Origin of the sequence: Variovorax sp. dw_954, assembly GCF_018449755.1 — a bacterium.
In the GTDB taxonomy this organism is placed as follows: Bacteria; Pseudomonadota; Gammaproteobacteria; order Burkholderiales; family Burkholderiaceae_C; genus Variovorax.
This window is the reverse complement of record NZ_JAAVVD010000038.1, coordinates 1-54,604: the sequence shown is the minus strand read 5'-3', so window position 1 is coordinate 54,604 and position 54,604 is coordinate 1. Positions and strand designations below refer to the sequence as shown.

The 54,604-nt window shown below is 65.9% G+C and carries 45 protein-coding genes; 29 read left to right on the top strand and 16 right to left on the bottom strand.

The window, feature by feature from the left end:
• The 3 genes from HB681_RS35095 to HB681_RS38865 form a co-directional block, all read right to left on the bottom strand.
• On the bottom strand, window positions 1-2,372 hold a 2,372-nt coding region (locus tag HB681_RS35095; RefSeq protein WP_213959512.1), incomplete at its 3' end, for a hypothetical protein.
• A gap of 20 nt (window positions 2,373-2,392) precedes the next feature.
• Window positions 2,393-4,216 (bottom strand): type VI secretion system Vgr family protein, encoded by a 1,824-nt coding sequence (locus HB681_RS38870; protein WP_213959511.1) that lies wholly within the window; start codon window positions 4,214-4,216, stop codon window positions 2,393-2,395.
• Window positions 4,164-4,865: a type VI secretion system Vgr family protein gene (locus tag HB681_RS38865; protein WP_213959510.1), complete on the bottom strand. Its 702-nt coding sequence runs from the start codon at window positions 4,863-4,865 to the stop codon at window positions 4,164-4,166. The genes HB681_RS38870 and HB681_RS38865 overlap by 53 nt, the downstream gene beginning before the upstream one ends.
• A gap of 253 nt (window positions 4,866-5,118) precedes the next feature.
• Here HB681_RS38865 and panE point away from each other — a divergent pair, with 253 nt between their 5' ends.
• The 6 genes from panE to HB681_RS35055 all read left to right on the top strand — a co-directional run bounded on the left by panE (window position 5,119) and on the right by HB681_RS35055 (window position 10,641).
• Window positions 5,119-6,060, top strand: coding sequence for a 2-dehydropantoate 2-reductase (gene panE, locus HB681_RS35080; RefSeq protein WP_213959509.1), 942 nt, complete (start codon window positions 5,119-5,121; stop codon window positions 6,058-6,060).
• Window positions 6,061-6,073: 13 nt separating this feature from the next.
• Window positions 6,074-6,781 (top strand): haloacid dehalogenase type II, encoded by a 708-nt coding sequence (locus HB681_RS35075; protein ID WP_213959508.1) that lies wholly within the window; start codon window positions 6,074-6,076, stop codon window positions 6,779-6,781.
• Between the two features lie 38 nt (window positions 6,782-6,819).
• A complete protein-coding gene (locus HB681_RS35070; protein WP_213959507.1) occupies window positions 6,820-7,149 on the top strand; it encodes a hypothetical protein in 330 nt (109 codons plus the stop codon).
• 41 nt (window positions 7,150-7,190) lie between these two features.
• Window positions 7,191-8,522, top strand: a complete 1,332-nt coding sequence (locus HB681_RS35065; RefSeq protein ID WP_213959506.1) for an MFS transporter — start codon at window positions 7,191-7,193, stop codon at window positions 8,520-8,522.
• 95 nt (window positions 8,523-8,617) lie between these two features.
• A complete protein-coding gene (locus HB681_RS35060; protein ID WP_213959505.1) occupies window positions 8,618-9,193 on the top strand; it encodes a VOC family protein in 576 nt (191 codons plus the stop codon).
• Complete coding sequence (locus HB681_RS35055) at window positions 9,190-10,641, top strand: NAD(P)/FAD-dependent oxidoreductase (RefSeq protein ID WP_213959504.1); 1,452 nt, start codon at window positions 9,190-9,192, stop codon at window positions 10,639-10,641. The genes HB681_RS35060 and HB681_RS35055 overlap by 4 nt, the downstream gene beginning before the upstream one ends.
• A 33-nt stretch (window positions 10,642-10,674) precedes the next feature.
• On the opposite strand, the gene HB681_RS35050 is transcribed toward HB681_RS35055, so the two are convergent.
• The gene (locus HB681_RS35050) at window positions 10,675-12,708 is read right to left on the bottom strand and encodes a tetratricopeptide repeat-containing protein (protein ID WP_213959503.1); all 2,034 of its coding nucleotides are present in this window, start codon (window positions 12,706-12,708) and stop codon (window positions 10,675-10,677) included.
• 210 nt (window positions 12,709-12,918) lie between these two features.
• Here HB681_RS35050 and HB681_RS35045 point away from each other — a divergent pair, with 210 nt between their 5' ends.
• Both HB681_RS35045 and HB681_RS35040 read left to right on the top strand, forming a co-directional pair.
• Complete coding sequence (locus tag HB681_RS35045) at window positions 12,919-13,290, top strand: hypothetical protein (RefSeq protein WP_213959502.1); 372 nt, start codon at window positions 12,919-12,921, stop codon at window positions 13,288-13,290.
• A 26-nt stretch (window positions 13,291-13,316) separates the two neighbouring features.
• A complete protein-coding gene (locus tag HB681_RS35040; protein WP_213959501.1) occupies window positions 13,317-14,021 on the top strand; it encodes an SDR family oxidoreductase in 705 nt (234 codons plus the stop codon).
• Between the two features lie 92 nt (window positions 14,022-14,113).
• On the opposite strand, the gene HB681_RS35035 is transcribed toward HB681_RS35040, so the two are convergent.
• Window positions 14,114-14,926, bottom strand: coding sequence for a methyltransferase domain-containing protein (locus tag HB681_RS35035; RefSeq protein ID WP_213959500.1), 813 nt, complete (start codon window positions 14,924-14,926; stop codon window positions 14,114-14,116).
• 265 nt (window positions 14,927-15,191) lie between these two features.
• On the opposite strand from HB681_RS35035, the gene HB681_RS35030 reads away from it, so the two are divergent.
• Together HB681_RS35030 and HB681_RS35025 are read left to right on the top strand one after the other, a co-directional pair.
• Window positions 15,192-15,629, top strand: a complete 438-nt coding sequence (locus HB681_RS35030; RefSeq protein ID WP_213959499.1) for an Hsp20/alpha crystallin family protein — start codon at window positions 15,192-15,194, stop codon at window positions 15,627-15,629.
• Between the two features lie 53 nt (window positions 15,630-15,682).
• Window positions 15,683-16,039, top strand: a complete 357-nt coding sequence (locus tag HB681_RS35025; RefSeq protein ID WP_256354459.1) for an Hsp20/alpha crystallin family protein — start codon at window positions 15,683-15,685, stop codon at window positions 16,037-16,039.
• A 52-nt stretch (window positions 16,040-16,091) separates the two neighbouring features.
• Here the strand turns inward: HB681_RS35025 and HB681_RS35020 are convergent, their stop codons facing one another.
• The 3 genes from HB681_RS35020 to epsC form a co-directional block, all read right to left on the bottom strand.
• Window positions 16,092-16,646, bottom strand: a complete 555-nt coding sequence (locus HB681_RS35020) for an NAD(P)H-dependent oxidoreductase (protein ID WP_213959497.1) — start codon at window positions 16,644-16,646, stop codon at window positions 16,092-16,094.
• A gap of 32 nt (window positions 16,647-16,678) precedes the next feature.
• Complete coding sequence (locus tag HB681_RS35015) at window positions 16,679-17,233, bottom strand: thioredoxin domain-containing protein (RefSeq protein ID WP_213959496.1); 555 nt, start codon at window positions 17,231-17,233, stop codon at window positions 16,679-16,681.
• Window positions 17,234-17,303: 70 nt separating this feature from the next.
• Window positions 17,304-18,242 carry a serine O-acetyltransferase EpsC gene (epsC, locus tag HB681_RS35010; protein WP_213959495.1) on the bottom strand — a complete coding sequence of 313 codons (939 nt, stop codon included), beginning with the start codon at window positions 18,240-18,242 and terminating at the stop codon, window positions 17,304-17,306.
• A 177-nt stretch (window positions 18,243-18,419) separates the two neighbouring features.
• On the opposite strand from epsC, the gene HB681_RS35005 reads away from it, so the two are divergent.
• From HB681_RS35005 to HB681_RS34995, 3 genes are all read left to right on the top strand, one after another.
• Complete coding sequence (locus HB681_RS35005) at window positions 18,420-18,962, top strand: MarR family winged helix-turn-helix transcriptional regulator (protein WP_256735225.1); 543 nt, start codon at window positions 18,420-18,422, stop codon at window positions 18,960-18,962.
• 37 nt (window positions 18,963-18,999) lie between these two features.
• Complete coding sequence (locus HB681_RS35000; RefSeq protein ID WP_213959494.1) at window positions 19,000-19,395, top strand: DUF1398 family protein; 396 nt, start codon at window positions 19,000-19,002, stop codon at window positions 19,393-19,395.
• Between the two features lie 194 nt (window positions 19,396-19,589).
• A complete protein-coding gene (locus HB681_RS34995; protein WP_213959493.1) occupies window positions 19,590-20,975 on the top strand; it encodes an amidase family protein in 1,386 nt (461 codons plus the stop codon).
• Window positions 20,976-21,312: 337 nt separating this feature from the next.
• Here HB681_RS34995 and HB681_RS34990 read toward each other — a convergent pair whose 3' ends face one another.
• A complete protein-coding gene (locus HB681_RS34990) occupies window positions 21,313-22,155 on the bottom strand; it encodes an AraC family transcriptional regulator (protein WP_213959492.1) in 843 nt (280 codons plus the stop codon).
• Window positions 22,156-22,271: 116 nt separating this feature from the next.
• Between HB681_RS34990 and HB681_RS34985 the strand changes: the two genes are divergently transcribed.
• Window positions 22,272-23,285, top strand: a complete 1,014-nt coding sequence (locus HB681_RS34985) for an alpha/beta hydrolase (protein ID WP_213959491.1) — start codon at window positions 22,272-22,274, stop codon at window positions 23,283-23,285.
• A gap of 211 nt (window positions 23,286-23,496) precedes the next feature.
• The gene (locus HB681_RS34980) at window positions 23,497-30,339 is read left to right on the top strand and encodes an autotransporter outer membrane beta-barrel domain-containing protein (protein WP_213959490.1); all 6,843 of its coding nucleotides are present in this window, start codon (window positions 23,497-23,499) and stop codon (window positions 30,337-30,339) included.
• A 201-nt stretch (window positions 30,340-30,540) separates the two neighbouring features.
• On the opposite strand, the gene HB681_RS34975 is transcribed toward HB681_RS34980, so the two are convergent.
• On the bottom strand, window positions 30,541-31,398 hold the full coding sequence (locus HB681_RS34975; protein ID WP_213959489.1) for a TetR/AcrR family transcriptional regulator: 858 nt from the start codon (window positions 31,396-31,398) through the stop codon (window positions 30,541-30,543).
• On the opposite strand from HB681_RS34975, the gene HB681_RS34970 reads away from it, so the two are divergent.
• Window positions 31,397-31,945, top strand: a complete 549-nt coding sequence (locus HB681_RS34970; RefSeq protein ID WP_213959488.1) for a hypothetical protein — start codon at window positions 31,397-31,399, stop codon at window positions 31,943-31,945. The genes HB681_RS34975 and HB681_RS34970 overlap by 2 nt on opposite strands.
• Before the next feature lie 42 nt (window positions 31,946-31,987).
• Window positions 31,988-32,449 (top strand): hypothetical protein, encoded by a 462-nt coding sequence (locus HB681_RS34965; RefSeq protein WP_213959487.1) that lies wholly within the window; start codon window positions 31,988-31,990, stop codon window positions 32,447-32,449.
• 142 nt (window positions 32,450-32,591) lie between these two features.
• Here the strand turns inward: HB681_RS34965 and HB681_RS34960 are convergent, their stop codons facing one another.
• Entirely contained in the window at window positions 32,592-33,509 is a 918-nt protein-coding gene (locus tag HB681_RS34960) for a LysR family transcriptional regulator (protein WP_213959486.1), read from the bottom strand.
• A 111-nt stretch (window positions 33,510-33,620) separates the two neighbouring features.
• On the opposite strand from HB681_RS34960, the gene HB681_RS34955 reads away from it, so the two are divergent.
• Genes HB681_RS34955 through HB681_RS34945 form a run of 3 tightly spaced genes read left to right on the top strand, consistent with a single transcriptional unit; the run spans window position 33,621 to window position 37,744 of the window.
• Window positions 33,621-34,610, top strand: a complete 990-nt coding sequence (locus HB681_RS34955; RefSeq protein WP_213959485.1) for a tripartite tricarboxylate transporter substrate binding protein — start codon at window positions 33,621-33,623, stop codon at window positions 34,608-34,610.
• A 27-nt stretch (window positions 34,611-34,637) separates the two neighbouring features.
• Window positions 34,638-36,332, top strand: a complete 1,695-nt coding sequence (locus HB681_RS34950; protein WP_213959484.1) for a carboxylesterase family protein — start codon at window positions 34,638-34,640, stop codon at window positions 36,330-36,332.
• Between the two features lie 17 nt (window positions 36,333-36,349).
• Entirely contained in the window at window positions 36,350-37,744 is a 1,395-nt protein-coding gene (locus HB681_RS34945) for a dipeptidase (protein ID WP_213959483.1), read from the top strand.
• Window positions 37,745-37,784: 40 nt separating this feature from the next.
• Here the strand turns inward: HB681_RS34945 and HB681_RS34940 are convergent, their stop codons facing one another.
• A complete protein-coding gene (locus tag HB681_RS34940) occupies window positions 37,785-38,810 on the bottom strand; it encodes a TIGR03118 family protein (RefSeq protein WP_213959482.1) in 1,026 nt (341 codons plus the stop codon).
• 554 nt (window positions 38,811-39,364) lie between these two features.
• On the opposite strand from HB681_RS34940, the gene HB681_RS34935 reads away from it, so the two are divergent.
• Window positions 39,365-39,811 (top strand): cytochrome c, encoded by a 447-nt coding sequence (locus HB681_RS34935; protein ID WP_213959481.1) that lies wholly within the window; start codon window positions 39,365-39,367, stop codon window positions 39,809-39,811.
• A 178-nt stretch (window positions 39,812-39,989) separates the two neighbouring features.
• Entirely contained in the window at window positions 39,990-41,786 is a 1,797-nt protein-coding gene (locus HB681_RS34930; protein ID WP_213959513.1) for a PQQ-binding-like beta-propeller repeat protein, read from the top strand.
• A 19-nt stretch (window positions 41,787-41,805) separates the two neighbouring features.
• Here the strand turns inward: HB681_RS34930 and HB681_RS34925 are convergent, their stop codons facing one another.
• Entirely contained in the window at window positions 41,806-42,420 is a 615-nt protein-coding gene (locus HB681_RS34925) for a carbonic anhydrase (RefSeq protein ID WP_213959480.1), read from the bottom strand.
• Window positions 42,421-42,807: 387 nt separating this feature from the next.
• Between HB681_RS34925 and HB681_RS34920 the strand changes: the two genes are divergently transcribed.
• The 6 genes from HB681_RS34920 to HB681_RS34895 are packed head-to-tail and all read left to right on the top strand — an operon-like array spanning window position 42,808 to window position 48,763.
• Entirely contained in the window at window positions 42,808-43,359 is a 552-nt protein-coding gene (locus HB681_RS34920; protein ID WP_213959479.1) for a flavin reductase, read from the top strand.
• Window positions 43,360-43,402: 43 nt separating this feature from the next.
• Complete coding sequence (locus HB681_RS34915; protein WP_213959478.1) at window positions 43,403-44,956, top strand: 4-hydroxyphenylacetate 3-hydroxylase N-terminal domain-containing protein; 1,554 nt, start codon at window positions 43,403-43,405, stop codon at window positions 44,954-44,956.
• 9 nt (window positions 44,957-44,965) lie between these two features.
• Window positions 44,966-45,850: an FAD synthetase family protein gene (locus HB681_RS34910; protein ID WP_213959477.1), complete on the top strand. Its 885-nt coding sequence runs from the start codon at window positions 44,966-44,968 to the stop codon at window positions 45,848-45,850.
• On the top strand, window positions 45,847-46,914 hold the full coding sequence (locus HB681_RS34905) for a maleylacetate reductase (protein WP_213959476.1): 1,068 nt from the start codon (window positions 45,847-45,849) through the stop codon (window positions 46,912-46,914). Before HB681_RS34910 ends, HB681_RS34905 begins: the two co-directional genes overlap by 4 nt.
• Window positions 46,911-47,852: a transporter gene (locus HB681_RS34900; RefSeq protein WP_213959475.1), complete on the top strand. Its 942-nt coding sequence runs from the start codon at window positions 46,911-46,913 to the stop codon at window positions 47,850-47,852. Before HB681_RS34905 ends, HB681_RS34900 begins: the two co-directional genes overlap by 4 nt.
• Before the next feature lie 29 nt (window positions 47,853-47,881).
• On the top strand, window positions 47,882-48,763 hold the full coding sequence (locus HB681_RS34895) for an intradiol ring-cleavage dioxygenase (protein WP_213959474.1): 882 nt from the start codon (window positions 47,882-47,884) through the stop codon (window positions 48,761-48,763).
• Here HB681_RS34895 and HB681_RS34890 read toward each other — a convergent pair.
• From HB681_RS34890 to HB681_RS34880, 3 genes are all read right to left on the bottom strand, one after another.
• Complete coding sequence (locus HB681_RS34890) at window positions 48,751-49,731, bottom strand: LysR family transcriptional regulator (RefSeq protein WP_213959473.1); 981 nt, start codon at window positions 49,729-49,731, stop codon at window positions 48,751-48,753. The genes HB681_RS34895 and HB681_RS34890 overlap by 13 nt on opposite strands.
• 117 nt (window positions 49,732-49,848) lie before the next feature.
• Entirely contained in the window at window positions 49,849-51,411 is a 1,563-nt protein-coding gene (locus HB681_RS34885) for a hypothetical protein (protein WP_213959472.1), read from the bottom strand.
• A complete protein-coding gene (locus HB681_RS34880) occupies window positions 51,398-51,988 on the bottom strand; it encodes an SCO family protein (RefSeq protein WP_256735224.1) in 591 nt (196 codons plus the stop codon). Before HB681_RS34880 ends, HB681_RS34885 begins: the two co-directional genes overlap by 14 nt.
• Window positions 51,989-52,106: 118 nt before the next feature.
• Here HB681_RS34880 and HB681_RS34875 point away from each other — a divergent pair, with 118 nt between their 5' ends.
• Window positions 52,107-54,353 (top strand): AsmA family protein, encoded by a 2,247-nt coding sequence (locus tag HB681_RS34875; protein ID WP_213959470.1) that lies wholly within the window; start codon window positions 52,107-52,109, stop codon window positions 54,351-54,353.
• The last annotated feature ends 251 nt before the right edge of the window (window positions 54,354-54,604 follow it).

Below are 54,604 nucleotides of genomic sequence, written 5' to 3'. Positions count from 1 at the left end.
ATAGCCTCGAAATTGGCCCCATGATCTTTGGTCTTTCCGTAAAGATCGGCTTCGGCAGGACGCTTGGCGAAGTAGCCGAATAAGTCCTTCAGAGCGTCAGGACTGTAAGTAAAGTCGTCTTCAACTAATTTGCACCGAGGACCAGTTTCTTCGCGAACTTGAGCAAAGAAGTGAGTTAGCCTTAAAGCGGTGGCAAGCTTGTATTCATCCATCATTGAGCCAATTTCATCAACGATCGATTGCAGTCTGGCCTTATCCCCATTTGGAAATATTACCTGCAACATTTCCAGCGTAAGTCGACTACATGTTGGGAAGTTTGCTGCCAAACCCACTGGATGAAAATGGTAGACAACCGGACTGCTCGGAAACGCATGCTTACCAGCCAGCTCGGACCACCATTGCAGTTCGTAGATCCGCAGTTTTTCCCACGCCCAGTCGCCCGCAAACTCGCCCATGTGGGCATCCAGCGCATCCCATTTGCCCATCGCCCCGCCCCATTCACTTTCGTATCGCACGATCAGGCGTGACAGTGTCTGCGCCAGCCAGGGTTTCCTGAGGGCCGCCCGCAACTCGGCGGTGCTCAACTTCTCATCCTTGTCGGTATCGAGCACGTCGTAGAGCTTCTGGAACAGCGCACCCTCCTTTGCACGGTCGGCCTTGGCTTCGAAATTGTCCTTGTCCTCGGGAATTTCGAGCTTGTGGTCTACGACCTGCTTGCCATGCAGATCCGCAGGCTTGACTGCCCTTTCCTCTACGATTTCGAAGCCCGGCCAATCCCATGGGGATTGCAGATTCCCTTTCTCGCAAATCCAACCTGTGGTGTTGCCTTTGCCCTCGGCCTCGTCGACATCCATCAACCACCAGCGCACGCCCTTGTCGTCCGTCGCGCTTCGCTTCAAGGTCTTGACTGCAGCGACTCGCAAATAGTTTGCCTTTGCGCCTGTAGCGTTGGCTTGCTGCAAAGGGAAGTCAGTCCAACCGTCCAGTGCTGACCTTGTTGAAACGCGCCTGCCATTTGGTCCCAACTGCGCTCGCTCAACCCAGAATGCATCGCCGGTGGGAGTGACCTTCGGCTTCGGGTGCTTGTTGTTGGCCGTGGGCGCCTCGGCAGCCGAGACGGTGATCTCCGTGACCTCCGCCCATTCGCCACTCGAGGGCGAGCCACCGCGCACTTGAACGTCCTTGCCGGCAGCCAAAACGCGGTCTGACCCCGCTGGCACTACGAGCTTCGTGCCCTTGCTCACAACGAGGAGTGTCTTCTTGCCGGGCTCCAGTTCCTTGGCACGGGCCCGGCTCTTTTCGATGAAGACCTTGACGTCTTCGCCACTAAAGACCTCGATATGCACCAGCGGCCGATCGCCCGCAGTGAGGATGCTGCCTGCGTCAGCGTGGCGTTGGTATTGGCCCAGGTGCCCGATCAACTCACCCGCCTTGATGGCCATGGGCTTGTCGAGCACGCATACCGCGTCCTTGGTCTTGGGCTCAGCGGGTGCGGGAGTCAACTCGCTTTGAAATACCCAGCCGAACGGCGCCGTGGTATCTGCCCGATTGAGCGGGTCGACTTCCATCTGGCCCCCATCGACGCTGGCGATCTTGCGCCAGGGCCCGCTGCCGGGTTCCAGCGTCACGGCTGTTCCGGGCGGAAGCCAACCGATCTGCGCAGTGCCCTTGCCGGCCTGTCGCACGTTGACGCCCTTGTGTTCCGTCTGCGGCGCCGCATAAGGGCTGAGGCTCGGTGCCTTATCGCCAACGACACGCTTGCACTCATCGCCCCAATAAGCCGGACGCGCCAGTTTGGCATCTGCGCGGTAACCGGCCCAATCGATCAGGTGCATGTACAGGCTGAAGAAGACCAATGAAGGCTCCTGCGGGGCCGGGGCTGGCGCGCTTGACGGCGAGGTCTTGGACGCCGGTTTGGCGGCGGCTGCGGGGGTGGGCGCGGGTGCCGGTGAGTGTGCTGGCGTTGTCGCGCCCGAAGGGGCAGGCTTCTGAGGAGCTGGCGGCAGTTGCAGACGGTGCTTGACCAGTACAAAACCTCGGGAATAGGCCACCTTGCCCTTCTCGAACTCGAGCTCTGGATACGCGCTGTCGATCCGATAGGCGATCACTTCGCCATCGGCCATGCAGCGCACGCCCGGGCCTTGCATCAAAGCGCCGGCTGTGGAGCCGTCGAAATGAATGCCCCCATGCCAGAGGCCATTGGCTCCGACGGGGTAGAAGCCGTCTTCCGCCATCGAAAGCACCGAGAAGTAGGTGTTGGGATCGGCTATTTCCTTGGGCTTTGGCGTTGCAGCCCTGGGATCGTCCACGCCCGAGAAGGGATAGACCCATTTGCTCACGGGCGCCGGGGATTTGCTTTGTTCGTCTGCCATGGGTTACTTCTTGTTCTGCTTCAGCCGGAAAAATCGACCATGCGGCGCGGCTTGGTGCTCGTCGTGGTTACGTCCGGGAATTCGGGCTCCTTTACCGGCAGGTTGGCCGGCCCGACCAAGCTGTGCACCGCCGCATGCTCGCGCCAGATTCCATTGGTCCCGCTCTCGATTCCCGAGGCGTTCCATTTGGTGTAGCTGGTGCCGCCGTTGATCACCACCTCCTCCTTCGCAGTGATGGTGATCTTGTTGGCGGTGTGGGTGATGTTGAGCTTGGCCAGCAGGTTGATGCTGTCCTTTAGCGCGGTGATGTCGATGTCCGAACTGGCAGCCACCAGCTTCATGCCGGACTTGTAGGCGAACATGCGCACCGCTTCCTTGACGCTGACGAGGAAGCTCTTGCCTGCAGAGACGCTGGTATGGGCGCCGCTGGTGATGGCGTGATGTTCCTTGCTCGCGAGATGGGTCGAGCCGGCGGTGGTCGCCTGGATGCCGCTGGGGCTGGCCAGCACGAGGTGTGGCTCGGTCAGTTCGGGGAATTCGCCTTGCGCGCGGTTTCCATGCGAACCCTTGATCGAATCGTTCTGCGCCTTGAGTTCCTTGGTGACTTCATCCTGGTCGCCGGTTTGATGCGCCTTGGCCTGATGCGCAGTGTCGCTCAGGCTCTCGTGCTGGTCGCGCCCAGCAGTGAGGCGGGCAACGGTCTCGCTCATGTCCGTGATGTGCGCATTCGCGTTGGCGCGCGGTTCCGTCGTGAGCAGCATGCCTTCGGCCGCGCGGACCGCCCCATGCCCATCGGTGCGCAATTCGAACCCCTGTCCTCTCGGGTCTTGCCGCCCCACGTTGCGCTCGATGCGCGTGATGTGCCCCAGGCTCAACTGGCTGGCATCGTGATCGCTGCGGATCTGCGCCTGGATCTTGCCCTCGGTGTCGTCCAGCAGCACATGGTTGCTGCGCCCCATTGGTGAATTGCCTCCTTGACCGGCCAGTTCGCGGCTGCGCAATCCCGTCAACGCCTTCTGCTGTGGCAGTTCCCAGGGCGGCATGCGCCAGGCGTTGTAGACCACGCCTGTGACCAAGGGGTGGTCTGGGCAACCATCCAGGTGCATCACGACAACCTCGGAGCCGACGCGCGGGTGCGAGACCATTCCGGTTTCCCCACCAGCCCAACTGCTGCTCACACGCACCCAGGCGGAGTGCCTGCCTTCGCGGTCCCAGTGGTACTGGATGCGAATCCGCCCGTACTCGTCCACGTGCAGCGAGCCTGCCCCCTCCGGACCGACCACGGTGGCGGTCTGCGGGGCCAGCACCTGCACGCGGGTGCTGTTGTGGCCGCGCCCCGGGCGCCAGTAGACGTATCGCCGGGACGCAATGAAGCTGTTGCTGTATTCGGCGGGCTTGCCGATTTCCTGCAGATAGTTGTTGCTGGCGGTATGCGTGGCCGAGACGATCAGGTACTTGCTGTCGTTGTCGGTGCGGCTCTTGACGCTGAAGTGCTCGATCAACTGGAACCAGCGGCCCGGTTGCACCTGGTAGTTGTTGCTCTCGGCCGCGTGGTACTTGGCGACGGCGTCGAGTTCGTCGGTCCGCAGGTTGACGTAGTCGCTGCCTCCGGTGGCGCGCAGGCCGTAGGCGCCGGCGTATTCGTGGACTTCGAGCCGCGGCATGTCGCCGGGCTGGTTGTGGGTGATGGTGGTGGCGAGGACCGGGCGCGGGTTCTTGAAGTTGAAGCTGATGGCGGAGTATTCGGTGGCGATGCTGTCGCGCGTGGGAGCCCAGGACTCGATGGCGTCTTCATCGGCGGGGCCCGCCGGCGGTGTGGAAGCGGATCTCGGGGCTGTCGCCATCGATGGCCGGGCCGATGGTGGTGTCGCCGGTGAGGACCAGCGTATGGCCGGCCTGGGTGTGCTCGTAGCGGTAGGCCATGCCGAGCGCTTCCCAGCGCGCGTGCAGGTAGTTGGCGTCCGTCTCGCCGGCCCCGCCACCCTGGCAGGCCATCGTCACTTGCGGGTCTTCGCGCGGGGCGAGCCATTGCCACTGCGGCAGCGCGCCGTAGTCCGCGAAGATGGTGGCGGTCTGGTCTTCCAGCGTCTGTGCGAGGAAGACCCGGTTGTTGCTGCGCAGGGTGAGGTAGTGCAGCCAGGGCCGGAGCACAGCCAAGTAGCGGGCCACGCCGTCGTCGGCCTTGACGAGGGTGAACTCGAAGCAGTAGCCGGTGAAGTAGCGCAGGCTGCCGTCGGGACGAACGAGGGAGACGACCAGCAACTTGCCCAGCATGTCCTTCAGCTTGAGCCTGGCGTTGTCGGCCAGCAGATGCAGCGTGTAGCGGAAGTCCTGGCTCAGCGCCTCTTCGGCCTCGAGGCGGTCGATGACGATATTGACGTCGCCCTGTCGTCCGTGGGTGTCGGTGACCTTGGGGGCGTCGTCGTGGGGGAAGGCCAGGCTGATCAGGCGCTTGCGCTGATCGAAGCCGAATGAAAAGAATCTGCGTGGCATCGCTGTCCGATGTGTCGAATACATCCAGGACAGCCTGCCGCGGTTTTCCGCAGTCCTTGTATCGCCATCCTCCCTTGCATCCATTTGGCTTGCACCAAAGAGCGCCGAGGATCGTAGCGCAAATTCCCTGCATCGATCCTGAGCCGAAGGCATGGAACACCTGCGCAGGGGCTTTGACCTTGGCTCCGCGACGCCGTTTTTTGCAATCGACTAAAACCGTCCTCAGGCAAAAAATGCCTGAGGAGCAAAGCAGATGAGATTCCTGGTGGTGGGCGCCGGCGCGCTCGGCGGGTACTTTGGCGGGCGGTTGCTGCAGGCGGGGCAGGACGTGACCTTCCTGCTGCGGCCACGGCGCGCGGCGCAGATCGCGGCGAATGGCCTGTGCATCAAGAGCCCCGCGGGCAATGCGCACATCCCCTCTCCGCCGCACGTGCTGTCGGACGACATCGCCGAGCCCTTCGACGTGGTCATCGTCGCCTGCAAGGCCTACGACCTGGCGCACACCATCGATTCCTTCGCCGCGGCCGTCGGCCCCGAGTCGGCGGTGCTGCCGCTGCTCAACGGCATGCAGCATCTGGACGTGCTGTCGGAACGCTTCGGCCGCGAGCGCGTGCTGGGTGGCCTCTGCCTGATCTCCGCGGCGCTGGATGAAGCCGGCAACGTACTGCACCTGAACGACATGCACGCCCTGACCTTCGGCGAACTCGGTGGCGGACGTTCGGCACGCGTCGACGCCATCGCGGCGGCCTTCGCGCCGGCCAACTTCACCAGCACCGCGAGCGACAACATCATGCAGGCGCTGTGGGAGAAGTGGGTCTTCATTTCCTCCATGGCCGGCATCACGACGCTGATGCGCGCCAGCATCGGCGACATCGTGAGCGCGGGCGCGGCGGACCTGGGGCTGGCATTGTTCGAGGAATGCCGTGCCATCGCGGCGCACAACGGCTTTCCCCCCAGCGCCGCTGCAGTGGAACGCGGTCGCGCGATGGTCAGCGCGGCAGGCTCGCCGATCACGGCGTCGATGCTCAAGGACATCGAGCGGGGCGCGCCGACGGAAGCGGACCACATCCTCGGCGACCTGCTCAGCCGGGGCGCCGAGGCCGAGGCCGATCGCTCGATGCTGCGCATCGCGTATGCCCACCTGAAGACCTACGAGGCGCGCCGGTCGCGCGAGGAAGCCGCGCGCGCCGCATGAGGAGACCGCTGCCGTGAAGCACATCGAGGGCATCGTCTTCGACCTGTATGGCACGCTGTTCGACGTGCATTCGGTCGCGGCCCGCTGCGAGGAGTTGTACGCCGGGCGCGGGTCCGAGATCAGCATGCTCTGGCGCCAGAAGCAACTCGAGTACACCTGGCTGCGCAGCCTGATGGGTCAGTTCGTCGACTTCGAGAAGTGCACCGAGGACGCACTGGTCTTCACATGCGCGCAGCTTGGCCTGCAGCTGGGCGCAGGACAGCGGCGCATGCTGTGCGACGAGTACCTGCGCCTCCAACCATTCACCGAGGTGCCAGTCGCGTTGCAGGCGCTGAACGCGCTCGGGGTGCCGCTGGCGATCCTCTCGAACGGATCGCGCCATTCGATCGACGCGGTCGTGCGCAACGCGGGCCTGCAGGATGCCTTCGCGCACCTGCTGAGCGTGGACGAGGTGCAGGTCTTCAAGCCGGACATGCGGGTCTATTCGCTGGCCGAACGGAAGCTCGGGGTGGCGCGCGCCGACATCCTGTTCGTGTCGTCCAACGCGTGGGACGTCACCGGCGCGCGCTGCTTCGGCTTCGAAACCGCATGGATCGATCGGCGCGGCGGCACTTTCGACGAGATGGGTCAACGGCCCGACCATGTGCTGGGCGGGCTCGACAAGCTGGTGCACCTGCTGTCGCACACCGACGTACCCGGACTACAGGACCGCGGCGCCTGAGTGGCAAGAATGGTGTGCTTCGCAGACGGGAGATCACCATGCACACCGAAGCCATGAACACGAGCGCGCGGCGCCAACCTCTTGCGCTGCTTCTTCTCACGACGGCGCTGATGGGCCTTGCTGCATGCGATCGCAAGCCCTCCACGCCGCCTGCACCGTCCGCCGCGATGGCGCCTTCGGCCAGCGCGCCCTCTTCCGGCGCGCCGGCAGCCACGGAATTGCGCCCGCAATCGAGCGTCGCGCCTGCCGCCGCCACACCCGCCGACAACGCCCCCAAGGACGTGGACAAGGCCCAGGAACAAGGCACGTCGAGCAGCAGTCCGAGGGTCGTCGGCCCCACCGACGGCAACGGCGCCCCCCCGAAGTAGCCCTCATCCGCACGGTCGCCGGCGCGGCCACAATCCAGCCGATGCGCGCCACCCACAACGACAACTACCAGCCCGCACGGGCCTGGTTCATCACGGTGCTGCTCGCACTGTTCATGCTGATCAACTTCATCGACAAGGTCGTCATCGGCCTGGTCGCGGTGCCGATGATGGCGGAGCTGAAGTTGTCGCCCACCGAATTCGGCTGGATCGCGGGCAGCTTCTTCTGGCTGTTCTCGGCCTCCGGCGTGATCGGCGGCTTCGTCGCCAACCGGGTCAGCGCCAAGTGGATGCTGCTGGTGATGGCCGCGACCTGGAGCGTCGCGCAGTTGCCGATCATCCTGTCGTCGTCGATCGCGATGTTCGTGTTGTCGCGCGTGCTGCTCGGCATCGGCGAGGGGCCGGCCGCGCCCGTGGCCTATCACGCCTGCTACAAGTGGTTCCCGGACAGCAAGCGGGCGCTGCCGGTCTCGGTGGTCAACCAGGGAGCGGCCATCGGCGTGCTGATGGCGGGCGTGCTGATTCCGCTGATCACGGTGCATTGGGGTTGGCGTGCCAACTTCCTCGTGATGGCAATCGCCGGCGCGGTGTGGGTGCTGGTCTGGCTGGTGTTCGGCGCCGAGGGGCGCGTTGCCGATGAAGCCGGCAGCACGCAGGCAAGCGGGGCCGAACGGCGCCTTCCCTATCGCGTGCTGCTGACGGACTCCACCGTGCTCGGCGTGCTGGTCATGAACTTCATGGCGTACTGGGGTCTCGCGTTGACGCTGACCTGGTTCCCGGCCTACCTGCAGAAGGGCCTGGGTTTCGACGGCCTCGCGGCCGGGCGGCTGTTCGCGATGCTGACGCTGGTCAACATCGTGTGCAGCCTGGGCCTGTCGTGGTGGTCGCAGCGCCTGCTGGCGCGTGGGGTGCCGGCGCGCAAGGGCCGCGCAGTGCTGGCCAGCGGGGCGCTGATCGTGGGCGGCTTGATGATCGTGGCGGTCGTGCTGCTGCCGATGCCTGTGATGGCGAAGGTCTTCCTGCTCGCGGCCGGTGGCGGCATCACCGGCGTGATGTTCTCGCTGGCACCGGCGATGGTCGGCTCGGTGTCGCCCGACACACAGCGCGGCGCGATGCTGGCGATCCTCAACTCAGTCGCGTCCATCGCGGGCGTGCTGTCGCCGGTGATCACCGGCAGCCTGATCCAGAGCACCAGCGGCGACATCGCCTCCGGTTATGAACATGGCTTTGCGCTGAGCGGCGCACTGCTGGCGGCCGGCGGCGTGATCGGGCTGCTGTGGGCGCACCCCGAGCGGTCGATCGCCCGGCTGGCGCGGGGGCGGCCCCTCACCCCAGCCCTCTCCCCGGAGGGGCGAGGGAGCAAAGCCGGCGGCTGACGCCTTCACGACAGACCACGCGATTTCCCTCTCGCCTTCAGAGTGCGCCTGTGGAACGATGGCCTTCTGCACAGTCCCACGTCACAGGAGAAAGCATGCCGCGCGTCCGCCCGCAGAAGTTCGTTCACGTCGTCTATCGCACGCGCCGGTTCGAGGCCATGCTCGACTGGTATGCCAAGGTCTTCGATGCCCATGTCCAGCACAAGAACCCGGCGATCGCCTTCCTGACCTACGACGACGAGCATCACCGCTTCGCCTTCATCAACCTGGCGGTGCTGCAACCCGAAGGCACGGAGACCAATCGCGCCGGCATCATCGGCGTGGACCACGTGGCCTACACCTACCAGTCCATCGACGACCTGTTCGAGAACTACGTTCAACTCAAGGCGCAAGGCATCCTGCCCTACTGGTGCATCCACCACGGCGTGACGGTGTCGATGTACTACGGCGACCCGGACGGGAACCAGATGGAGTTCCAGGTCGACTGCTATTCGAGCAACGAGGATGCGAACGCCTTCATGGAAGGCCCGCACTTCGCCGCGAATCCGATCGGTGTCGAATTCGATCCTGAAGAATGGCTGGCCCGCCAACGCGAGGGAACGCCCTTGACCACATTCCTGCCGCGCACCGCGCACATGCCGGTGTCGCCGGTGCGAGGTTCCGCCGCATGACCGATGAGTTCGTCGACGTGCTGGTGGTGGGCGCAGGACTGTCCGGCATCGGCGCCGCCTACCACCTGCAGAAGCTCTGCCCGGACCGCAGCTACGCCATCGTCGAGGCACGCAACGACCTCGGCGGCACCTGGGACCTGTTCCGCTATCCCGGCGTGCGCTCGGACTCCGACATGCACACGCTGGGCTATTCATTCCGCCCCTGGACCGATCCGAAGGCCATCGCCGCAGGACCGACCATCCTCAATTACCTGCGCGAGACCGCGAGCGACAACGACATCGACGGCAAGATCCGCTTCGGCCACAAGGTGGTGCGCGCCGACTGGTCTTCGCAGGAGGCGCAATGGACAGTACAGATGCTGCGCGAGAAAGACGGCAGCACCGTCAGCATGCGTTGCGGTTTCCTGTTCATGTGCAGCGGCTATTACGACTATGGCGGCGGCTACCAGCCCGAGTTCCCCGGCATGGACCGCTTTGGCGGCCGGTTGGTGCATCCGCAGAAGTGGCCGGAAGACCTGGACTACGCCGGCAGGAAGGTCGTCGTCATCGGCAGCGGCGCGACCGCCGTGACGCTGGTGCCGGCCCTCGCCGCGAAGGCCGCGCACGTGACCATGCTGCAGCGCTCACCGACGTGGATGGTCTCGCGCCCCTCGGTCGACCCGATCAACACGAAACTGCGCGAGCGACTGCCCTTGAAGATGGCGCTCAAGCTGACACGATGGAAAAACGTGCTGATGGGCATGTATGTCTTTCGCCTCTGCAGGAAGAGTCCGCAACGCATGCGCCAACTGTTGCTCGGCGGCGTGCGGCAGGCGCTGGGGCCCAAGGCCGACATCGCCACACACTTCACACCGCGCTACAACCCGTGGGAACAACGCCTGTGCCTGGTGCCGGACGGCGATTTCTTCAAGGCGCTGAACAATGGCAGCGCGTCGGTCGTCACCGACCAGATCGCATCGTTCACCGAAAGTGGGCTCCAGCTGCAATCGGGCGCCTCGCTCGACGCCGACATCATCGTCAGCGCCACCGGGCTGAAGCTCGCGATGCTCGGCAATGCCGCGTTGTACGTCGACGGCCAGCGCGTCGAACCGGCGCGCACGGTCAACTACAAGGGTCTCATGTACACCGGCGTGCCGAACCTGGCCAACACCTTCGGCTACACCAATGCCTCGTGGACCCTGAAGGCCGACCTGACCGCGCAGTACGTCTGCCGGCTGTTGAATCACATGCGCAAGACCGGCGCGCGGCAATGCCTCGTGCCGGAACTCGGGCCCGATACGCCGCTGCAGCCGTGGGTCGACTTTTCGTCTGGCTACTTCCAGCGTGCCGCGGACCAGTTGCCCAAGCAGGGCACGACCAGGCCGTGGAAGCTGAACCAGAACTACTTGACGGACATGGTGGCGATGCGCTTCGGGAAGGTCGCGGACGGGGTGCTGAAATTCAGCTGACCGTACTGAGTCACAGGGTTCTCCGGCCAGGAGTCAAGCGGCGGGTCCAGCAAGTTGGCCGCAGTCGATGATTTCGAGGAACATCCCTGCCTTGCGGGCGAGCCGCACCATTTCCGCCGTGCCGTCTGTGGACGGATCGAGTTCGTTCCGATCCCAGAGGGCGAGCAATGTGACCCGGTCGGCGCCCCAGGCCTGCGCCTGGCGCAACATCCATCGATTGCCGCGCGACCAGGGTGTCATGCCGCGTGCACTCAGCCAACGGGGCAGACCAGCCGCGCTGTGCATGAGGTAGGTGCGCTCTTGCGACTGCGCATCGACAAGATCGAAGAAGCGGTTGCGCCAGTCATCCTCATACTGCTTGAACACCTCGTCCGCGACGGCGTTGCGCGACATCGGCAGGCACAGCCAGGTTTCGATGCCAAGCGGCTTGCAGCTCTCCAGCGCGAGGATGTCGGCCCCGGGCGCCGCCGATGCGAGCATGGTGATGCGCTCGTCTTCGCGCTTCATTCCACGCAGTGCGTCTTCGATGAGGCTGCGGGCTCTTTGCTGTGCGGCAGAGGGAAAGCGCGGCTTCGGTGCATTTGCCTTGTCCACGGTATGGCCGCTGAACACGACAAGATGGCGCCTGCCCGATTGCACGCCCGCCGCAGGACCGTCGAGGGCCGTGATCACGGCTTGCGCCACGTCTGCACGGATGCCGAGCTGGGCGAACAGTTCCAATTGGCCCTTCGCGGCGTCCCAGTAGAAGCTCCCGAGTGGAACGGCGTTTCGATAGGCTTCCGCTGCAATAGCGGGATCTGCTTGCAGCACGCTCAAGGGCTCTGTCAGGAACACCAGGTCTGCGGCACTGATGGCGGCCCAGACACGATCATCATCGTTGCCATCGGTGAATGCCCGTTCGATCGACGCGCGCACCACATGCTGCAGCGTGGCCAGATCACGCTTCAGGACTCCCACGTATTGCTTGGCGGCACGCTGCCTGTCATGGGTGAACAGGTTCGCGAAGCCCGGGCTTTGGGCGAGCGATTGCAGGATGCACCCCATCTGGAACGCCGCGATTCCGGGGAAGAAACTGTTGAGATCGGTCTTGTAGGCGTCCCGATAGGCTTCATAGGACAGCTTGGCCTTCACGTCGATCGCCCTCGCGCGACGTTGCTCCGGCGTGTCCAGTTTGCTGAACGCCAGGCGCCAGAGCGTCTTCAGGTTGCGCCCCTTGAGCGCAAGTGCCTCCGCACGATCGGTGGGCGGCAGGGGCTTGCGAGCGAGCACGCGCTCGATCGCTAGGTTGGAGCGTTCGAGCAGCGTCGCCTCGCCTGTCTGCTTGAATTGGCGTTCGTACAAGTTGGCAAGCGCGAGGTTGGCGTCAAGATCGTATGGAGCGGCCCCGCGCACGATCTCCCAGGTTGCAATCGCCGCCTCGTAGTCCTTCGCATTTTTCCACTGAGCCCGGCCGATGGCCTTGAGACCTTGTCGTTCGAAGCGCTCGCCCATCACATCATCGGCCAGCAAACGCAGCCAGCCCTTGTCGGACCGCGCCGCCGCGAGTTGGACCTCCTCGATGAAACTCAAGTGCAGCACGTCGACACTGCTCACGTCGGCTTCGGGCAGCTTGGGCAGCGTGAGGAAGATCGGGCTGTCAGTCTCGCGCGCGCCGGCAAGACCGGCTCGTATGGCGGCTACGAGATCACCCAGCGCCGCGCCCGGGTTGGCCACCGGGTACGGCATATACCGCCCACCCGCGATGTCGAATGGCGTCACGTCCGCGGATGGGTTTCCCTTGATCAGCACCGTGTGCTTCTTTCGCAACGCATGGCGAACGCCGAGCTCGTAGAACACGTTGGCGTTGTGCACGGTGATGTCGCATATGACGATGTCAGCCTGAAGGATGAGCTGGAACATGTCCTCGTGAATGCTGCCCGCGTCGAGTACCTCCGCGGTGGTGTCTCCCATGAGGTTGCATTCCTTGATCGCCTCGGCAATCAGGTCACGGTGGACCCGCTCGAAGTCGATGACCTGACCCTCGGAGTCCTTCTTCTTGCCGAAGCCTCGAATCACGAAACAGCGCATCGCATATTCCTTTGAGTCGAACGTTGCTCCCCCCGGCAGGTTAGCGAGAGCCCGTGAATGGCGCCTCCCATCCATTGGGGATCAGTCGCTCGCGCAACTCGATTGCGCACGTCGTAGCGATCTCGCAATCGGCCAGGCCAGGGTACGACCTGGGTGCCGCTTGCGCGTCACAATCGCCCCTCGGTTGAATTCCAATGGAGCCAGCAAACCATGATCGACGCCGCGCAATTGCGCGAACTGAGTGCCCAGAGGATGGAGGCCAAGGCCCTCGGTTGCCGCTGCACGGCCTTGCAGCAACCATCGTGGGAAAGCATCACGGACGATCGCTGGCCCACGGGGATTGAGCAGGTCGGAACGCTGCGCCCGCCGGGTGTCGACGAGCCCACCTTCGAGGAATTCCACCCGGATGGGACGCGGTACGACTCCGCCCGCGCACCCATTGCCGTCGCATGGTTCCCCGCCAACCGCAGCGACGTATATCTGTGCAGCGTGTGCTGCAGCGTGTTCCTCCGGTACACCGAGTACGGCGGCTACTACGTGGACCATCGCGTGCGCCTGGTCGACCCGGCGCTGGTTGTCTGAACTTTGAATTCCTGAAGGAGAAATCGATGTCGGAGAAAGTTGCTGTCGTGGTCGGAGGCGGAAGCGGCATGGGCGCGGCAGCCGCGCGCAAGCTGTCGGAAAAGGGGTTCGCAGTGACCGTCATGTCCTCGTCCGGCAAGGGCGAAGCGCTGGGCAAGGAACTGGGTGGCATCGGCGTGACGGGGTCGAACCAATCGAACGAGGATCTGCGCCGCCTGGTCGACATGACGCTGGAGCGCTGGGGCCGTATCGATGTGCTCGTGAACGGCGCGGGCCACGGGCCGAAGGGACCTCTGCTGGAGTTGACCGACGAGCAGTGGCAAACCGGCATGGACTTCTACCTGCTCAACGTGATCCGGGCCACGCGCCTCGTCACGCCCGTGATGGAACGCCAGAAGGGCGGCGGCGCCATCATCAATATCTCCTCGGCGTGGGTGCTGGAACCGAGCGCGTTGTTTCCGACATCGGCCGTCTTCAGGGCCGGGGTTGCCGCGTTCACCAAGCTCTTCGCGGACCAGTACGCGGCCAGCAACGTGCGCATGAACAATGTGCTGCCGGGCTGGATCGACAGCCTGCCCGAGAAGGAAGACCGGCGCCAGAGCGTGCCGATGCAACGCTACGGCACCAGCGACGAGGTCGCTGGCACCATCGCGTTCCTTGCCTCCGACGAAGCTGCGTACATCACGGGGCAGAGCATTCGTGTCGACGGTGGGTTGATGCGGTCGCTGTAGGGCGCCTCGTCCTCGGTGCTGCGGGTGCTCCACTTGCCATGCTGAAAGCCCACGGCAAGGGGGAACCTGGCCTTGGCGGGTTGCCCCCTTCGCTATCCCGAGGCCACGATCACATGCGCCTGGATCTTGCCGGCCACCGGGCCTTCGCCATGGCGGATGGCGATGGCCTCCGTCGCACGATCGGTGGCGAGTGGGAGCAAGCTGGCGTCGCGCGCCTCGATCTCGTTGCGCAGCGGCGTTCCGTGGCAATAGGCTGTGGCGACGTCGCGTGCCGAGGCCGAGCGGCTTGTCTCCGCGCGCGTCTCGATGACGATGTCGGTGAACCCCGCGCGGCCGAGGTCCTCGCGGATCAGCGCAATGTCGTGATAGCCGTGCGGCGTGCGGGCGAGGAATCGCGGAGGGTCGACCGGAAACACGGTGGCGACGGCGTTCGTGACATCGTCGGCAAAGGCGTTCTCCTCGATGCGGTCCCAGACGCTGAAGACAAGGCGCCCGCCCGGCTTCAGCACGCGGCGCGCCTCGCCATAGCCGGCCGCCCGGTCCGGAAAGAACATCGCGCCGAACTGGCAGCAGACGACATCGAACGAGGCATCTTCAAACGGCAGGTGGAGAGCGTCCGCCTGCCGCCATTCGATGCGGCTGTCCGCACCTTGTCGGGTGGCGCCGTAGTCGAGCATGGGCAGGTTGAGATCCGTCACCACGTAGCGCACACCGGCGCCCAGCCGTGGCGCCAGCGCCCGCGCGACCACGCCGCTGCCGGCTGCCGTCTCAAGCACCGCGCCGGGCGAGAAGGCGGCGACTCGCGCCGCCATGTCGTCCGCATAGGCCGCGAAGATCAGCGGAACCATCAGCGTGTCGTAGAACTTCGGGATCGACCCCGCGAACACCTTGTCGCTTTCAGCCATGTGACCCCTTTAAGATTTGATCGCGGTTCGAAGAGCCGGCCACCGGGTCGCGCAGTGGCGACGAAGGCGCAATGGTGGCCCCGCACGCCGGCCCCGTCAACGTCGTCCGGCGGCGATCCAGGCAGGGTCTGACACCCTCCTCCGGTGACGGAAAAGACATGCCGCCGCGGGATCTTGAAAAGCTCGCTGGCGCTCCTACCTCGCTCCATGGAAGCGCCGGAGGCGTCTCCGGCGCTCCGCTCAATCCTGATTGGAGGTTCTCGCCATGTATCGATCCTTTTTCCCGCGCGACATGTTCGCCGAGATCGATCGCCTGCAACGCGACATGCAGCAGGCGTTCGACCTGTCCCCCACCATCCGCGGATTGGGCCGTGGCTTCCCCGCCCTCAACGTGGGAAGCACGAAACGCGCCGTCGAGATCTACGCCTTTGCGCCGGGCCTCGACCCTGCGGCCATCGAAGTCACGCTGGACCGTGGCCTGCTGACTATCGCCGGCGAACGCACTGCCGAAATGCCCGACTCCGCGAGCGACAAATCGACCACGCACATCGACGAACGATTCGAAGGCGCCTTCCGCCGCGCGCTGACGCTGCCCGACGACGCCGACCCCGAGTCCATGAGCGCGACATACCGCGACGGCGTGCTGCACGTGACCGTGCAGCGTCGTGAATCGACCGTGGCGCGCCGCATCACCATCCAGTAAGGAGACGAGTCATGAACAACAAACTCACCACGCAAGATCCCGCTACCGATGCCATGCGCAAGGCCCAGGCGCCCTATCGCGACGATACGCTCACGCCGCCGGTCGACGTGATCGAGGACGCAACAGGCATCACGCTGTATGCGGACCTGCCCGGCGTCTCGAAGGACAGGCTGCACCTGCAGGCGGAGTCCGACATCCTCACCATCGAAGGCGAGATCGACCTCGGCTTGCCCGAGGGCCTGCAATCCACGCACAGCGAAGTCGCACTGGGCCGGTTCCACCGCAGCTTCACGCTGAGCAAGGAACTGGATGCCGCCCGAGTCACGGCGAAGCTGGCGCAGGGCGTCCTGACCTTGCGGATTCCAAAGGCCGAACACGCCAAGCCGCGACGCATACCGGTCGGAGCGTGAAGGCCGCCTTCCCGCGCGCACCGGGGCAGCAGCGCGCGGGGAGGCGCGAGCGTCACGCGTTATGCGTCTTGATCCACGCCACGTACTTGTCCATCCACCCCTGCAGGAACTTCTGCGTGCTCTCGATGCCGATGTGGCCCTTGTCGTCGAACAGGCCTTCCTTGGCCTGCACGAAAGCCTCGGGCTGGCCCATGGTGGGCACGTCGAGGTAGGCCAGCACGTTGCGCAGGTGCTGCTGCGCCATCGCGGTGCCGATGGCGCCAACGGAGATGCCGACGACGCCCGCCGGCTTGCCGGCCCAGGCGCTCTGGCCGTAGGGCCGCGAGGCGTTGTCGATGGCGTTCTTCAGCACGCCGGGAATCGAGCGGTTGTATTCCGGCGTGACGAACAGCAGGCCCTGGCAGGACACGATCTCCGTCTTGAAGCGCTTGACCGACTCGGCCTGGTTGCCGTCCTGGTCCTGGTTGTAGAGCGGGAGGTCGTCGATCTGCAAATGCTCGAAGACGAATCCGTCGGGCGCCAGCGCCGCCAGCGCCAGCGCCAGCTTGCGATTGAACGAATCCTTGCGCAGGCTGCCGATGACAACGCCGATCTTGAAAGTGCTCATGGAATCTCCGTGTGGACGGGTGGAAGAAAAACCTACTGCCCCGACTGGGCCAATGCCTTGTCGATCACCTTGTGCAGGTGGTCGAGCCCGAAGGACACGTCGCAGAACGCGCCGTTGACATAGAAGCTCGGCGTCGAACGCACGCCCAGCCGGCGACCGCTCTCGATCTGCTCCTGCACGCGCTGCCGGTAGACGTGGTCGCTCATCTCGTTGGCAAAGCGCGCCATGTCGAGCCCGGCCTGCTGCGCGTATTGCCGCACGTGCTTGTCGTCGAGCTGGAGCTGGTGCGCGAACAGCAGGTCGTGGAACTGCCAGAACTTGTGCTGTGCCCCTGCGGCCTCGGCGGCCTCGGCGGCGAGTTCCGCATGCGGATGCACCTCGCGCAGCGGAAAGTGGCGGAACACGAAGCGCAGGTCGTTGCCGAAATGGTCCAGCACGATCTTCAGCGCCGAGTGCGCCTGGCGGCACGACGGGCATTCGAAGTCGCCGTACTCGACCAGCGTGACGCGGGCCGAGGTGGGACCGCGCACATGGTCGGTGGCCGGGTCGACGGCCAGCAGGCTGGCGGGGTTGAACGCAGTGGTCATGGGACTCCTTCGGTCAGGAAAGCCATCGGTGGCACGCGGCCATCAGCGCCGCAGTATCTGCCAGATGCCGCTACTCTGCTGAGGTCACGCCGGGTGCAGCCGTGGGATCGCGCGCCAGTTCGCGCGCGAGCGCCTGCGTGACGCTGCAGCCCGGCGGCACGTCCTGCGTGACCCAGACATTGCCGCCCACGGTGGCGCCTTTGCCGATGGTGACGCGGCCGAGGATGGTGGCGCCGGCATAGATCACCACGTCATCCTCCAGCACCGGATGGCGCGGCAGGCCCTTCTTGAGATGCCCGTCGGCGTCGGTCGGAAAGCGCTTGGCGCCGAGCGTCACGTTCTGGTAGAGCCGCACGCGCTCGCCGAGCACGGCAGTCTCGCCGATCACCACGCCGGTGCCGTGGTCGATGAAGAAGCCGACGCCGATCTGCGCGCCGGGATGGATGTCGATACCGGTGTGCGCATGCGCCCGCTCTGCCACGATGCGCGCGAGCAGCGTCAGGCCGAGCTTGTAGAGCTGGTGCGCGAGGCGGTGATGAATCATCGCCAGTACGCCGGGGTAGCACAGCAGCACCTCGTCGACGCTGCGCGCGGCCGGGTCGCCATGGAAGGCGGCCATCACGTCGGTGTCGAGCATCTTGCGGATGCCCGGCAAGGCCGCGGCAAATTCGCGCACGCGCTGCTGCGCATCGGCGTTCAGGCCGGCCAGTTCGGCTTGCGTGTGGCGGCGCTCGTGGCGCAGCTCCAGCGTGGCTTGCACGTGCAGGTTGTGCAGCGCGTTGTCGAGCGTGTGCGCGACGTAGAAGTCTTCGCTCTCCTGGCGCAGGTCGGTCGGGCCGAGCCGCATCGGAAACAATACGCCGGTGAGCGCCTCCACGACCTGCTCCACCACCTCGCGCGACGGCAGCTCGCGCTCGCCGCCGGTCTGGTTGCGCTGCTGCCCCTCGCGCCATTCGCGCCGCACGCCTTGCAGCGCCGCGACGACTTCATCGACCTGGAAACCTGACATATCAATATTTCTCCATGACGCCAAGCGTCTCCTGCCCCGCAAGCGCATCCCGGGGCGGGGTTGCTTCTTGCGCATCCTCGCACCGTTTGGCGGCCCGTGCTCTGCGCGCGGCGTCACTATCGGCGGAGTCTGATCAAGCGTCAAGGCACGCTACAAGAGCCTTTGGACCGGGCTGGCATGCGCCTGGCGACTGTGTTGACGAAGGTTTCTTTGGAAACTAAACTACCAACAAGTTTCCAGGGAAACCATATGAAGACAAAGACAAGCAGACCCTCACCATCGCCACTGGAAGCGCATCTGGGCTTCTGGCTGCGCTACGTATCCAACCATGTTTCCACTCGCTTTCAGCAATTGCTCGAGGCCGAGGGCGTGACCGTCACCGAATGGGTGGCACTTCGCACCTTGTGGGCCAGGGACGAGGCCAGCCATGCCGAACTGATCCAGACCCTGGGCATGACCAAGGGCGCCGCTTCCAAGGTGGTCACTCGTCTTGAAGAGAAGGGCTTGGCGCAGCGGCAGTACGCCAGCGAGAGCACCCGGGATCAATCCCTGGTGCTGACCGCATCAGGCAGGAAGCTGGTTCCACGGCTGGCCGGGTTGGCAGACGCCAACGATGACCACTTCTTCGGCCATCTCGATGCCGGGGAGCGCCAAGCCTTGATGAATGCCATGCAGGCACTGGTGCAACGCCATCAGCTCAAGAACATCCCCGCCGCCTGACTGATCGCAGGCATTTCATTCCGGGTCAGGAAACACCATGAACGAAACCACCCACGCCGTCATCGAGGCCACCTTCGAGGCGTCAAATGAGGGCCGTATCCACTTCGGCGAAGTGATCGGCCGACTGATGAGTGTCGAAGTCGAGGCGTACCACGTCGACTACCGGTCCGGTCGGACGACCTGCTACCTGCCCGATGGCGCCACGCTCGATCTTGGTTTTGAGCGGCCACAGCAGCTCATCGGAGATATGTTCGACGGTGACGGGGTGCGCGCCGCCATCCTGGGGGCGCAACAGGGTCGGGTGATGTACCCCGAATTCAAGCTTCTCTCGCAGCGCGCGGGATGCATCGGGTACACGGTCTGGATCGCAGGACGCCATGTCACCTATCTCGGCCGCCGGGGCGAGACGCATGTCGAGCGCTTTCCGGACTGAACCCCGAAGCCAACTCCCCTTTTCCGCAGGTTGGCTGCCCATCGAGAGCCTCGGCACAGAGAATCTCCAAAGGATTCGATCGCGGCTGCGGTCCCGCACCGGCACCGCCTGCCGGGCCGTTCGCCAGTTATGACGATGCAGCCGGCGGTCGCGGCCCCGATCATCGACGCATTGCAACCCCAAGGAAATCCGGCATGAACAACGATCTGCTCAGGCTGCCCGCAACGGAACTGATCGAAGGCTATCGCACGGCGCGGTTTTCGCCGGTCGAGGTCTGCCGCGCCACCTTCGATGCCATCGCGGCGTTCAACCCGACGCTGAACGCGTTCCAGCACCTGGACGAGGACGGCGCGCTCCTGCAGGCGCGGCGCTCGCAGGAGCGCTGGGGCCGCGGTGCGCCAATCGGCGCCCTCGACGGCGTGCCCGCGACGGTCAAGGACAACATCCTCACGAAGGGCTGGCCCACCCTGTCGGGCTCGCGCACCGTCAATCCGCAGCAGGCGTGGGAGGAGGACGCGCCCGGCACCGCGCGGCTGCGCGAAGCCGGTGCCGTGCTGATCGGCAAGACGACGATGCCGGAGTTCGCCTGGAAGGTGATGACCGACAGCCCCTTGTTCGGCATCACCCGCAACCCGTGGAATCCGGGCTTCACGCCGGGCGGCTCCAGCGGCGGCGCGGCGGCGGCCACGGCGGCCGGCCTTGGCGTGCTCGCACTGGCCAGCGATGGCGGCGGCTCCATCCGCGTGCCAGCCAGCCGCTGCGGGCTGGTCGGGCTGAAGCCGACCCACGGCAGGGTGGCGGACTATCCGCCCTCGCGCTTCGGCACCAACTCCAACATCGGGCCGATCACGCGGACGGTGCGGGACTGCGCGCTGATGATGAACGTGATCGCCCGACCGGATCCGCGTGACTGGTACGGCCTGCCGCCGCACGAGGGCGACTACCTCGATGCGCTCGCGGGCGGCGTGAAGGGGCTGCGCTTGGCGTGGTCGCCGGATCTGGGCTCCGGCGTCGCCGTCGATCCGGAAGTCGCGATGGCAGCGCACAAGGCCGTCGAGGTGTTCCGCGCGCTCGGCGCCCAGGTTGACGAGATCGCCATCGACCCGGCGCTGTACGCGTTGGGCAGCCGTTCTTACTTCGTGCTGCGCTGTGTCATGCAGGCGGGGCTGCTGCGCGCGCTGCCGCCGGCGCGCCTGCCGTTGATGGACCCCGACCTGCTGGCCAGTTGCCGGGAGAACGATTTCGACGTCGTCGCCTACAGCGAGGCCGAGCAGGACCGGCGCCGTTTCGGCGTGGCGCTGAACCTGCTGCTCGACGGCTACGACGCCCTGGTCTGCCCGACCATCCAGAGCCTGCCCGAGCCGGTCGAGGCGAAGACGCCGGAGCCTTTCCTCACGGCCATCTTCAACGCCTCGCGGCATCCCGCGATCTCGATCCCCTGCGGCCTTTCGTCCGCCGGCCTGCCGATCGGCGTGCAGCTCGTCGCCGCGCACTCGCAGGAGGCGAAGCTGCTCAGGATCGCGGCGGCCTTCGAGGCCGAGCATGGCTTCCCGCCGCTGCCGATCGGACCGAAGGTGTGAATATTTCTACTGCGGCCACCGATCTCGGGCCTGCGGTGTTGGCTCCGGCATGACAAGCGCTTCGCGCAGTTGTCAGCCTCGCCGCAACTTCGTTGTCACCGTACTTGAGTACGGTTCCGCTACGCGAACCGGCCTCCCGGCAGGCGCCCTCGCTACGAAATCTTCACGCCTTCTGAGCTTTCGCCGCTCCGCTCAGGGCCGCCCGGTGGCCTGGCCGCCGGGCGTCCGGCTTCATACGACTTTGCAATCAAGCGCAGAACAAGGCGGAGCGCCGCAGACAGTGCTGTAGCACGGCAAGGCGGTCCAACGCAGTTATGCGTTTGATTGCGAAGTCGTATCAGTCGTCGCCCCGCGTCTGCCGCCATTCCCGCGGCGTCATGCCGCACTGCGACTTGAACGCCCGTGACAGCGCCGCTTCGCTGCCGTAGCCGACCTCGATCGCGATCATCTTCAACTGCCGGCCTTGCCGCAGCGCCTGCTGCGCCAGCTTGACGCGCCACCCTTGCAAGTAGGTGCCAGGGGTGCAGCCGACAACGTCGCGGAAGGTCCCGGCCAGCACGCTGCGAGACATTCCCGCGAAGTCGGCCAACGCCTCCAGCGACCACTCCCGCCCTGGCTGCTCATGCATCGCGACCATCGCCTTGCGAAGCCTGGGATGCGACAGGCCGGCCAGCATGCCGCCGCCGATCTGGCCCGTTTCCATCAGGTGCCGCAGCACCTGGATCAGCACGACCTCGAAGAGCCGGTCGATCAGCGCATGCCGGCCGCAGTTCTCGCCGAAGGCTTCGTCGAACAGCAGCGTCAGCACCTGGCCGGCGCCGTCGATGCTCTCCAGCGGCAGGCAGATGACATCCGGCAACGCCGCTACGACCGGGTTCGCGGCACCGCCATCGAAGTGAAGCTCCGCACAGGCCAGGTCGGCGCCTGACTCGGCGTCGGTGACAAAACGGCGGGGCACGGGTCGCGGATAGAGCAGCAGGCTGGGAACGCTCACCTGAAGCGTGGCGCGCCCCGGATGGATCACCTCCATCGTCCCCCGCCTGACCAGGTGGATCTGGCCGCCCTCGCCCGGCGCGGAGAAATCCGTGATGCCGCACAGGGCGCCCGAATGAAACATGCGCGCGCGGACCGGGAAGTGGTTCAGCAGCGCTTGCAGGCGGTCGGTGCATGCGTCGGCCAATGCAGTACTCCTTATCAAGTTTTCAGCACTATTCGTCACCTTCAGTACTGATCCCAGTCCTAAAGTTCAGTCTGCCAAGCGGCTCTTTCATACGTCTTCAACCAAGGATCGACATCATGAAGTTCACACGCAGACTCCTCACCGCTTCCGTCCTGGCCCTGGCCTCGACCCTGTCCCTGGCCGCCGGCAGCCCCGGCGTCGAGCGCAACGTCCAGGCCTTCCTCGACACGCTGGCCAAGGGCGGCGGCCAACCGATCGAGACCTTGTCGCCGGCCGATGCGCGCCAGGTGCTCGTGGGCGCGCAAAAGGGCGCCAAGCTGCCCCCTGCCGATGTCAGCCAGAAGACCATCACCGTCGACGGCACGCAGATCGTGCTCGATATTGTGCGTCCGGCCGGTGCCAAGGGCGTGCTGCCGGGCTTCATCTTCGTCCACGGCGGCGGCTGGATCCTGGGCGACTTCCCGACGCACGAGCGCTTCGTGCGTGACCTGGTGGCCGACTCCGGAACGGCGGCGATCTTCGTGAACTACACGCCCTCGCCCGAGGCGCGCTACCCGGTGGCCATCAACGAGATCTACGCGGCAACGAAGTGGGTGGCCGAGAACGGCGCGCAGATCAACGTGGACGGCAAGCGACTGGCCATCGCGGGCAACAGCGTGGGCGGCAACATGGCCACGGTGGTCGCGCAAATGGCCAAGGACAAAGGCACGCCCGCGCTGCGTGCGGAGGTGCTGTTCTGGCCGGTCACCAACGCGAATTTCGAGAACGCGTCCTATGACGAATTCGCGAACGGCCACTTCCTGTCAAAGGACATGATGAAGTGGTTCTGGGACGCCTACACCGTCGACCCAAAGCAGCGCCAGGACATCCACGCCTCGCCGCTGCTGGCCACGCCCGAGCAGTTGAAGGGCCTGCCGCCGACGCTGATCCAGACGGCCGAGATGGACGTGCTGCGTGACGAGGGCGAGGCCTATGCGCGCAAGCTGGACGCAGCCGGTGTGACCGTGGTCGCGACCCGCTACAACGGGACGATCCACGACTTCGGCCTGCTCAATGCGCTGGCCGACTTGCCGACCACCCGGGCGGCGTTGCACCAGGCCAGCGAAGAGCTCAAGCAGCGCTTGCGCTGATGCCCGGTCGGCCGGACCGGCGGCAGCGGGCGACAGAGCCGAACCTGCTCTGCCACTTCTGCCGGTCCAGGCCGTGCGCACGACCTTCCCGTGGGGCGCAGCGCCCCACCCCTGACGAATCGCTGACGGCCTCCTGGCGCGGGCCCCGGCATGTCTCGACGCGCCTCGGCGAACCCCAAGACCCCCCTCAACCCACAGCTCCCTTACAGCCATGAACACTCTTGCCCGCACCCACACCTCTGCCCTGCAGCCGCGGCGCACGCGCCTGGCCCTGGCCCTCGAATGCGCGCTGACGGCGCTGGCTGCCCCGGTGCTGATGCTGTCGTTCAGCGCTCCGGCCCTCGCCGATGACGGCACGCCCTGCAGCCCGACCAACGGCCAGAACTGCGTGATCAATGCGACGGGCTCCACCGGGGGCCAGAACAAGGACCACAGCGGCCAGGGCGGCGGCAATCCGACGCCGAGTTCGATCAACCGCAATTTCACCGACACGCAGACCTACACCGCCTCCGACGGTAGCTACGGGGCCATCGACTTCCGGCTGATCGGCGGCGCCGGCGGAGCCGCCACCTCCGGCCTGGACGGACACGGCAAGAACGGCGGCACGGGCGGGGCCGGCGGCGCGATCACGGTGACGACCGGCAGCAACGTGAGCACGACCGGCGCCTACGACGGCGGCCTGCAGCGTTTCCTTAGCCAGGGCGGCGGGGGCGGCGGCGCCGGGGGCCATGACACGCTGACCGGCCAGTCGGGCACGGGCGGCACGGGCGGTGCGGGCGGCACGCTGCAGATCAACACCGCTGCCAGCGCTTCCAGCACGGACGTGGCGACCAGCGGGATCGAGGCGATCTCCGTCGGGGGCAACGGGGCCGGCGGCACCGATGGCCAGCCGGACTTCTTCGCGCCCTATGCGGGCGCAGGCGGTGGCGGCGGCGCGGTCACGCTGAGCGCGAGCGGTGCGATCACGACCTCGGCCACCGGCGTGTACGTTCGCTCGCAGGGCGGACAGGGCGGGCAGGGCCCCAACGACAACGGCGGCACACAGGCCGACGGAAGCAACGGGGGCCAGGGCGGCGGGTCGTCCACGGTGAACGTGACGATCACCGGCAACGTGACGGCCACGGGCAGCGGGCAGAACGGCGTGGACGTGGGTGCCACGGGCGGCAGCGGCGGCGCTGGCGGCTATGCACAGGGCGCCCCGGAAGCCATCGGGGGGAACGGCGGCAACGGCGGCAACGGCGGTACGCCGACGGTGGTGGTGACGGGGGCCCGCGTCAGCGGTGCCGAGGCCGGCGTCATGGTGAACAGCAACGGGGGCGACGGGGCCGCCGGGGGTTACGGCAACGGCAGCGGCACGAGTTCGGGAGGCAACGGCGGCGGCGGGGGAACAGGCGGCCAGGCCGGCACCGCCACCGCCACGATCCAGGGCAATGCGCAGGTGAGCGGCGGGCTGGAGGGCGCGCTGGTCTACGCCAACGGCGGCCGGGGCGGCGCGGGTGGCACCGGCCAGGCGACCGGAACCAGCGGCGGCAACGGGGGCGCGGGCGGCGGCGGCGGCGCGGCCAACGCGAACATCGGCCCGGCGAGCGTCAGCGGAGCCCCGGGCGCGGTGGCGACTGCCGTCGCCGCCATCTCGGCCGGCGGCGACGGCGGTGCAGGCGCCGCGGCCGGCGGCGGGTCCAGCGCCGTGGCCGGCAACGGCGGCAACGGCGGCGCCGGTGGTGCCGCCAATGTGCAGATTCAGAGCGGCGGCAGCGTCGCCACGACCGCGGCCGACACCCCCTCCCAGAGCGCCAACGCGACGGCCGGCGTGCTGGCGCGCTCCAATGGCGGCGTGGGCGGCGCAGGCGGCAATGCCTCGGCGGTGCTCGGCGCCAAGGGCGGCGGAGCCGGCTTCGGCGGCACGGGCGGTTCGGCCACTGCGCTGATCGACGGTTCGGTATCGACCACGGGTTCGACCGCGCACGGCGTGCTGGCACAAAGCGTGGGCGGTGCCGGCGGGGGCGGCGGCGAGGCAGCCAGCCTTTTCTTCTCGCAAGGGGGTGCCGCGCACAACGGTGCCACCGGCGGCACCGTCACGGTAGGCGGCAACGGGGGCACCATCCAGACCGCGGGCTCGGGCTCTGCGGGCGTCGTGGCGCAAAGCATCGGCGGCGGCGGCGGCAGCGCGGGCAACGCACTGACCGTGGGCATCGGTGTTTCCGTGGCGATCGGCGGCAACGGCGGCGGCGGCGGCAACGGCGGCGCGGTGCGGGTCGGCCAGGTCGCGGGAGACGCGAGCACGGCGGCGATGAACGACACGGTGATCACGCGCGGCAACCAGGCGGCCGGCATCGTGGCGCAGAGCGTGGGCGGCGCGGGCGGGCACGGCGGCAACGCCGTGTCGGCGGGCACGGCGCCGGTCCATCTCGTGATCGGCGGCGACGGCAAGGGCGGCAGCAATGGCGGGGCCGGCGGCCAGGTGGACGTGAACAACGCTGGCCTGGTGACCACCTTCGGCTCGCGCGCGGGCGGCGTCCTGGTGCAAAGCATCGGCGGCGGCGGCGGCATCGGCGGGGCTACCTTCGCTGCCTCGGCGAACGTGCTGAACATCGGCGTGGCGGTGGGCGGCCAGGGCAGCGGCGGCGGCAGCGGCGGCAACGTCAACCTGAATAACACGCAGCAGGTCACCACCTACGGCAACGACGCCTACGGCCTGTCCGCGCAAAGCATCGCGGGCGGCGGCGGCCATGGCGGAGCCACGACCGACGTGGCCGTGGCGGTCGGCCTGGTGCCGGACCTGCCGACAGTGGCGATCGACGTGGCGGTCGGCGGCTCCGGCGGCGCGGGCGGCAACCAGAGCCAGAGCACGGTGGCGCTGAACAACGGCGGCTTCGTGTCGACGGCCGGTGAAGGCGCGATCGGCGTGCTTGCGCAGAACATTGCCGGCGGCGGCGGCACCGGCGGGGATTCGTCGGCCCTGTCCTATGCCTATGGCGACGGCGCGACGGTCTCGGTCGCCGTCGGCGCGGGCGGCAACGGCGGCGGCAGCGGCACCGGCGGCGCCGTGAACGTGAACAACAACGGCCTGGTGATGACGATGGGCGGCTCGAGCCACGCGATCGTGGCCCAGAGCGTCGGCGGCGGCGGCGGCATCGGCGGCGCGGGCGATTCCTCGGCGCTGGGCACGGGCACCGACTCCCGTGGCGTGTCGGTCGGCGTGTCGGTCGGCGGTCAGGGCGGCAGCGGCAGCGCCGGCGGCGCGGTCACGGTGGTCAACAACGCCGGCGTCGGGACCCGCGGCGACGGCTCGCGCGGCATCCTGGCGCAGAGCATCGGCGGTGGCGGCGGGGCCTCCGGCGGCGGCGCGGCAGTCGCCAACGGGCAGGACCTGTCGGTGGCCGTGACGGTGGGCGGCAGTGCGGGTGCCGGCGGCAACGGCGGCAGCGCCATGGTGACCAACAAGGGCACGATCGTCACCAACGGCGCCGACTCGGACGGCATCCTGGTGCAGAGCGTGGGCGGTGGCGGCGGGCTGGCAGGCAAGGGCTCGTCGACCGCCGGCACCGCGGCAACGCCGGGACAGGCGGCCGCGGCGCTGTTGAGCAGCGTCACCAACGGCCTGGGCGTCGGCAAGGGCGTGACCCCGATCGCGGACAAGGTGTTCAAGGTCGGAGACGGCATCCTTGCCGACGTCAACAACGTCAAGGAGGTGCAGAAGGCGCTCGGGGTCGGCGGCGACAGCAGCAGCGATGGCACGCTCTCGGTGGCCGCGACCGGCGACGACAACGACAGCGGCATCGCCAAGGGCATCCAGCTGGGGCTGACGGTCGGCGGCAAGGGCGGCGGTGGGGGCAGCGGCGGCACGGCCGGCGCGAGCAACGCCGGCAACATCCTCACCGCGGGATCGCGCGCCGACGGCATCATGGTGCAGAGCATCGGCGGCGGCGGCGGGGTCGGCGGCGCCACCACCTTCTCGGGGACGGTCGGCCAGAACTCCACCGGGAACGCTTCGCTGGCACTGGGCGCGAACGGTGCCAATGGCGGTGCCGCCGGCACGGTCACGGCGACCAACGCGGCCGGCGCGTCGATCATCACCTCCGGCATCATGGCCCACGGCATGGTCGGCCAGAGCATCGGCGGCGGCGGTGGCGACGCCGGCATCCAGGGCAATACCGGCGGCGCGCTCGCCAACCTGTCGGTCGTGGTGGGCGGCAGCGGCGGCGCCAGCGGCGCCGGCGGTGCGGTGACGCTGGACAACGAAGGCGCCGTGCAAACGCAGGGCAGCTATGCGAGCGGCATGGTCGCGCAGAGCGTCGGCGGCGGCGGCGGCACCGCCACAGTTCTGAGCAGCAATGCCGTCACCGCCAGCATCGGCTCGATGCAGCTGAGCCTGGGCGGGCGCGGAGGCAAAGCCAGCGATGGCGGCGCGGTCACGGTCAACAGTGCGCAGACTGGCAGCGGCCTGGCCCTGCTGGAAACCCAGGGCCAGGGCAGCGTGGGTGTGCTGGCGCAGAGCATCGGCGGTGGCGGCGGCTCGCTGCAAGTCAGCGACGGCACCACGGGCACGCTGCCGGGCACGCTGACCCTGCCCCTGACGCTGGGCGGTGGAGACGGCGCCAGCGGCAACGGCGGCGCCGTTACCGTGAATCTGGGCAGCGCCAACAAATCGGCCCTCATCAGCACCGGGGGCCAGGACGCGCACGGTGTCGTCGTGCAGAGCATCGGCGGCGGCGGCGGCCTGGTGGCCGGCGCCTCCAACACACCGGGGGCGCTGGCGACGCTGTTCGGCGCGGGCGCGCACCAGGGCAACGGCGGCGCCGTGGCGCTCAACCTCCAGTCGGCCAATGTCAACACCAGCGGAGACGGTGCCACGGCCCTGTTCGCGCAGAGCATCGGCGGCGGTGGCGGCCTGTTCGGCGCACTGTCGCAGTTCACGCCGGGCAGCACGATCCAGTCGACGCCGGTGAGCACCTCGGGACAGGGTGGCAACGTGAACGTGAACCTCAACGGAGCGGACATCACGACCTACGCCGCGCGAGCGCACGGCGTGTGGGCGCAGGCCTTCGGCGGCGGTGGCGGCGTGATGGGCTCCAGCGATGGCACCGGCGTGACATTCGCAGGAGCGTCCCCTTATGCGGGGTGCAGCGGCAGTGCCTGCACCGGCGCCATCAACGTCGCATTGACCAACGGCGCGTCGATCAATGTCAACGGACCGCAGTCGTACGGGGTGTACGTGCAAAGCCGCGGCAACGGCGTCAACGACACCACGATCAGCCTGGACAGCACAAGCGCGATCGAGACCTCGGATCCGACGGGCATCGCGATCTTCGTGGACGGCGCCGGAACCAACACGATCAAGAACTCGGGGGTGATCGTCGCCAACGAAGGCAACGGCGTGGCGCTGGCCGGCAACCAGCCAGCCAACCTCATCAACGACACGAACAGCACCTTCAGCGGCTCGATCAAGCTGCCCAAGGGGAACAGCGCCTTTTCCAACATGCCGGGCGCGACCTTCAACGCAGGCGACACCGTCGACCTGGGCGCGGGCGGCCTGCTGAGCAACGCCGGCACGCTGACGGTGGGCGGTGCCCGCATGGCCCAGACCAACGTGCATGGCCAGTTGCAGCAGACCGCCAGCGGCCGGACCGTGATCGACGTGGACACGGTCGGGCGGCGCAACGACAGCCTCGTGGTCGACGGCAGCGCCAGCCTGGCCGGCACGGTGCTGCTGCATCCGACGACGCTTTCGCCCACGAGCTTCAACGTGCTCAGCGCCAGCGGTGGACTGACGACCGACCCGGCACTGCGCGTGCAGGACGGCGGTGGCAACCTGCTGTTCGGCTACGCCACGACCGTCAGCGGCAACACCGGCGCCGCGCCGGCTGGTAGCCTGTCCAAGCCGGATGCCGGCGGCGCCACGCTGAGCGTGACGCCGTACTCCAAGCTCGGCTCGGCGGCCGTGCAGGGCGGCCTGGGCGCCAACCGCAGCGCGCTGGCGATGCACCTCGACGCGGGCTTCGGCGGCGGCACGACTCCGGCGCAGGGGGCCGTGTACGCCCAGCTCGCCACGCTGGGCTCGCTGCCGGCCTACTCCAACGCCCTCGACAACCTCTCGGGCGAGCTCCTGCAAAGCGCCAACATCACGCGCGTGGCCAGCAGCGTGACGCTGGCCGAGCGCATGAACACAGCGCATTGCGCGGGCCGCGGGGACATGGGCGAACTCGCGCCCGAGGCCGACTGCAACTGGGCGCGCGTCACCGAGAGCAGGACCAGCCGCGACGGCACCGCCGACGAAGCGGGCTTCGGGATGTCGAACTCCGCGCTGCAAGCCGGCGCGCAGCGCCGCATCGCCGAAGGATGGTTCGCCGGCGGCGCGGTGTCTTACGACAACACCCGGCTGCATGCCAACGGAGTCGACCAGAGCGTCGACGGCTCCAGCGGCTCGGTGGCCGGGGTGCTCAAGTACCAGACCGGGCCGTGGACCTTCTCGGGCTCGGCCGACCTGGGCTACGGCAGCTACAACAGCACGCGCCACATCGCCTTCGCGCAGACCGTGGCGCAAGCCAAGGGCGATTTCCATATGTGGCACGCCGGGGTGCATGGGCGCATCGCCTACGCCATGCCGATGGACGGCTTCTACCTGCGGCCCTACCTGGACCTGCATGCGGTGCGCGTGCAGACCAGCGATAACCGCGAAACCGGCGCTGGCGCGCTGGACCTGCAGGCCTCCGGCGGCGGGCAGAACTTCTTCGCGGCCTCGCCCATGCTGGAGATCGGCACGCCCGACATGAAGCTCGGCGGGATGGAGGTGCGCGGCTACGCCGCCATCGGCGCCACGCTGTCGAAGGAGAGCCAGGCCAGCGGCCAGGCGCGCCTCGAAGGCTGGGCTGCTGCGCCCGGCATGCAGCCCTTCCAGGTGAATTCCAGCATCCCCGAGCGGCGCGGCCGCGTGGAGCTGGGCGCCACCCTGCTGTTGGGCCACGGCCAGGAACTGACACTGTCCTACGGCGGCGAGTTCGCCGGCGGCTTCCGGTCGAACTCGGGCACGGTGAAGTACCGCTACGTGTTCTGAACTGAGGGGGCGCGGACGCGGCGACGCGTTCGCGCCCTTCTCGCCATACCGACATCCATCCCAGTGCCCGCGACGCGCAACTCGCGGCGCACCCCGAATTCCGCAAGCGCCCCTGTTGAACCCGTCACCAGCTCGCTCGCGTCGAAACAGTGATCAGGCGTGCCCTTGCACAACGAGCGCGTACACGCATGCACTCGGGAATCACGCCCCACTCGGTGGCTTGTGAAAAATCATCTCCATGCTGGTGATGACGGCCTCCACCAGCGCCATGGGCTCCCGGATCGAATCGGCCGCAAGCGCCAGACTGGTGAGCCTTCCGTCGATCAACAACATCGACAGGCCATGGACCAGGCTCCATCCGCTCGCCATGGCGATGACTTGTTGCGCTTCGAGCTGCCCGAACGGACGCAACGGTGCGCCGGGCACCGATGAGGGCTTGCCAAAGACGCCTGCCAGTGCGCGTGCCGAAATGCCCACCGCCTCTGCCAGGGCAGGCCGATTGAAGTCGAGCATGTCCTGGCGCGACATCAATCGAAAAAGGTCGGGGTTGTCCACGCTGAACGAGATGTAGCCACGCGCGATGGCCTGGCGGCGCGGCCTTCCGGATTCGTGCCCCTGGGCACTGGCTTCCATGCACGCCGCGAGCCTCAAATGACCGCGCGCGCCCAGTTCGCTGCACAGCCCGACCATGTCCCCGAAGTGATGCTTGAACGCCGTGTGCGACACGCCTGCTTCCCGGGCAACGCCGCGCACCGTGAAGCAGGCCAGCCCGTCGCGCCGCAACACGGCCTCCGATGCTTCCATCAGCGCGGGAACCAGCGATCCATGGTGGTAGTTGTTGCGCCGTGGCGTACTGGGCTTGGTCAAGATGCAGAAGGATTTGAAGTTCTGGCTGCAGCACGCGAAAACCACGCGCACCGCATCGCTATCGAAAGGAATATTGACACCGGAAGACCAGAGTACCACAATCTTTCCAGTGGATAAATAAGCGTGCGGGCGTTTGGCCGTCCGCGCTTCGCAGGTCTGAAACCTTTCCAGTTCCTGGGAGAAATCGATCATGGGCATCGTTCTGTCGTTCGCGCCGTTCATCGCCTTCGCACTGGTGGACCGGCTGATCGGATCCACGGCTGGCTTGCTGGCCGGCGCGTTGGTGTCGGCGGCATTGATCGCGCGAGATCTGGTCGGCAAGCGTCGATCTCCCCGGATGCTGGAACTAGGCTCGCTGGTCCTGTTCGGCGGGTTGGCCGTCTACGCCGCGCTGGCGTCGCCTGACTGGTCGGTCGTCGGCGTGCGGCTCAGGGTGGACTGCGGCCTGCTGCTGATCGTCGTGGCGTCCCTGGTGGTGAGGCGGCCTTTCACGCTTCAGTACGCCCGGGAGCAGGTGCCACTGGAGTACTGGAACACGCCTGCGTTCCTGAAGACCAACGATGTGATCTCGACAGTGTGGGCCCTGGCCTTCGTCGTCCTCGTAGCCGCAGACCTCGTGATGCTCTATCGGCCGGACGTGCCCATGCGCGCCAGCATCGTCGCGACCATTCTGGCGCTCTACGGCGCCATCAAGTTCACCACCTGGTATCCGAATCGCGCATCGCGGGCCGACGCTTGAGCGGAGACAACCCACCTGTTCCATTCATCAACCGAAGAACCCATGGACCTTGCGACACAAGAAGCCATCCTCGAGGCCGCCAACGGCTCGAGTGAAGGACGCCTCCATCTCGGCCAGGTCATCGGCCTGCTGATGCAGGCGGGCGTGGAGTCATATATTGCTGCCATCTTGTTCCTGTTCAGCACGGCTGTGGCAGCCCAGACCGCGAACTGCACGCCCGACCGCGACGGGCGCATGGTATGCCCGCAGCCCAACGCCAGCTGCCTGTCGGATCGCCTCGGCGATGTGGTCTGCTCAAGGCCCGGTGGGGGTATCGCAGTGGATCGCTATGGAGTGGCCGCGTGCGGTCCGGGCGTTTGCGTTGCGGATGCCGAAGGTGTCCTGTATTGCTCGGGCTCACCGCAAGGCGCGGCGTCGGTCGGTCGCGATGGCAAGGCGGTCTGCACGGGCACTTGCGTGGCTGCCAGCGCACAGGCCTGCGTCAAGCCGGTCGCAGCGAATTAGCGACGGGGCTTGCGGCAATCTTTGCTGGGGGCGCTCGCAATCTGTGTCGCGGAAGTCCAAGAGATTCCCTGGGCAAAAGGGGCTGATCTCCGCGACTAATTGTGAGCGCGCCGTTCTCAGAGCCTGGATACTGACAAATGACTCAGGTCGCCGGATCAATCTTCGCGAGTTCAAGGCAAATATCGCGAACCACCTTGAGTGCCGGCGCCTCTGTGCGCCCTTCCAGCGTAATGAAAGCCAGTTGAACGCCCAAGCCGGCGTCTGGATTTAGTTTGATCTCCACGACTTCTTTCTTTTCCAGGAGCGCGCGTGCAGCTCCTATGACGCCCAGAAATATCGCATCGCTATTTTGCACGGCCTCGATCAATGCGCCGATTTCGTCCGATGAAATGTGAAGCCATTTTTGCGGGTTTGCGCTCGGACCGTAGCGCTCGACGAGAATTCGAGCCACGTCGTCACTGACATTTGTCGAAATTATCGGGTAGCGCGTGATTTCATCGAACGAAATTGCAAGACCATCTGGCCTGACCAGCGGATGACCACTTCGACAGACAAATCCAGAGCGCATCGTGGGCAGGAGTTCAATGTGTAGATCACCGCGCGGCACAACCGCACGATAAGTCAATACAACTGCGTCAATTGCACGGGCACGAAGCGCAGCCAGCTGCAAATCTGCAGCGCCACTGCGAATCTGCAAGCTGACCTTGGGATAGTCGGTCAGCATCTTCGTGAGAAGGGGCGCTGAAAAAAGCGCACTGGAGGCGCCCCCCAGCCCAAGTCGTACCAAGCCCGCATACCCTTCGACGAGAAGCGCGGCAGTGCGCTTCAGCTCGTGAGCTTCCATCGAAATGCGCTTGGCACGCGCGACCACCATTGCGCCAAACGGAGTCAGTTCGTTTCGCTTGCCGATGCGGTCGACCAGCGGAAGGCCAAGTTCCTGCTCCAGCATCTGAATGCTTCGACTGAGAGCGGGCTGCGTCACGTGCACTTTCTCGGATGCACGACTGAATGACCCGGTGTCGGCCAGCGCCAGCAGATGGTTGAGCTGTTGAAGGTTCATGCGGCAGGATCATAAGCACAACTCATGATAATGAGAAAAATAATACATTGGACGCCAATTCACGGGGTTCGTAGCATCCGTCGCACTACTTTTTGTGACTGAGGATCCCCGATGAACAGGCTCACTCGATGGCTCTGCGCAGCAGCGCTAATGACATTTTTCGGCTCGGTATCGATGGCGGAGAGCCGCTATCCGTCGAGAGTCGTTTCGATGATGGTTCCCTATGCGGCTGGAGCCGCCAGCGATTTCACGGCGCGCGCCTTGAGCGGGCCGATCGCCAAGGACCTGGATGGTCAGGTCATTGTTGAAAATCTTGGCGGCGCCAGCGGCGCGATTGCTGCCAACAAGGTGCTTGCCGCAGCCGCGGACGGCTATTACCTTTTCCAAGGCTCGCCGAGCGAGCTCATCCTGCCGACGCTTGTCAATAAGAGCACGCGCTACAAACCGGAAGATTTCCAATGGGTCGCACCTGTGGCCGTGTCACCACTGATTGTGGTAGTCAGATCGGATTTACCGGCTCACTCGCTCGATGAGTTGGTGGATTTGGCGAAGGCAAGAAAAGACGCACCACTTTCTTATGGAACGCCAGGAGCAGGAACGCTGTACAACCTGCTTGGCGAGTTGTTCATCAAGAAAACCGGTGCCCAGATTACCCATGTGCCATACAAGGGAGGCGCCCCGCTCATCCAGGATTTGATTGGCGGCCAACTCGATTTTGCGTTCATGCCATATCAGGCAATTTATGCTGACTACGCGAAACAAGGACGCTTGCGTGTCATTGGCGCGCTTTCGTCTGGAAAGAGCCTGCCGGCTCCATTCAACTCCGTTCAATCAAGCGCAGAAAGCAAGGCACTCAAGGCCTTTGATTTCACGATCTGGACTTCCTATGTCGTAAAGAAAGGAACTCCCCGCCCGATTGTGGAACGCCTCAACGCGGCCATTTCGGCCTCGCTCAAGGATCCACAGGCCCGTTCGTCTCTTGAATTGCAGGCCAAGACTGTATTCGAGCCGATGACCGTCGAGGCTGGCGAGAAGTTCTATGCAAGTGAAGTCGAGCGATACAGGCAGCTGGTCAAGACGACTGGCTACGAATTGCCGTAATTCCACCTGAAACGAAAGAGACAATCAATGAAGCAGATCAATTTCGCGCTCCCTGCGATCGCCGCAACGCTCGCACTGACAGCATGCGGCGGCGGTGGAAGCAGTGGTTCCGCCGGATTTGGGCTCGTCCCGCCCGTTGCCGCCGCTCCGGCGGTGGCAACCCCGACTGCACCGACTTCGACGCCACCCGCTGAGCAGGCGCCCAACATCGCCGTGACGACCGAAGGGACGGTCGCGGGCGTAGCAGGAACGGACTCCGTCGCCTTTCTGGGCATCCCCTACGCGCAACCGCCAACAGGCAACTTGAGGTGGGCACCGCCCCAGCCGCCGGCCGCGCACAGCGCCGTCCTTCAGGCAACAAAGTTCGGCAGCGCTTGCGCCCAAGGTCCGGGCATCGAGCCGACCTCGTCCGAAGACTGCCTTTACCTCAACGTGTGGAAGCCCGCAGGGGCAAAACCCGGCGACAAATTGCCGACGATTTTCTACATCCACGGCGGTGCTTTCACCCTGGGCTCGGGCGCGCAAGGCCCTGGCACCCTGGCGAGCAGCGGAGTCGTCGTGGTGAGCATGAACTACCGTCTGGGCGCGCTCGGGTTCCTGGCGAACAAGGCGCTGCGCGCGGCAAACAAGGACGGCAGCCTCGGAAATTTCGCGCTGATGGACGAACTTGCCGCGCTTGACTGGACGAAGAAAAACATTGCGGCGTTCGGCGGCGACCCCGGCAACGTGACGCTCTGGGGACTCTCTGCCGGGGGCACCCAGACCTTCACCCTGGTGCAGTCGCCGAAAGCAAAGGGACTCTTCCAACGCGCGGTCATGGAGAGCGGCGGATCTGGCGAGTACTCCAATCCGACCATGGACAGTTCACTTGCAGTCGGTGATACCGCCGTCGCGAACCTGGGCTGCACCAATGCGGCGGATGTTGTCGCCTGTCTGCGCGCCGTGCCGGTGTCTGCCTTGCTGGCGCAAGGGGGACTCAAATGGCGTCCGACCGTCGACAACCAGATCGTGACGCAGGTGCCCGCGCGGGCCTTCGAGACTGGCAATTTCAACCAGGTGCCGGTCATGATCGGTGGCGTCTACGACGAAGGAACGATCTTCGCGGACACCACGGAGACGGCGGCCAACTATGGGTTGTATCTGCACTCCCTGGCCCCGACGGGATACGACGCGACGAAGCTCGATGCGGCGTATCCGGGCGCCAGTTTCGCAGTGCCCGCGCAAGGCTATGCACGTGCCTTGGGTGACTCGTTGTATTCGTGCGCAAACAGTTCTCGTCGCACGGCCCTGTCCGCCTGGGTGCCTGTGTACGGCTACGAATTTGTCGATCCGCAGCTCTCGTTCCCGGCTGTCGCCCCCACGGCTTTCTACTACGGCTCTTCCCATGGCATGGACAGCTACTACCTCACCGGCACGGTCGATGCACTGGCCAGCTATCCCTATTTCGACCAGCGCAACGCCGCGCCCGATGTCGCCACGATGGCTCAGCGCAAGGCGCTGTCGGTCCAGGTGATGACCTATCTGCTCAACTTTGCGAAGAACAGCGACCCCAACGGGGACGGTCGAAATATCACGACGCACTGGCCGCGCTTCACCGGGCCGAGTGACCGCACGATCGTCAGCTTCACATACCCCTCGGTCGTGGCGACAACCAATGCGTTCGAGCAGGCGCACCAGTGCGACACCGTGTGGGGTCCCGCCGTGTTCCCTCCCCTCTACTGATACTGGCTGAAAACCTCATGACCGAACAACTTGTCATTGCCCATCTCGTCGCGCGACAACCAGCCATCGTGGATTGGCTGAAGACCTTCCTGCGCATCCCCAGCGTCAGCGCCGATCCCGCATATTCCTCCGACATGGCGGCTGCGCGCCTGCTCTTGCTCGAACGACTGCGCGAGATCGGACTGAGCGGGGTTCGCCTGCTGGATGGAGGCGGTGAGCCAGCGGTCTACGGGGAATGGAATGGCGCGCCAGGCAAACCGACCTTGATGGTCTACGGCCACTACGACGTACAGCCCGCCGACCCGGTTGAGCTCTGGCGCACCCCGCCATTCGAGCCGACCGAAATCGGCGACCGGCTGTATGCGCGCGGAACATCCGACGTCAAAGGCTCGACCACCATCGCGCTCGAAGTCGTGGCCGCATATCTCGCAGTGCAGGGCGGGTGCCCCGTCAACATCAAGGTGTTCCTGGAGGGTGAAGAAGAAACGGGCAGCCCCACGTTGCGCTCGATCGTCGAGCGCCATCGCTCGCTGCTGATGGCCGATGCCGTGTTGTCAGCCGACGGGGGCCGCGCCAGCGCGATGGTGCCGACAATCAATACCGGCGCCCGTGGAAATGCACAACTCGAAGTGCGCTTGCGGACTGCGGACAAGGACCTGCACTCCGGGCGATACGGCGGCAGTGTGAGAAATGCGTTGCACGAGATGGCGCGGCTTGTCACGTCGCTCCACAACAGCGATGGGAGCGTGGCTGTCGAAGGTTTCTATCTTGGCTCGGCACCACCGACGCCGAAGCAGCGTGCCGACACGGCCGCCTTCCCATACGACGAAGCTGCTTTCTTTTCGGACGTGGGCGGCAGCTCTCATGGTGAGGTGGGCTTTACGCCGCGTGAACGCGTGACTCTGCGCCCGGCATTGGACGTCAACGGTCTTTGGGGCGGCTACACGGGAGACGGTGGAAAGACGATCGTTCCCTGCGAGGCCGGTGTCAAGCTGACCGTACGGGTCGTCGAGGGACAGGATCCTCCGGCCGTCCTTCAATCGATCCTGGACCATCTGCGACAGCATTGCCCGAAGGAATGCGCGCTGGACGTCGTGGCAATGAACGACGGATCGCCCGCCTCGAGCCTTGCCCCTGATCATCCACTCGTGCGCGCCGCGGAGGCGGTTCTCGAGCGGGAGACCGGCCATCGGGCCATACACGTCCGGCTCGGCGCGACCGTGCCGATCACGGCGATCTTCAAGCAGACATTGGGTATCGACACCTTGATGTTCGGCTACAACCTGCCCGACGAGGATGTTCACGCACCCAACGAGTTCTTCAGGTTGAGCTCGATTCAGGATGGCACGCGCGCGTGGACAAAGCTCTTCGCCGAACTCGCGAACTATTCGCCTGCGGCATTCGTACGCTGATCCGCCACGCGTTCGAGTGAAGTGTGCTCCGCTGATCGATTCAGTTCGCATCAATGCGGCCATAAACCCCGTGAGACTCGCCGTTGGGCCCGGCGGCGAAGAACAGGGTCGTCTTGGGCTGGCTGTCGAGACCGTTGCCGAATGCGATGCCCCACAGGCCGTCGATCACCAGCGGCGCGCCGGTGCCATCCGACAGGGTGCCCAGCATGGCGCCGGTGTTGGGGTCGTAGGCATTGATCTTGCCGTCACCAAAATTACCCACCAGCAGCGCGCCATTGAAGGCGCCGAAGCCGCTGCCAGGCGCCATCGCCATGCCCCAAGGCGCGTTGAGTGCGCCGCCCGCCCCCACCAACTCCCTGATGAAGGTGCCGGCAGTATCGTAGACGTCGATGAAGCCAAGGCCGGCGCCGTCCACCTCGTCATGGGCGTCGGCATCCTGCATCGCGTAACTCACGTAGATCAGATTGCCCAGGGCCTGGATGCCGAAGGGGGCAAAACCGGCAGGCAGCGCCGGGTCGTGAAAGGCTCCGCTGGCGGGGTTGAGCTGGAAGCTGCCATTGAACACGTCAACTGCACCGTTGTGGAAATCGGTGGCATACAGCAAGTTGGCGCCCCCCGAACTGCCGATGGCCAGACCTTTGTAGACCTTGCCCGCGCCGCTGCCGTCGTAGACCGCGAGGGCTGCGGTGGAATCGACGGCTGGCGACCATGCGGCCAACATGCCGCTTTCTGTCGCAAACACGAAGGGGCTGGCGCCGCTCTTGCCGCCGCTCGTCAGCGTGAAGTCGGTGCTGCTGCCGTTGAAGACGATACCGGTCGGGCTCGGCGGGGTGCTCACGACGAGCGATTGCGGCACGCCATTGCCGTCATACAGGGTGGAGCTGTCCGTGCCGTTGTCGGCCACCCAGACGAAGCCTTTCGGGTTGAAGGCGATCCCCCAGGCATTGACCAGATGGGTGTCGCGATTGGTGGCGCTGTACGCGCTGAGGGCAACGTCGGACACCAGGGCGGTGGCGCTGAAGCCGCCAACCATGGCGGGCGCGGCCGCGGGTGTCGGCGTGGCCATGGGCGCCGGCGTAGCCGCAGGGATGAAAGCCCCGTTGTTGCCGCCGCCGCCGCAGCCTGGGAGGGCCAAGGCGATGAGCGAACCGATGAGAAGTGGCCTGCGCGGTAATGAAGTGTTCATCGTTGCTCTCCACGGTTGGTCGTTGCGGTGCCGCGCCGAACAGCACCGGACCGTGAATTCCCGCGGAGGCCGCCGGGGTTCACTGCGTGGAAGTAAGAAAAAGCAAGCGCCAGCATCGACGCGAGAACGGTGCGCCCCCTGCTGCGCCGGGCTCATGAACCCCCGGGCTCATGAACCCCTCTGGACAGGGGCCCACCGCGGCTGGCCGCGACCGGGAGTGTTGCAGTTGCGCTCGCCAAAGGCCGTGGCAGGCGACACGCGGAACCCGTGCCCAGGCTTCATGGGTATTGAACCGATCGCGCGTTTCCGGGAATGAACGTTCCGCCTCCAGCGCGGAATGAACCGCGCCGTGGGCTGTCTCCAGTCCCGAACCGCAGCGAATCGAAACCGGTGGGCGCCGTACTCCGCGGTGCGCGAACAAGAAGGACCAACGAATGAAGACCCTTGCTCCCCTCATCCTGGTCGCCACTTGCGGCGGCTTTTCCATGTCGGCCGGCGCGCAGTTCGCCAAGACCGAAGATGCCATCAAGTACCGTCAGAGCGTGATGTTCATCCAGGGCCAGCATGTCGGCCGCCTGGGTGCCATGGCCGCCGGCAGGGTGCCCTACGATGCGACGACCGCGGTGGCCAACGCGGAGGTTGTGGCCGAAATATCGAAGCTTCCCTGGGCCGGATTCGGGCCCGGTACCGAAGGCGGCAAGGCCAAGCCGGAGATCTGGCAGGAGCAGGCGAAGTTCAAGGAGCTCAGCGAGAGGTTGATGTCCGACACCCAGAAGCTCCAGGTCGCCGCGAAAGCCGGCAACCTCGACGCACTGAAAGCCGCCATGGGCACGTTGGGCGAGACCTGCAAGACCTGCCACGACACCTTCAGGAACAAGTAGCCCCCAGGCTGCCCGCAGCGCGCGCGACCCTTGGCAATAGCGGCGTGGCGTTCTCGCGAGGCCGCCAACCCAACTGGACCGATTGAGGAGTCCAATGTCGAACTGGCGCCCGTCGCTTGAGCGGCGGCGAAAGGGCTATGTCTGCACCACCTTGAAACCGAACGTCAAACTGGATGCCATGCGAACGCCGCCACTCTCCCGCCTTTTCGTGCTGCTGGGCGCGCTGTTTCTTTGCGCCACGATCTTCCTGAGTTGCAGTGGAGGTGGCGGCGGAACTCCAGGCATCGCCAGCACCGTTGCCAGCGGTTCGGGCGGCCCGACGCCCGCAGCGGTCGGCGGCGGCCCAACGCCCGCCGCGGGCAGCGTCAGCCCGACGACCGCAGCGGGCGGCGGCAGCACCACCGGCGGGACTGGAAGCACGAGCGGTACCGCCACCTCGCCGGTCGGCGCCGCGGTGTCCGCGGCCGCCGATGTCGTGACCTACCACAACGACATTGCGCGCACTGGCCAGAACCTCCACGAAACCATCCTCACGCCCGCGAACGTCAACGCAACGACCTTCGGCAAGGTCGGCTTCTTTACGGTCGACGGCAAGGTGGATGGGCAGCCGCTTTTCGTCGGCGCGCTGGCGATGGCCGGCGGCACGCACAACGTGCTGTACGTGGTCACCGAACACGACAGCGTGTTCGCGCTCGATGCCGACACCGGCGCGCAACTGTGGAAAGCATCGGCACTTGGCGCTGGCGAGACAACCAGCGACGATCACGGCTGCGGCCAGATCACGCCCGAGATCGGCATCACGTCGACGCCGGTCATCGACCGCTCACGCGGGACGCATGGCACCATCTTTTTCGTCGCGATGACGAAGGATTCCGGCGGCGGCTACCACCAGCGCGTACATGCGCTCGACCTCGCGACTGGCGCCGAACAATTGAACGGACCGACCGAGGTCGCCGCGTCGTATCCGGGTAGCGGTCCGAACAGTTCGAACGGCCGCGTCGTGTTTGCGCCGTCGTCCTATGCCGAGCGCGCGGGGTTGCTGCTGCTCAAGGGCGTCGTCTACACGACGTGGACCTCGCATTGCGACGGGGGCGCGTACAACGGCTGGATCATCGGCTTCAGCGCGGACACGTTGCAGCAGGCGTCCGTACTCAACGTCACGCCGAATGGTGCGCGCGGATCGGTCTGGATGAGCGGCGCCGGCCCCGCATCGGATGGCTCATCGATCTACCTGCTCGACGCGAACGGCACGTTCGATACCACCTTGAACGCCAGCGGCTTTCCTGCGCAAGGCGACTTCGGAAATACCTATCTGAAACTCGGCACGAGCGGCGGGCTGTCGGTCGCGGACTACTTCGCGATGTCGAAGACTGTTCAGGAGTCCAACGCGGATGAAGACCTCGGCTCGGGTGGCGCGCTTGTGCTGCCGGATCTCGCGGATGCGAGTGGTGTTGTTCGTCATCTCACCCTGGGAGCGGGCAAGGACAACATCATCTATGTGCTCGATCGTGACTCGATGGGGAAGTTCAACGCTGCTGGCGACAACATCTACCAGGAGATTCCTGCACAGCTGGGCGGCGGCGAATTCGGCATGCCGGCGTATTTCAACAACACGATTTATTTTGGCTCCGTCAGCGATCACTTGAAGGCGTTCAAGATTGCCGATGCGAGGTTGTCGGCGACGCCGTCCAGTCAGACAGGCATGACTTTTGTTTTTCCCGGCACGACACCGAGTGTGTCGGCCAATGGGTCTGCCCAAGGCATCGTGTGGGCGGCCGAGAATGGCAACGTTGCGGCCTTGCATGCGTTCGACCCCGGCAATCTCGCCACCGAGTTCTACAACAGCAATCAGATGGGTACGCGTGACCAGTTCGGTGCGGGGAACAAGTACATCACGCCGATGGTTGCCAATGGGAAGGTTTATGTCGGGACCACGAATGGCGTCGCTGTTTTTGGTCTTCTGACGAAGGGTTGATGAAGTCCCGTAGCCCGCGTCAGTCCAGGAAGCGGACCCGGCCCGACTCGAGGTCGTAGACCGCACCGATCAGCTTCATTTCCCCCTCCGCGAGTCGCGCCTGGACTTCCCCCGTGCCGAGAAGCGCATGGACCGTGTGACGCACGTTGGCCTCGACCGCAGCGTGCAGCAAAGCCTCATGCGGCAGCGACGCATCGAGATCGTCAAGAGCCGGCCCGATGTTTTCGAGCAGGGCCTCGATGCGGCTCTGTTGTGCGACGCCATGAAACCTTGAGCCGATCGCGGCATCCACGGCTCCGCACCCTTCGTGGCCCATGACGACGAAAAGCGGCGTGCGCAGATGCAAACCCGCGTATTGCAGCGTGCCCAGGATCGCGGGCCCGAGCACATTGCCCGCCACGCGAATGACGAAGAGCTCCCCGAATGAGGCGTCAAACACGAGCTCGGGCGGCACGCGGCTGTCGCTGCATCCCAGTATCGTGGTGTGGGGATGCTGGCCTTTCGCGAGGTCCGCGAGGACCTCCTTCTGCACGGTCGGGAAGCGCGCAAGGCCGTTGACGAAACGCTCGTTACCCTCCTTGAGGCACGCAAGCGATTCTTCCGCGGTGAACGAGTGTGGATTGCTGGCTGCCAAGATTCGAGCTCTCCGAAGTTGCTCTCGAATGCTACCCAACGATGTGGCCAAGGCCAAGTCCGGGCGGCCGACGCTTCTTGCATCTCGTCAAATCACCGATGCAGATGACGGAATCGACGCGGAGACTCGCCGAGATGGGTGGTGCACAAGCAACTCGCGAAGCGTTGCTTCACTCGAAACGCGGCGCGCATCCGTGCATGCGCATCACTGTTTCAGCTGGGTGTAAACCGACGTGGATTGAGGCGCTGCTGCCCTCTGCGCAGCGATCCGGGAATAGTGTGTATTCCGCTGCAGCGGATGGTGCCCGCCGGCCCGTCCTCATACCATTTTCCTCAGCCACAGAGCGCCATTCCGGCCTCTGTCCCAGCGAACCTGAGGAGTGCAGCCATGACCCACGACGCAGTGATCGAAGCAGTCACCCAGACTTTCGAATCGAGCATCTCCGATTCCGAGTTCCGCGAAGCCCTCGCCCATGCCGTGACGGCGGTGACCATCGTCACCACCGACGGCCCCGGCGGCATGGCCGGCGTGACCTGCTCGGCGGTCGCCTCCGTCTGCGCGGACCCGCCGACGCTGCTGGTGTGCATGAACCGCCGCAGCTACGTGAACAGCGTGGTCAAGGCCAACGACGTGTTGTGCGTGAACTGGCTCAGTGCGCACCAGCGCAGCACGTCCGACCTGTTCGCCGGCGTCGGCGCCGTGCCGATGAAGGAGCGCTTCGAGCAAGGCAAGTGGCGCACGCTGTCGACCGGCGCGCCCTACAGCGAAGACGCACTCGTCGCACTCGATTGCCGCGTCGTCAGCGCAATGGAAGTCGGCACCCACAGCGTATTCCTCGCCCGCGTGCTGGCGACGACGACGCACACCGAAGAGCACCGCGATCCGCTTGTCTATTGCAAGCGCTCCTATGCAACCACCCAGCCGGCAGCTCACGCCTGAGCCAACGGTTTCTTTCGTTCTCCCCCTCCACCAAGGAACAGCCATGCTCAGAACCGGAAAGCAATACCTCGAGTCCCTCAACGACGGCCGCGTCGTGTGGGTCGGCAACGAGAAGATCGACAACGTCGCGACGCATCCGAAGACGCGCGACTACGCGCAGCGCCATGCCGACTTCTACGACCTGCACCATCGCCCCGACCTGCAGGACGTGATGACCTATGTCGACGACAAGGGCGAGCGCCGTTCGATGATGTGGTTCGGCCATCACACGAAGGAGGAGCTGAAGAAGAAGCGCCGCTACCACGAGACCGTGATGCGCGAAATGATGGGCGCCTCCTTCCCGCGCACGCCGGACGTCAACAACTACGTGCTGACCACGTACACCGACGATCCGATGCCTTGGCAGAAGACCTCCGTCGGCACCGAGGGCCGGCCGCTCGCGCAGAACATCCTCGACTTCGCCGAGTTCGTGCGCAACCGCGACCACAACTGCGCGCCGAATTTCGTCGACCCGCAGATGGACCGTTCGACACCCGAAGCGCAAGCGAAGTCTCCAGGCCTGCGCGTGATCGAGCGCAACGAGCAGGGCATCGTCGTCGACGGCGTGAAAGCCGTGTCGACCGGCACCGCCTTCGCCGACTGGGTGCACATCGGCGTGTTCTTCCGTCCCGGCATTCCTGGCGACCAGATCATCTTCGCCGCGGTGCCGGTGGCGACCAGGGGCGTCAGCGTGGTCTGCCGCGAGAGCCTCGTCAAGGAAGACGCGGTCGAGCATCCGCTCGCCTCCAAGGGCGACGAGCTCGACGGCATGACAGTGTTCGACAAGGTCTTCATTCCGTGGTCGCATGTCTTCCACCTCGGCAACGCCGAGCATGCCAAGCTCTATCCGCAGCGCGTGTTCGACTGGCTGCACTACCACGCGCTGGTGCGCCAGATGGTGCGTGCCGAACTCATGGCCGGCCTTGCCGTGCTGATCACCGAGCACATCGGCACCAGCAAGATTCCCGCGGTGCAGACGCGCGTGGCGAAGCTCATCGGCTTCCACCAGGCGATGCTCGCGCACGTGGTGGCGAGCGAGGAGCTCGGCTTCCACACGCCGGGCGGACTCTACAAGCCGAACATCCTGATCTACGACTTCGGTCGCGCGCTCTATCTGGAGAACTTCTCGCAGATGATCTACGAACTGGTCGACCTGTCGGGCCGCAGCGCCCTGCTCTTCGCGACCGAGGACCAGTGGGAAGACTCCAAGCTCAACACGCTGTTCGAAAGGATGAACAGTGGCCCGGTCGGCCGCCCGAAGGACCGCCTGCGCATCGGCCGCGTGATTCGCGACCTGTTCCTCACCGACTGGGGCAGCCGCCTGTTTGTCTTCGAGAACTTCAACGGCACGCCGCTGCAAAGCATCCGGATGCTGACCATGCAGCGCGCCGAGTTCTCCGGCTCTGGCACCTACGGCAAGCTCGCGCGGCAGGTCTGCGGCATCGACTCGGTGGCCGAAGACAACACCGAGTACAAGGCGACGGCAGACTATGCCAAGGCCATGGACTCGGCCCGGCATCAGGAACACCTGTCGCTGAGTTCCACCCTCGCCATCTGAGGCCGCGCCATGAAGGTCCTCACCGACACCAGCGAACTGCGGCTGCCTGCCGCGGTCGTCTCCATCGGCATGTTCGACGGGGTCCACCGTGGCCACGCGAAAGTGCTGCGGCAACTTCGCGAACGCGGCCGGCAGCTCGGCGTGCCGACCGCGGTGGTGACCTTCGATCCGCACCCGCGTGCGGTCGTGCGCCCCGACGCCTGCCCGATGCTGCTGTCGAGCCTGGACGACCGGATGCAACTGCTGGCCGCGACCGGCGCGGTCGACCACTGCCTCGTGCTGCGCTTCGACCATGCCCGCAGCCAGCAACCGGCCGACGAGTTCGTGCTGACGACGCTGATGAACCCGCTCGGCATGCGCGAGCTGATCGTGGGCGAGAACTTCGCCTGCGGGCACGGCCGGCAGGGCACGGTGGCGTACCTGTCGACGCTGGGGCTGCGGCTCGGCTTCGCGGTCACCGGCGTGCAGCTCGATCGCGTACCCGGCACGCAGGATGCCGTGCGCAGTTCTTCCACCGAGGCGCGCCGCCTGATCGAGCGTGGCGATCTCGCGGGCGCTTCCGCCGTGCTGCAACGTCCACACGAGATGACCGGGACGATCACGCGGGCGCTGGCGGCATCGCGGCTGGTCGTCGAGGCCGCGTTGGGCCGCGGAATGTGCGCGCCGGCAGCGGCCGACTACGTAGGTTCGGTGCGACAGCGCGACGACGCATCGCCTTGGCTTCCCGCCTGGCTGCGCATTCGCGACGACCGCGAGACCGGCCGTCGCATGGTGCGCCTCGTGACCGACGGCATCCTCGGAGCGGCGCGCGGCGACGAACTGCGCATCCGCTTCGTGGACCGCACGCAGGCCCGTCGACCGCTGTCCCACCCGGAAAAGAGTGCCTCGGCATGAAGGACTTCATCTACACCGGCCACGCGCAACGCGTGGTGTTCGGCAGCGGCACGCTGGAGCGCCTCGGCAAGGAGGTCGCCGCCTTGGGCGCTTCACGCGCCATCGTCTTGAGCACGCCGGGCCAGCGCGCCGAGGCCGAGCGCGTGGCCGGGTTGCTCGGCGCCCGCTGCGTCGGCATCTTCGACCGCGCCGAAATGCATGTGCCGATCGAGGTGGCTCGCGAGGCGCGCGACCTCGCCACTCGGCTCGGTGCCGATTGCGCCGTGGCCATCGGCGGCGGCTCGACCATCGGCCTTGGCAAGGCGATCGCGCTCGAGTCCTCGCTGCCCATCATCGCCATCCCGACCACCTACGCCGGGTCGGAGATGACCAGCATCTACGGCATCACCGAGGCCGGCGTGAAGAAGACCGGGCTCGACGCACGCGTGCGGCCGCGCACCGTTCTCTACGACGTCGACCTGACCCTTTCGCTGCCCGTGGCCATGAGCATCACCAGCGGCATGAACGCACTCGCGCATGCCGCGGAGAGCCTCTATGCGGCAGACACGAACCCGGTCATCGACCTGATGGCGCAGGAAGGCATCGCGGCGTTCGGCCGCGCCTTGCCTGCCCTGGCGAGCGCCGATCCCGTGCGCGTCGAGGCGGCGCGCGGCGAAGCACTCTACGGCGCATGGCTGTGCGGCACCGCCCTGGGCGCGGTCGGCATGGGCCTGCACCACAAGCTGTGCCACACGCTCGGCGGGAGCTTCAACCTGCCGCACGCCGAGACGCACACGATCGTGCTGCCGCACGAACTGGCCTACAACGCCAAGGCGGCGCCCGCCGCGATGGCGCGCACCGCGAAAGCGCTGAGGCGCGACGATGCGCCGCAAGGCGTCTACGACCTCGCACAGGGCGCCGGTGCGCGCATGGCCCTGAAGGACATCGGCATGCGCAGCGCCGATCTCGACCGGGCCTGCGAGATTGCGATGCAGAACCGCTATCCGAACCCGCGCCCGCTCGAAGCGCACGCCATCCGTCGACTGTTGCAGGACGCATTCGATGGCGTCCGCCCCGCGCCATGAGCAGCCGAAGCCGGCCCCTGATCGCAGCGCTGGCCGCGCTGGGTGCCTGGTCGACACAGATCGACACGGCCCGCGCGACCGAAGGCGGCGGCAACTCCTATCCGATCGGCGTCGACAACACTTTCGCCGGCTACATGCTGCCGGAGGGCGCGAACTGGCTGCTCTTCTACCAGCACTACGCGGCGTCGCACTACAAGGACAACGCGGGCAACGACAGCGCGAAGTTCTCGGACTTCCATCTCCGGGCCGACGTGATCGCGCCGCGCCTGTCGTACGTATGGCCCGGCGTGCTGTTCCTGGGCGCGAACGTGGAGACGCGCATCGTCCAGCCCGTCAGCGGGGTGGATCTCACCCTCGGCATCGCGCGCCGCGCGCCACTGCCGCCGCTCGACAAGGGCGGGGAGAAGACCGGCCTCGCGGACATGTCCTTCTCGCCGATCATCCTCGGGTGGCACGGCACGAGCTTTCACCAGACGCTGGGCATCGAGACCCACCTGCGCACCGGCAGCTACGACGTGCGCGACAACGTGAACACAGGGCGCAACTACAACCAGGTGGCGCCCGTCTATGCCTTCACCTGGTTTCCCGACTCGCGTTCCGACGTGAGCGCCAAGTTCCGCTACGGCATCAACGACCGCAATGGCGCCACGGGCTACCACTCGGGCGACGAAGCAAGCATCGAGTTCAGCGCCGGCTACCGGGTGATGCCGCAACTGCTCCTGGGCCTGAACGGCTACGTGTACCGGCAAACCACCGACGACGACGTCAACGGCGCCACCGTTCCCAACAACAAGGGCCGCGTCAACGCGCTCGGGCTGTTCGGCAGCTATCGCATCACACCGAAGTTCGCCCTCACGCTGCGCATGCAGTCGGAATTCGGCGCTCGCAACCGACCACAGGGCACGCGGCTCTGGGCCATGTTGCTTTGCCCCTTCTAACCCCCCACGTCAAACCCAAGGAGACCACCATGCGCAACCTCGACCAGTTCACGATCACCGACGCGGTGATCGACCGTTTCGCCGATACGCCAGACCCGCGACTCAAGCGAATACTCACGAGCCTGGTGCGACACCTGCACGACTTCGCGCGCGAGGTCGAACTGACCGAGGCCGAGTGGATGAAGGGCATCGAGTTCCTGACCGCCACAGGTCAGAAGTGCGACGCGACGCGCCAGGAATTCATCCTTCTCAGCGACACGCTCGGACTGTCCATGCTGACGGTCGCGCTGAACCACGACAAGCCCGCCGGCGCGACTGAAGCAACCGTCTTCGGACCGTTCCATGTCGCAGGCGCGCCGCACTACGAGAACGGCGGCGACGTCGGCAACGGTGCGAGCGGCGAGCCGAGCGTTGTGCGAGGCACCGTACGCAGCCTGGACGGCACACCCATCCCGAGTGCCCGGCTGGAGGTCTGGCAAGCCGACAGCGAGGGCTTCTACGACGTGCAGAGAGAAGCGCTCGAAGAGGCGCAGGGGCGCGGCGTGCTGGAGGCCGACGCGCTGGGGCGTTTCCACTTCCGCAGCGTCCTTCCGGTGGCCTATCCGATCCCCGACGACGGCACCGTCGGCGACATGCTGCGCGCGACCCGTCGCCATCCCTGGCGCCCCGCCCATCTGCACTTCATGGTGACCGCACCGGGCTTCGAGACACTCGTGACGCATGTCTTCCGCAAGGGCGATGCGTATCTCGACTCCGACGCCGTCTTCGGCGTGCGCGAATCCCTGCTCGGCGACTGGCAACTACAGGCCGACGGCACGTACCTGCTGGAGTTCGACCTGGTCCTCAATCCCGTGGCAGCGTCACCGGCAACGCCTGCTGCCTCGCCGCGAGAAGTGGCTCAAGTGGCTTGAGCGCCATCGCGCACGAACAGGCGCCGCACGATCGAACGGAACCACTGGCTGCCTGGATCGCGATGAAAGCGATCGTGCCAGTACTGCGCGATCTCCATGGGTGGCAACGGCAGCGGCGGCTCGACCGCCACGAGGTCCAGGTCGCGGGCCAGCGCCGTGCCCAAGGTCCGCGGGACCGTCGCCACGACATCGGAGTTCCTCGCGATGAGTGCGGCGGAGGCGAAGGTCGGGACCCGGCACACGATGTGGTCGCTGGGCAGGATCGCCTCGAGTTGACGTTCGGCATGGGCGTACTCATGGCCCGTGCCGGTGGCGGAGACCAGCGCATGCTGCTCGTTGATGAAGCGCTCGAGCGCGTCTTGCGCGCGGGCGTCGTCGCCTCCTGCCGCCATGTTCTCGGCCGACAGTCGCGGATGCCCCTTGCGAAACAACGACACGTAGCGCTCCGTCCACAGCGGGTGGCGCCGGATGCCTTGCGTAAGCGAGGCAAAGGAGCCGATCGCGAAGTCGACAAGCCCCGACTCCAGCCATTGGTCCAGGTGGTGGACATCGCAGGGAACCGCCTGGACGTGCACCTTGGGCGCTTCGACGCGCAAGGCCGCCAGCAGCGGCGGCAGCATCTGCACCACGGCCGCATCCACCATGAAGACGCTGAAGCGGCGCTCCGAAGTGAGCGGGTCGAAAGCAACGTAGCCGGAGCGCAGCGCGCGCATGCCATCGAGCACCGCGCGCACCGGTTGCGCGAGCTCAAGCGCCTTGGGGGTCGGCTCCATCCGCAGCGCCACGCGCACGAACAGCGGATCGCCGAAGAAGAGGCGCAGCCGCGCCAGCATCTTGCTCAGCGCCGGCTGGGTCATGTTGAGCACCCGCGCACAGCGCGTCAGGTTTCGCTCCACCAGGAGGATCTCGAAGATCTGGAGATGCAGCAGGTCGATCTCGCCGTCTTTGATCTTGGGGATGACTTCCATGTGGTGCAACCGAGGCAGGAGCGTACCGCTCCGGTCGGACGTGCGCAACAACTTCACCGCATCTGCAACAGCACGTCCCGCACGCGATCCAGCGATGGATCGCTGTCTGCTTCATGACTAAGCGGCCGCTGCGCGTTCGGCCAGGCCGAACAGCAATCGGAACGCAATTGCGTCCCCGCTTGGACACGTAAATTCAATGCCGCCGGACATGGCGCGAACATTGAAGGCCTCCGATGCCAAGATTTGCACACCGTGGCCCCGTGCGACGACCTCACCACGTTGCAACAGGGTCCAATGACCCGCGGCGGACAATCGCCCGATGCCGACCTCAAAGCCCTCGTCTCGCGCTCGCTGCCGTCGTACTGCAAAGTTCAGCACTCTCGCATCGTGGTCCACGTAGGCCTGCAGCACGTCCACCCCCACGCCCACCTCCGTCAGCGCCGGGTCGTGGTGTTGCGCTTTCGACCAGGGCGTGTTGTACAGGCCCCAGAGGCCATCGGGCACATTGAGTCGGGCATAGCCAAGCAGCACGTTTCCTGTCATGGGCTCCACCAGCGATCGGAAGCCGTCCTTGTCTGACATGACGTCGTTGCGTGGGTAGCAGTAACCGCCGTCACGCCAGAGCGGGCTCATGTAGCGGTCGGCGTGCGCCAGGAGGCCCTTGAGCACCGCCGTGTCGCCCATCTCGGAAGCCCAGGTGGCCGCCCATCCGAAGTCCGAGTCATCGTTGATGATCGTTTGGCCCATCACCGTGGGACGCTCGACCGAGCGGACCGACATGGCGCCTTCAGCCCCACGGACCAGCCAGTCCGCGATCTGGGCCGGGTAATGCTCACGCACGAAGTCCCGGTTCCACATGTTCATGAGCGTGCCGCACCACGCATCGACCCACGGCGAGAGTCCGGCGTTGTCGCGGACCGCCCGCGTGTCCTGCGAGAGCATCGCGTTGTAGTGCCCGTTAGCCCCCAGCCGACCGAATTGGTCCCATGCCTTCTGGTAGCCCTCGGTCACTTCCCGGGCCATCGACTCGCCTGTGACGAGATCGTGCATGCGAAACCCCAGGATCGCGGGCTGGTTGCAGATCTGGAACACGCAATTCGGCTCGCAAGCCACGCCCAGGTATCCGCTCTCGACCATCTGCCAGTAGATGTGCTGGTTGAGGCTCGTCTGATCGTATTCGAAACGCCGTTCCTTCCCGCCCCAGAAGAAGGACCAGTACTGAAAGCTCAGCGCCCCCGGTGCAGCGTAGCGGTTGTCGTCGAACAGATAGTTGTACAGCAGCGCCATCGACTGCACGTAAGCGCTGTACATGATGTTGTCACGACCGACCGGATTCCAGTCTTCGGTGTAAGCGTCGGACAGATGCGCGTTGAAGACGCTGCCTCCGCGACTCACACGCGCCCAATACATCCAGACCTCGGGCAGCAGCATCTTCTCCATCAAGCGTTCGAAGACCGGCTTGAAGACGCCTGGCGCGGCGGGTAGACGATGGCGGTGAGCGAGCGCCAGGGCGTAAGCCATATAGGCCATCTGGAAGCGGTAGCCACCGAAATCATCCTGGCCAGTGCCGCGACCCTGCATGAAGGACCAGTCGTTGATGGGCTGGCGCGAGAGATTGGCGAAGTGCCGCAGATGGCCGACCTGCAGGTCATCGAGTTGCTGCGTTTCATGCGAAGTCATGGAAGGGGCGCTCCAGAAACCGCCGCATTCGGGTCGACACCGTCGCGGCATCGAGCGAGTCGGCAAAGTGGGTTTGATAGGTCCCGCCCGGCGCCATGAAATAGCAGAGGGCCGTGTGTGAGAGCACGTAGCCATCGGGCGCGTCGGGCTCGTCTTGCCGCGCTGCGAACACGCGAAACGACTTCCTGGCCTCCTGCGCCTGCTCCTGCGTGCCGGTGAGCCCGAGGAAGCCATCGCCGAAGCGACGGTATTGCGCAAGGTACGTCCGCAACACACCGGGCGTGTCCCGGATGGGGTCAACGGATACGTAGAGAGCCTGCACCTGGTCGGCGAGCGGTCCGAGCATCGCCAATGCCTCGCCGAGCTTCGACAGTTCCCGCGGACACACAACGGCGCAGTGCGAGAAGCCGAAGAACACGAGAAGGTGCTTCGAGCCAAAGCTGCGTTCGTTCACGCGTCGACCGAAATGATCGACGAGGTCGAACCGGCCGCTTACGGGTGGCGGAATGGCAGGTTGATGGGTGGCCCTTGCTGCGCAGCAGCACCCGGGAGCGGCATTGGCAGTGGTGAAAGGCATCAGACCACTTTAAATGAACACTTCGCGCATACGGAGATTTGTCTCGGCATCCATCCACTATCGAAGGGGTTGACTGTGCGGTGCCGTTTCAGCCAAACATCGTCACGCAGGCGCAGCGGTGAAGAGGCAGACCGCCCGCCGGCGCACCAGCCGCCGATGTAAGGGACCACCCGAAGACCGTGCCTCCCTCTGCCAGATCTGCGATTCGTGCGAGACATCCGGTCGTGACGTCGATGATGACGAAGGCCGTGCGAACGCCCACTTGCCGTCGCCAATGACCCGGCTGGCTGGCGCACACTTCCGGCCACGGTCCTGCAACATGAATCCTGACCCGACCCCATTGCGTCCGAAACCGTTGCGTCACCACCCCTGGAGGATGGCATTCGCGTGCCTGGCGCTGGCGGTGCTCGCGTTCGTGCTCACGTTCGACTGGAACTGGGTCCGTCCGCCGCTGGAGCGCTACATCTCGCGCAAGACCGAGCGCGAGTTCCGGATGTCGGACCTGCACGTCAGCCTCGGCCTCGTGCCGACGATCCGCATGCGCGACGTCTACTTCGCCAATGCGGCCTGGTCGCACGAAGCAACGCCGATGGCCCGCATCGACGAGCTCGAATTCTCGATCTCGCTGCGCGACCTGCCCGACAGGATCCTGGTGCCGCGGGTGGCGCTGACGCGCCCGGACCTGGTCTTCGAACGGTTGGCCGACAACCGCAAGAACTGGATCCTTTCCGACCCGTCGGATACACGGCCGAGCAAGCTGCGCATCAGCACGCTGTCGTTCCAGGACGGGCGCATTCGCTATGTCGATCACGGTCTGCCCATCGAGGTCGACGTGGTTGCCGGCACCTTCGAACCAGCCAGCCTCGACAAGGTCCAGAGCGCCACAAGCACCCCCGAGGGCAACCGCTACATGACGCGATACGAGTTCAAGGGCAACTACCACGGCAGGGCCTTCTCGGGCCATGCGCTGACTGGCGAGGTGCTCAGCTTCGCTGAATCCGGCGCGCCGTTTCAGCTCAAGGGCGAATTTGTCGCCGGATCGACCAGGGTGGCGGTCGAAGGAAGGATCGCCGACGCAGCCAACGTCTCGGCCATCGACGCGCAACTGCAGATCGAAGGCCAGACGCTGGCCAGCCTGTACCCCTTCCTGCTGCTGCCGCTGCCGACATCGCCCCCCTACCGACTGCAAGGCCGCCTGATCCTCGAAGGCGATCGCTACACGATGAACGACCTGCGCGGGCGGATCGGCTCGACCGACATCACCGGCCACGCCACCTACGTCGAGAAGGAACCGCGCCCGCTGCTGACCGCGGACCTGCAAAGCCGTCTGCTCGACATCGCGGATCTGGGCCCGCTGATTGGCATGCAGGTCCAGGGCTCCAGTGGCGAGCCCCCTGCCTCCCAGGCGCCGTCGCGCGACCGGCCGGGTGCCAGGGCCACGGCGCAGCCCACCGAGCCCGAACGCCTGCTGCCGGCCGGTTCGTTCGATGCCAGCCGCCTGCAACAGATCGATGCCGACGTGTCGCTGGTCGCGAGCGAGTTGCGGGTGCCCCTGGCGCTGCCGCTGGAAAGCCTCTCCGCCACGCTGCATCTGCACGATTCGATCCTGAAGGTCGCCCCGCTCGACTTCGGCTTCGCCGGTGGCACCATCGCGTCGCAGGTGACGCTCGATGCGCGCGAACCCACGATCCGGTCCGAGGTTCGCATCGACCTGCGGGGCGTGGAGGTCGGCCGCTTGATTCCTCGCAGCGAGACCATCGCCAAGGGCGCCGGCCGTGTGGGCGCGGTGCTGGAACTCAAGGGCAGCGGCAATTCGATCGGCGATGCGGCGGCCGGCGCCGATGGCCGCGTGGCTGCCACGATCGCGGACGGCCGCGTCTCCAACCTGCGCGATGCCGCCAGTTCGCTCAACGGCGGCAAGCTGTTGAGGCTGCTGGCCAGCGGCGATCGCGACATCCGGGTCAATTGCGGCGGCATCGCGTTCGACGTCAAGGGCGGACGCGGGACATCGACGCTGTTCGTCATCGACACCGAGCAGACGCAGATCCTCGGAGGCGGCAGCTTCGACCTTGCGAACGAACGCTTCGACATCATCGTCGCACCCAAGCCCAAGAAGGCCGGCATGCTCTCCCTGCGCACGCCTCTGCACCTCCGCGGCAGCTTCATGCAGCCCGGCTACCGGTTCGAGAAGGGGCCTCTGCTTGCGCGCGCGGGTGGCGCCATCGCGCTGGCCGCGGCGGCCCCGCTGGCAGGGCTGCTGCCGCTGATCGAGACCGGCCCGGGCAAGACCACCGACTGCGCTGCCGTCCAGCAGCAGGTCGGATCGGCTGTTCGGCAGGCGACTGCGCCGGCCGCGCGCAAGTGATCGCCGTGGCGCCAGATGCGAGGCCGTCGGATGCTGCGCAAGTCGCGAAGCTCACGCTTTGCTGCCCGATGGACCGCACCGCTCGGACCTCAGGATTGCAGGTCCTATGCAAGCCGGAGGAGACGGTCTGGAGGAAGAGAGGCATGCAGATAACCGTCCGGCTCGTCGCCAGAGCACCAGGCCGAGTGACTACGAAGCCCGGGCCACGGGTCCGCGAGGCCCTCCCCTACTCCGGCAGCGCGTTCAGCAAA

Excerpts from the sequence above, each read along its gene's own strand:
- HB681_RS34900 (WP_213959475.1), top strand. The coding sequence starts at position 46,911 with ATGAGCAGCCGAAGCCGGCCCCTGATCGCAGCGCTGGCCGCGCTGGGT.
- HB681_RS34995 (WP_213959493.1), top strand. The coding sequence starts at position 19,590 with ATGAACAACGATCTGCTCAGGCTGCCCGCAACGGAACTGATCGAAGGC.
- HB681_RS34930 (WP_213959513.1), top strand. The coding sequence starts at position 39,990 with ATGCGAACGCCGCCACTCTCCCGCCTTTTCGTGCTGCTGGGCGCGCTG.
- HB681_RS34940 (WP_213959482.1), bottom strand. The coding sequence starts at position 38,810 with ATGGCCACGCCGACACCCGCGGCCGCGCCCGCCATGGTTGGCGGCTTC.
- HB681_RS35000 (WP_213959494.1), top strand. The coding sequence starts at position 19,000 with ATGAACGAAACCACCCACGCCGTCATCGAGGCCACCTTCGAGGCGTCA.
- HB681_RS35060 (WP_213959505.1), top strand. The coding sequence starts at position 8,618 with ATGCCGCGCGTCCGCCCGCAGAAGTTCGTTCACGTCGTCTATCGCACG.
- HB681_RS34895 (WP_213959474.1), top strand. The coding sequence starts at position 47,882 with ATGCGCAACCTCGACCAGTTCACGATCACCGACGCGGTGATCGACCGT.
- HB681_RS35025 (WP_256354459.1), top strand. The coding sequence starts at position 15,683 with ATGCGCAAGGCCCAGGCGCCCTATCGCGACGATACGCTCACGCCGCCG.
- HB681_RS34970 (WP_213959488.1), top strand. The coding sequence starts at position 31,397 with ATGGGCATCGTTCTGTCGTTCGCGCCGTTCATCGCCTTCGCACTGGTG.
- HB681_RS34965 (WP_213959487.1), top strand. The coding sequence starts at position 31,988 with ATGGACCTTGCGACACAAGAAGCCATCCTCGAGGCCGCCAACGGCTCG.
- HB681_RS34945 (WP_213959483.1), top strand. The coding sequence starts at position 36,350 with ATGACCGAACAACTTGTCATTGCCCATCTCGTCGCGCGACAACCAGCC.
- HB681_RS35030 (WP_213959499.1), top strand. The coding sequence starts at position 15,192 with ATGTATCGATCCTTTTTCCCGCGCGACATGTTCGCCGAGATCGATCGC.
- HB681_RS35050 (WP_213959503.1), bottom strand. The coding sequence starts at position 12,708 with ATGCGCTGTTTCGTGATTCGAGGCTTCGGCAAGAAGAAGGACTCCGAG.
- HB681_RS35065 (WP_213959506.1), top strand. The coding sequence starts at position 7,191 with ATGCGCGCCACCCACAACGACAACTACCAGCCCGCACGGGCCTGGTTC.
- HB681_RS38870 (WP_213959511.1), bottom strand. The coding sequence starts at position 4,216 with ATGGCGACAGCCCCGAGATCCGCTTCCACACCGCCGGCGGGCCCCGCC.
- HB681_RS34905 (WP_213959476.1), top strand. The coding sequence starts at position 45,847 with ATGAAGGACTTCATCTACACCGGCCACGCGCAACGCGTGGTGTTCGGC.
- epsC (WP_213959495.1), bottom strand. The coding sequence starts at position 18,242 with ATGTCAGGTTTCCAGGTCGATGAAGTCGTCGCGGCGCTGCAAGGCGTG.
- HB681_RS35055 (WP_213959504.1), top strand. The coding sequence starts at position 9,190 with ATGACCGATGAGTTCGTCGACGTGCTGGTGGTGGGCGCAGGACTGTCC.
- HB681_RS34890 (WP_213959473.1), bottom strand. The coding sequence starts at position 49,731 with ATGGAAGTCATCCCCAAGATCAAAGACGGCGAGATCGACCTGCTGCAT.
- HB681_RS34985 (WP_213959491.1), top strand. The coding sequence starts at position 22,272 with ATGAAGTTCACACGCAGACTCCTCACCGCTTCCGTCCTGGCCCTGGCC.
- HB681_RS35040 (WP_213959501.1), top strand. The coding sequence starts at position 13,317 with ATGTCGGAGAAAGTTGCTGTCGTGGTCGGAGGCGGAAGCGGCATGGGC.
- HB681_RS35020 (WP_213959497.1), bottom strand. The coding sequence starts at position 16,646 with ATGAGCACTTTCAAGATCGGCGTTGTCATCGGCAGCCTGCGCAAGGAT.
- HB681_RS34950 (WP_213959484.1), top strand. The coding sequence starts at position 34,638 with ATGAAGCAGATCAATTTCGCGCTCCCTGCGATCGCCGCAACGCTCGCA.
- HB681_RS34960 (WP_213959486.1), bottom strand. The coding sequence starts at position 33,509 with ATGAACCTTCAACAGCTCAACCATCTGCTGGCGCTGGCCGACACCGGG.
- HB681_RS35070 (WP_213959507.1), top strand. The coding sequence starts at position 6,820 with ATGCACACCGAAGCCATGAACACGAGCGCGCGGCGCCAACCTCTTGCG.
- HB681_RS35015 (WP_213959496.1), bottom strand. The coding sequence starts at position 17,233 with ATGACCACTGCGTTCAACCCCGCCAGCCTGCTGGCCGTCGACCCGGCC.
- HB681_RS34885 (WP_213959472.1), bottom strand. The coding sequence starts at position 51,411 with ATGACTTCGCATGAAACGCAGCAACTCGATGACCTGCAGGTCGGCCAT.
- HB681_RS35005 (WP_256735225.1), top strand. The coding sequence starts at position 18,420 with ATGCGCCTGGCGACTGTGTTGACGAAGGTTTCTTTGGAAACTAAACTA.
- HB681_RS34880 (WP_256735224.1), bottom strand. The coding sequence starts at position 51,988 with ATGCCTTTCACCACTGCCAATGCCGCTCCCGGGTGCTGCTGCGCAGCA.
- HB681_RS34920 (WP_213959479.1), top strand. The coding sequence starts at position 42,808 with ATGACCCACGACGCAGTGATCGAAGCAGTCACCCAGACTTTCGAATCG.
- panE (WP_213959509.1), top strand. The coding sequence starts at position 5,119 with ATGAGATTCCTGGTGGTGGGCGCCGGCGCGCTCGGCGGGTACTTTGGC.
- HB681_RS34980 (WP_213959490.1), top strand. The coding sequence starts at position 23,497 with ATGAACACTCTTGCCCGCACCCACACCTCTGCCCTGCAGCCGCGGCGC.
- HB681_RS34955 (WP_213959485.1), top strand. The coding sequence starts at position 33,621 with ATGAACAGGCTCACTCGATGGCTCTGCGCAGCAGCGCTAATGACATTT.
- HB681_RS38865 (WP_213959510.1), bottom strand. The coding sequence starts at position 4,865 with ATGCCACGCAGATTCTTTTCATTCGGCTTCGATCAGCGCAAGCGCCTG.
- HB681_RS34910 (WP_213959477.1), top strand. The coding sequence starts at position 44,966 with ATGAAGGTCCTCACCGACACCAGCGAACTGCGGCTGCCTGCCGCGGTC.
- HB681_RS34915 (WP_213959478.1), top strand. The coding sequence starts at position 43,403 with ATGCTCAGAACCGGAAAGCAATACCTCGAGTCCCTCAACGACGGCCGC.
- HB681_RS35035 (WP_213959500.1), bottom strand. The coding sequence starts at position 14,926 with ATGGCTGAAAGCGACAAGGTGTTCGCGGGGTCGATCCCGAAGTTCTAC.
- HB681_RS34935 (WP_213959481.1), top strand. The coding sequence starts at position 39,365 with ATGAAGACCCTTGCTCCCCTCATCCTGGTCGCCACTTGCGGCGGCTTT.
- HB681_RS35045 (WP_213959502.1), top strand. The coding sequence starts at position 12,919 with ATGATCGACGCCGCGCAATTGCGCGAACTGAGTGCCCAGAGGATGGAG.
- HB681_RS34975 (WP_213959489.1), bottom strand. The coding sequence starts at position 31,398 with ATGATCGATTTCTCCCAGGAACTGGAAAGGTTTCAGACCTGCGAAGCG.